Source organism: Desulfosporosinus sp. I2 (assembly GCF_000960765.1).
Classification (GTDB): domain Bacteria; phylum Bacillota; class Desulfitobacteriia; order Desulfitobacteriales; family Desulfitobacteriaceae; genus Desulfosporosinus.
This window is the reverse complement of the sequence record NZ_JYNH01000024.1, coordinates 1-41390: the sequence shown is the minus strand read 5'-3', so window position 1 is coordinate 41390 and position 41390 is coordinate 1. Positions and strand designations below refer to the sequence as shown.

General features: G+C 42.4%; 41 protein-coding genes and 2 pseudogenes. 5 read left to right on the top strand and 38 right to left on the bottom strand.

The annotated features are described in order from the left end of the window. Both UF75_RS08365 and UF75_RS08360 read right to left on the bottom strand, forming a co-directional pair. A pseudogene (locus tag UF75_RS08365) lies at positions 1–727 on the bottom strand (PIN domain nuclease); the annotation flags it as partial. Positions 728–936: 209 nt separating this feature from the next. Further along, a complete protein-coding gene (locus UF75_RS08360) occupies positions 937–1413 on the bottom strand; it encodes a CarD family transcriptional regulator (protein WP_045574149.1) in 477 nt (158 codons plus the stop codon). 182 nt (positions 1414–1595) lie between these two features. Here UF75_RS08360 and UF75_RS08355 point away from each other — a divergent pair, with 182 nt between their 5' ends. Then, complete coding sequence (locus tag UF75_RS08355; RefSeq protein ID WP_045574148.1) at positions 1596–1988, top strand: hypothetical protein; 393 nt, start codon at positions 1596–1598, stop codon at positions 1986–1988. Positions 1989–2129: 141 nt separating this feature from the next. Here the strand turns inward: UF75_RS08355 and UF75_RS08350 are convergent, their stop codons facing one another. The 16 genes from UF75_RS08350 to UF75_RS08285 all read right to left on the bottom strand — a co-directional run bounded on the left by UF75_RS08350 (position 2130) and on the right by UF75_RS08285 (position 15812). After that, a complete protein-coding gene (locus UF75_RS08350) occupies positions 2130–2306 on the bottom strand; it encodes a rubredoxin (protein WP_045574147.1) in 177 nt (58 codons plus the stop codon). A gap of 358 nt (positions 2307–2664) precedes the next feature. Beyond that, the gene (locus UF75_RS08345; protein WP_045574146.1) at positions 2665–2979 is read right to left on the bottom strand and encodes a hypothetical protein; all 315 of its coding nucleotides are present in this window, start codon (positions 2977–2979) and stop codon (positions 2665–2667) included. After that, the gene (locus UF75_RS28110) at positions 2972–3136 is read right to left on the bottom strand and encodes a hypothetical protein (RefSeq protein ID WP_156146317.1); all 165 of its coding nucleotides are present in this window, start codon (positions 3134–3136) and stop codon (positions 2972–2974) included. Before UF75_RS28110 ends, UF75_RS08345 begins: the two co-directional genes overlap by 8 nt. A 398-nt stretch (positions 3137–3534) precedes the next feature. Beyond that, positions 3535–4008 (bottom strand): C-GCAxxG-C-C family protein, encoded by a 474-nt coding sequence (locus UF75_RS08340; protein ID WP_082075069.1) that lies wholly within the window; start codon positions 4006–4008, stop codon positions 3535–3537. Positions 4009–4113: 105 nt separating this feature from the next. Then, complete coding sequence (locus tag UF75_RS08335; protein WP_045574144.1) at positions 4114–4854, bottom strand: acyl-CoA dehydratase activase; 741 nt, start codon at positions 4852–4854, stop codon at positions 4114–4116. Further along, a complete protein-coding gene (locus tag UF75_RS08330) occupies positions 4851–6119 on the bottom strand; it encodes a double-cubane-cluster-containing anaerobic reductase (protein ID WP_045574143.1) in 1269 nt (422 codons plus the stop codon). Before UF75_RS08330 ends, UF75_RS08335 begins: the two co-directional genes overlap by 4 nt. Before the next feature lie 106 nt (positions 6120–6225). Beyond that, a complete protein-coding gene (locus tag UF75_RS08325) occupies positions 6226–6564 on the bottom strand; it encodes a DsrE family protein (protein ID WP_045574142.1) in 339 nt (112 codons plus the stop codon). 157 nt (positions 6565–6721) lie between these two features. Continuing rightward, positions 6722–6898, bottom strand: coding sequence for an aspartyl-phosphate phosphatase Spo0E family protein (locus UF75_RS26940; protein ID WP_197079353.1), 177 nt, complete (start codon positions 6896–6898; stop codon positions 6722–6724). 360 nt (positions 6899–7258) lie between these two features. Then, positions 7259–8671, bottom strand: a complete 1413-nt coding sequence (gene radA / locus UF75_RS08320; protein WP_045574141.1) for a DNA repair protein RadA — start codon at positions 8669–8671, stop codon at positions 7259–7261. A gap of 54 nt (positions 8672–8725) precedes the next feature. Beyond that, positions 8726–11176, bottom strand: coding sequence for an ATP-dependent Clp protease ATP-binding subunit (locus UF75_RS08315; protein WP_045574140.1), 2451 nt, complete (start codon positions 11174–11176; stop codon positions 8726–8728). Positions 11177–11423: 247 nt separating this feature from the next. After that, positions 11424–12458, bottom strand: a complete 1035-nt coding sequence (locus UF75_RS08310; protein ID WP_045574139.1) for a protein arginine kinase — start codon at positions 12456–12458, stop codon at positions 11424–11426. Then, on the bottom strand, positions 12448–12963 hold the full coding sequence (locus tag UF75_RS08305; protein ID WP_045574138.1) for a UvrB/UvrC motif-containing protein: 516 nt from the start codon (positions 12961–12963) through the stop codon (positions 12448–12450). The genes UF75_RS08310 and UF75_RS08305 overlap by 11 nt, the downstream gene beginning before the upstream one ends. A 13-nt stretch (positions 12964–12976) precedes the next feature. After that, a complete protein-coding gene (locus tag UF75_RS08300) occupies positions 12977–13447 on the bottom strand; it encodes a CtsR family transcriptional regulator (protein WP_045574137.1) in 471 nt (156 codons plus the stop codon). A 200-nt stretch (positions 13448–13647) separates the two neighbouring features. Continuing rightward, positions 13648–13950 (bottom strand): hypothetical protein, encoded by a 303-nt coding sequence (locus tag UF75_RS08295; protein ID WP_045574152.1) that lies wholly within the window; start codon positions 13948–13950, stop codon positions 13648–13650. 202 nt (positions 13951–14152) lie between these two features. Then, on the bottom strand, positions 14153–14581 hold the full coding sequence (locus UF75_RS08290) for a universal stress protein (RefSeq protein ID WP_045574136.1): 429 nt from the start codon (positions 14579–14581) through the stop codon (positions 14153–14155). A 43-nt stretch (positions 14582–14624) separates the two neighbouring features. Next, complete coding sequence (locus tag UF75_RS08285; protein ID WP_045574135.1) at positions 14625–15812, bottom strand: Xaa-Pro peptidase family protein; 1188 nt, start codon at positions 15810–15812, stop codon at positions 14625–14627. 338 nt (positions 15813–16150) lie between these two features. Here UF75_RS08285 and lpdA point away from each other — a divergent pair, with 338 nt between their 5' ends. Further along, positions 16151–17539 carry a dihydrolipoyl dehydrogenase gene (lpdA, locus tag UF75_RS08280; protein ID WP_045574134.1) on the top strand — a complete coding sequence of 463 codons (1389 nt, stop codon included), beginning with the start codon at positions 16151–16153 and terminating at the stop codon, positions 17537–17539. Positions 17540–17606: 67 nt separating this feature from the next. On the opposite strand, the gene rbr is transcribed toward lpdA, so the two are convergent. After that, entirely contained in the window at positions 17607–18194 is a 588-nt protein-coding gene (gene rbr / locus UF75_RS08275; RefSeq protein ID WP_045574133.1) for a rubrerythrin, read from the bottom strand. 184 nt (positions 18195–18378) lie between these two features. Here rbr and UF75_RS08270 point away from each other — a divergent pair, with 184 nt between their 5' ends. Next, positions 18379–19596, top strand: coding sequence for an MFS transporter (locus UF75_RS08270; protein WP_045574132.1), 1218 nt, complete (start codon positions 18379–18381; stop codon positions 19594–19596). 153 nt (positions 19597–19749) lie between these two features. Continuing rightward, positions 19750–19947 carry a hypothetical protein gene (locus UF75_RS08265; RefSeq protein WP_045574131.1) on the top strand — a complete coding sequence of 66 codons (198 nt, stop codon included), beginning with the start codon at positions 19750–19752 and terminating at the stop codon, positions 19945–19947. A 17-nt stretch (positions 19948–19964) separates the two neighbouring features. Here UF75_RS08265 and UF75_RS08260 read toward each other — a convergent pair whose 3' ends face one another. The 16 genes from UF75_RS08260 to sbcD form a co-directional block, all read right to left on the bottom strand. Then, positions 19965–20228: a hypothetical protein gene (locus UF75_RS08260; protein WP_045574130.1), complete on the bottom strand. Its 264-nt coding sequence runs from the start codon at positions 20226–20228 to the stop codon at positions 19965–19967. A 2-nt stretch (positions 20229–20230) separates the two neighbouring features. Further along, on the bottom strand, positions 20231–20548 hold the full coding sequence (locus UF75_RS08255) for a nitrous oxide-stimulated promoter family protein (RefSeq protein WP_045574129.1): 318 nt from the start codon (positions 20546–20548) through the stop codon (positions 20231–20233). Positions 20549–20794: 246 nt separating this feature from the next. Continuing rightward, positions 20795–21706 carry an RluA family pseudouridine synthase gene (locus UF75_RS08250; RefSeq protein ID WP_045574128.1) on the bottom strand — a complete coding sequence of 304 codons (912 nt, stop codon included), beginning with the start codon at positions 21704–21706 and terminating at the stop codon, positions 20795–20797. A 223-nt stretch (positions 21707–21929) separates the two neighbouring features. Further along, positions 21930–22433 (bottom strand): DinB family protein, encoded by a 504-nt coding sequence (locus UF75_RS08240; protein ID WP_045574126.1) that lies wholly within the window; start codon positions 22431–22433, stop codon positions 21930–21932. 206 nt (positions 22434–22639) lie between these two features. Beyond that, positions 22640–23896, bottom strand: a complete 1257-nt coding sequence (locus UF75_RS08235) for a malic enzyme-like NAD(P)-binding protein (protein WP_045574125.1) — start codon at positions 23894–23896, stop codon at positions 22640–22642. Between the two features lie 125 nt (positions 23897–24021). After that, positions 24022–24906 carry a CoA ester lyase gene (locus UF75_RS08230; protein ID WP_045574124.1) on the bottom strand — a complete coding sequence of 295 codons (885 nt, stop codon included), beginning with the start codon at positions 24904–24906 and terminating at the stop codon, positions 24022–24024. A 68-nt stretch (positions 24907–24974) separates the two neighbouring features. Next, positions 24975–25871 (bottom strand): hypothetical protein, encoded by an 897-nt coding sequence (locus UF75_RS08225; protein ID WP_045574123.1) that lies wholly within the window; start codon positions 25869–25871, stop codon positions 24975–24977. 85 nt (positions 25872–25956) lie between these two features. Further along, positions 25957–26244, bottom strand: coding sequence for a hypothetical protein (locus UF75_RS08220; protein WP_045574122.1), 288 nt, complete (start codon positions 26242–26244; stop codon positions 25957–25959). 121 nt (positions 26245–26365) lie between these two features. Next, the gene (locus tag UF75_RS08215) at positions 26366–27634 is read right to left on the bottom strand and encodes an ATP-grasp domain-containing protein (protein ID WP_045574121.1); all 1269 of its coding nucleotides are present in this window, start codon (positions 27632–27634) and stop codon (positions 26366–26368) included. 381 nt (positions 27635–28015) lie between these two features. Beyond that, the gene (locus UF75_RS08210; protein ID WP_045574120.1) at positions 28016–28363 is read right to left on the bottom strand and encodes a cupin domain-containing protein; all 348 of its coding nucleotides are present in this window, start codon (positions 28361–28363) and stop codon (positions 28016–28018) included. A 291-nt stretch (positions 28364–28654) separates the two neighbouring features. Next, complete coding sequence (locus tag UF75_RS08205; RefSeq protein ID WP_045574119.1) at positions 28655–30031, bottom strand: FAD-linked oxidase C-terminal domain-containing protein; 1377 nt, start codon at positions 30029–30031, stop codon at positions 28655–28657. An 18-nt stretch (positions 30032–30049) separates the two neighbouring features. Next, the gene (locus UF75_RS08200; RefSeq protein ID WP_045574118.1) at positions 30050–31354 is read right to left on the bottom strand and encodes an FAD-binding protein; all 1305 of its coding nucleotides are present in this window, start codon (positions 31352–31354) and stop codon (positions 30050–30052) included. Positions 31355–31492: 138 nt separating this feature from the next. Beyond that, complete coding sequence (locus UF75_RS08195; RefSeq protein WP_045574117.1) at positions 31493–32743, bottom strand: (Fe-S)-binding protein; 1251 nt, start codon at positions 32741–32743, stop codon at positions 31493–31495. A gap of 385 nt (positions 32744–33128) precedes the next feature. Continuing rightward, the gene (locus UF75_RS08190; protein ID WP_045574116.1) at positions 33129–33905 is read right to left on the bottom strand and encodes an IclR family transcriptional regulator; all 777 of its coding nucleotides are present in this window, start codon (positions 33903–33905) and stop codon (positions 33129–33131) included. A gap of 224 nt (positions 33906–34129) precedes the next feature. Beyond that, positions 34130–37744, bottom strand: coding sequence for an SbcC/MukB-like Walker B domain-containing protein (locus tag UF75_RS08185; protein WP_045574115.1), 3615 nt, complete (start codon positions 37742–37744; stop codon positions 34130–34132). Beyond that, the gene (gene sbcD / locus UF75_RS08180; RefSeq protein ID WP_082075066.1) at positions 37741–39090 is read right to left on the bottom strand and encodes an exonuclease subunit SbcD; all 1350 of its coding nucleotides are present in this window, start codon (positions 39088–39090) and stop codon (positions 37741–37743) included. Before sbcD ends, UF75_RS08185 begins: the two co-directional genes overlap by 4 nt. A 189-nt stretch (positions 39091–39279) precedes the next feature. Between sbcD and UF75_RS08175 the strand changes: the two genes are divergently transcribed. After that, entirely contained in the window at positions 39280–39702 is a 423-nt protein-coding gene (locus UF75_RS08175) for a VOC family protein (RefSeq protein ID WP_045574114.1), read from the top strand. 135 nt (positions 39703–39837) lie between these two features. On the opposite strand, the gene UF75_RS08170 is transcribed toward UF75_RS08175, so the two are convergent. The 3 genes and pseudogenes from UF75_RS08170 to UF75_RS08160 all read right to left on the bottom strand — a co-directional run. After that, positions 39838–40164, bottom strand: a complete 327-nt coding sequence (locus UF75_RS08170) for a DUF86 domain-containing protein (RefSeq protein WP_045574113.1) — start codon at positions 40162–40164, stop codon at positions 39838–39840. After that, complete coding sequence (locus UF75_RS08165; protein WP_045574112.1) at positions 40161–40451, bottom strand: nucleotidyltransferase domain-containing protein; 291 nt, start codon at positions 40449–40451, stop codon at positions 40161–40163. The genes UF75_RS08170 and UF75_RS08165 overlap by 4 nt, the downstream gene beginning before the upstream one ends. Before the next feature lie 207 nt (positions 40452–40658). Beyond that, positions 40659–41390 (bottom strand): annotated as a pseudogene (locus UF75_RS08160) (metallophosphoesterase); the annotation flags it as partial.

Below are 41390 nucleotides of genomic sequence, written 5' to 3'. Positions count from 1 at the left end.
TGACGGTTTCCTTAGATATTTGATTGAGAATATCAAGTCCTCTACGTCCTCGATTTCGTTTGAGTAAATCCGAAGAATCCGCGATATGTCGAAGCTCCTCTAAGACAAAACTTGGAATAAGTAAGATTCCCTCAATGAAACCTGTCTTGACAATGTCCGCGATCCTACCATCTATTATCACACTGGTATCGAGAATCTTATAATTCACCAGTTCTCGTGAGCGACCACTTTTTGCTTCTTTTTGTTTTTCTACTTTGTCGGCCTTGTCCCCTCGGTCACGAAACTTTGGAATAAAGTTAAGAAAGCCCAGCACATCTTCTCTCCGCTTCATTCCGATCGTTAAACCCAGATAACCTAAGAAAAGGCTTAAAAGAACTGCTAATAATGGTCCGAAAAATGTAATAGTAACAAAAGAATTGCTGAATAAACTTGCGATAATAAGTCCGATAATCCCTCCGATGGCTCCACTCATAAGGTCGTGTGTAGGGACTCTATTCAACCGTGAATCCATCCAACGCATTAATGCAATAAATGAACGGATACTAACTGGTGCTACCAAAAAACCTAAGACTGCAAATAAAATTGTCATTACTGCGTAAGTCCAGGCAGGAGATAAACTCCATCCAAGGGTTTTTAAAAAATCAAGTCGTAAGAGTACATAGTTAAGATAAAATCCAACCGCCCCTAATAACAGGGTGATGATCCCGCGTATTAAATTGCGAATCATCGTTTCACCTCCTTTTAACTTATTCTGACTAAAAGTCTTTCCAATTATACTTCGGACTTCATTATTTTTCAACCTGAGGGAATTTAATCCTTTTACTTCAATCAATTTAGTCCCAAACGAAGTCCTTAGTGGTCCAAATTAAATCGTTACTCGCCATTACGGCGATGGCTCCCTTCTTGCCATCTACCGTATCTAACAGCCTGAAAGCCTTAAACCAAAGCTGTTGAAAGCCATTGCCTGACTGCCGCTTCCTCAGTCCCCTCAGTTAAAACGAGTTCACTAATTAAGATTTGACAAGCATTTTCGTACATCTTTTTTTCTCCAGTAGAAAGACCCTTTTCGTTATCCCTTTGGGCAAGACTACGAACGACATTAGCAACTTCAAAAATATCTCCGCTTTTGATCTTTTCCAAATTCGCACGATAGCGACGGTTCCACGCTAGGGTTGCGGCTGTATCCTTGGTTTTGAGTACTTCCAACACATCTTTAACCATCATAGGAGAAATAACTTGCCTCAAACCAAGGTTTTCCACATTATTTAAAGGAATGAATAATTTCATATTACCCACTGGTAAATGCATGACATAATATTGGCTTAGTTCACCTAGAACTTCCCGCTCTTCAATCGACTCAATAATCCCGGCACCATGCATCGGATATACTACTTTGTCACCAACCTTAAACATTCAGCCACCCCCTTATCTATCATTATAGCAAGGAACATTGCCCGGGTCAAAATTTTAAAATTATATCACACAGTCTTTAGGCTGTCAATTTACCTTTTTTAGCCATAATTCTGTTGAAAATTGACAACACACCAGCCGTCTCGTTATAATAGAGATGGCAGAAAGGAGTGAGGATAGCACTCATGGAGCAACTCACTGACCAATTCCAAAGCACAGTAAAATCTCTCTTGATCCGCCATCAAAGCATTTTAGATATCTTGTCAAAAGGGCAAGAAACTTCCGCGCGTGTTAACCGAGCCGTTGTCAAATCCGTGACAAGCTGTGGTTGTCATGCAGTAAATGCACGTAAGAAATCCCTACCCACTGATGCAGGCCTCGCTGATTTGAAAGAACTTTTGGACAGTCAGCTCGAAGGAAACGTTTGCGATAGTTGCCGTGACATTATAGAAGCGGAATTAGGCAAGCAACTCTTTTATATAGCTGCTTTGTCTAATGCTTTGGACATCTCACTGACGAATGTCTTTAACCAAGAAAACAAAAAACTGCAAACTTTAACTATTTTCAATTTGACGTAAGTCAAACTCGATTTAAGTAACGGTGGTTTAAGAGTTAAGCTCCTGCATTGCAGGAGCTTTTATATTATTTCACTTTTCTTGTCCACTATGAATTGTGAAATTAGTTATGTAAAACGCTAATGCCATAGACATAAACATTCCTTATACAGGTTTAAACATTTTATGGCTAGCTCCACATAACGGACATCTCCATGTATCTGGCAACTCCTCAAATCGAACGCCCTTTGGTATTTTATTTTTTTTACAACCTTTTTCAGGATTATATATATATCCACAATTTTGCATTTGACATTGCCACATTTTGTTTTCATCACTCATTTCTATACTCACCTCCCTATTTCATTTTACCATTAATTAGTAGGAATTCCAATTAGCATTAATAATAATTTTCCCATTCTTGATCTACCTATAAAAGGAGGACCTGAACAAATTTGTCAATTAAGAAATTTAGTTTGAAAGATAGCCTTTATTCCCCTATTGCTTAAATACTAAAAAGATCAAAGAACAGAAAATATTATATAAAGGTGGAACGATCCGTGGAATTTAAACTAATTAATTTTGATTCTTGGGACGAGGTAATTAATTGTCAGTGGAACGAGCTAGTACTAAACGTGCAGAGCGAATTGGATAATGCGAGACAACTTGTGGAACTCATGGAAAGCCTAAGGGAAGCCTATCAAGCCTCCGTTAATGATATATCTTCTATACCGCTTAGCGTATCGTAATGATGGGTGAGATTCCTTACCTCAAGAGCTGAGTTTAGGTTTTTGCTTAATAATTTGTTGGTTGTAGTTTTTTGGCCCATTACTAATAATTTCTCTGATGGGGTTTTCTCCTGATTAAGCAGAGACGGAAATGTCCAAGCTTTTGGTTGAATAAACTGCGTCGGGGTGACGACCTCGTGGGTCTTCATGGTTTCTTCAAACAACTCCCCTTTACGAAAACATACTAGTCTATCCGCCCAAGGTTCAGCTGCCGTCGGGTTATGCATGGAGCAACTCAGGACAGGGTAACTGAATAACTCCGCACTTGTGTTCCCAAAGTAGAGTAAAAATTTTTTGGCTCAGGTCCGAAATATCTGGTGATCCTAGAATCTTAGCCTGAGGGTTTAGAAAACAATGGGCCAAGAAGACAACCCGCTCTGGCATATATTCACCTCCTTTCCTTCAGATATTTAACATTATAACATTTAACCTATGATGTTGTATAATGTTTACGTTATGTATTGGATATGCCAAAAACAACGAACCAGAACGTCTAAATACCGCCTGGCAGGGCTACATTAACCTATTTGAACGCACACAATCGATAATAGCACTGCAAGATTGCAGTGCTATTTATGTTATAGGCGATATAGCTATTAGAATCAAAGCTTTATTAAGTTGGTATTGCATCATCATGATGCAATACCAACTTAATCTTTGTAGGTTAAATAGATTAGCAACCACTGTCACAACCATCGCCATTAGGGGTCTTTGCTGTACGTATCAAAGCCTCCACCGTTACTTGACTCAATATCAACGATGGTTCCTTTTAAATGAGTCCCCTATCGTTCTACAGGGTGGATTTTTCCTTTAAGTGCTTCATCATCGAGAAATTTATCTGCTAACCAGGCCGCAACTTCCCCGGTGATTTTCACACAGTGCGCTTTTCGTTCAGGAGAGTCAAAGACTAAATCTTTAGTAATCACCCGGCAACAAGTACTCTTGTATAATTTTTTAATATGGTCATGAAGTTCAGCCGCAACTTGAAACATTCCGCTATTCATAGCATTGCCGGGATCCCTACCGTAAACTATCCCTAATGCCATTACTCCACCACTGATAGCTCCACAAACACACCCAGACCTACCGATACCGACTGGGAAACCAGCTGCCAAACGGACAATTGAACGATCGTAGGGCCAGCCAAGAAATTCATTGAGGGTATGAATCACCGCTTCAGAACAGTAAAACTCCCCTCTTTGGAAACACCCTCCCGCCTTTATTCTTACATCGTCAATGATTTTTTCTCTTTCCATAATAATGTTCCTCCCAAATTTCATTGATAAGTATAATGCCATGTCTATTTAAGGAGTTTTAAAGAATAGCACTTGCTAACTCAAGCACGTGCTATTCTTCAGAGGTTATGCCAGTAATGCTGCACCCAAAGCAGCGGTCAATTCGGGTTCCGATGGGATAACAACGTTCCCTTTTAACTCCCGTTCGAGGAAGCGAACCAAGAGGGTATAATGAGCGCCCCCTCCCGTGAAAATTAAACATTCGGGATGCCCGACAGACTCCACAAAATTAGCAAGACGCTTTGCCGTACTTTTAAAAAGACCCGCAATGACTTCAGGTTTGGGGATCCCTTTGGCAAGCATCGTGATTACTTCAGATTCAGCAAACACCGTACACATGGAATTGATGGGCATTGGCTTAGCCTCCGTTGCTAAATCCAGCTCCTCGGAGGTTAGATCTAAGCCCTTAAGGATAACATCTAAAAATCGGCCAGTTCCGGCAGCACACTTGTCATTCATGATAAACTGAATAATTTTTCCTTCTGCGCTTTTCTTTATAACCTTAGCATCTTGTCCTCCTAAATCCAGAATATAAGCATAATCCGGGAAATAGGCATGACATCCTTTGCCCTGACAAGTGATTTCTGTAATCACCCGTCCCTCGGGAAAGTTCACTCGGCCATACCCTGTAACCACGAGCTTTTCAGGTTTTTCACCGTGTTCTTCGACGTAGGCCTTAAGTAAGGTTATGCCTGCTTGGACAGAGTCGAAACGGGAGGGTAGGACCTGGCTGAAAACCCGTTCCCCGTTTTCAAGCACCACCAACTTAGTATTAACCGAGCCGAGATCTAACCCAGCTTGCCTCATGCACGAATCATCTCAATTAAAGCCTCGATCCGAGTTAAGAGTTGCCCTTGATCTTCTTCGGAAAAATCACTTTCCAACCGCAGGAAAGGAATCTTTTTCTTCTCCATTTCTTTGCCCACAAAATAGCTTTCCACGCCATAGGTTTGGCAGAATTGGAGAGTAAAATCAATCACGGCGTCTGCTTTTAAGTTTTCAGCCATGAACGATATATCTTCCATGCGCCCTTGATTCGGAGTAAAGCAAGCACAATTCACCTTTAAAGGGCGCTTAGCAATGTTGGCGAGCATGTCCGATACATTGTCCGCAGGCTCTGTGACATTCTTATAATAGCGTTCTCCTGTGCAGGTTTCTTCTCCGACAACGACCGCTCCAGCTTGTTCGATTAGGGCATGAAGTTTCCACGCCGGTAGAGGTTGAGGAGTTCCCGTCACCAGAATCCTTGGAGCATCAACGGGCGCAACTCCAAATCCTTCTTTGACCCGCACATCAAGTTCGTCACACAGGGCATTGACTTGAGCCGCAAAGCGAACCGGATCGTCAAAGAAAGAGAGTTGATTGATCAACAGGACATCTAAGCCGTGAATAGGAGCTGGATTATGTTTTCTTAAGTTAGCTAACCTTTGAAGCGCTTGCCGTTTGTTGTTAATCTTCTGAATTCCAGAAGTAAGATTCTCGGTGGTTAAGTCTACCTGGGTCTCACGTTCGATGAAGGAAGCAAATTCTCGGACTTCTTCTTCCCATAGACGGGCGTCTTTGGAGTCTTTCTTTTGTGGCAGGTCCATGACATAGGTTGGAATATGTTCATTGAGAATCTCCCACGCCTTCTTCTTCCCGTCACAAGTCGTCTCCCCGATGACCCAATCGGAGACTTGAAAGTATGGACAAATTCGGTCGAGTTTAAAACCCATGGTCGATTTAATCAACGGGCAAAGGTTGCGAGGTAAGACTTTTTCCCCCGAAGAAACGGTATACTGGGCCCCAGCACATAATCCGATGCTGGCACTCCCCGTTGCTACCACAATTTCTTCTGGAACATAGACGCAAAAGGTCGAGAACACCTTAGCACCTGCTTCTTTCATAGCATAGAGTTCGTGCACGCGAATCCCATGAACATCGCCGACTATCATATCAAAATAGCCCATGGCTTTGGGGCGATTAGGTCGATCCAAGAACAGGCTCGTAAAAATTGCTGGTACAGGAGCTAAAAAATCATCGTGTTTCTCTAAATCCATACCTAGCGCTGCCCATAATTCTCTGTTATCCATTCTTTTATCCTCCCAGTTCTCTATAAATTGCTAAATATTCATGACTCTAGTTTAGAAGATCAAGGTTTACCAGGTTTAATCACCAGCAAGTTTCAATAGATTTGAGTTAGATATGTATCACTTTATCGCTTTTATGCATCACGGCAATAATCTCAGGCATCGTTGAAACCTCTCCAACCTCGATTTTATCCTTGATTCCATAATAATCCAGACAGGTCACGCAGGCTAACAGGGTGACACCCGACTCCTCAGCTAAAATCTTCAGAGCATCAACGGCAGAAAATTCCGGCAACAAAAGCTGCACCCCTTTTTCAAGAAAAAGAATATGAGACGGTTTCTCAGCAGCCTCCAAGAGCTTTAAAAAGAAACTGTGCATCAGGCGTTTGCCTAATTCCGGATCTTGCTGGCCAATGGTATCCGAACTGATAAAGTAAGTAAAAGACAACAAGTTTCCCTCCTTATATAATGTTTTACTTATTACATAATATCACTAAATCGATATGTATAAAAGAGCTAAATTGATTGTCAAAAACGTCAAAACGAAAAAAGAAAAGAGTTGCCCTAAAATAATTTCATTTAGGCTACCCTTTTCTTTTTTCGTTCTATAACTTTTTGCTTTTCTCGTTGGCCAAGCTATTAACTTCATTTAATAATTTGTCCAACTCCCAGCTAGATGTAACTACTTCTTCAGAAGTAAGTTCTTTACATGTAGCAAGTTTATTCAGTTGATCGCGTTTCGTTTCAACGGCATTTAGTAAGTCGCGTAAATCGTCCCGCATTAGACCACCTTCCTCAAGTCCCATAGGCTTAATACAAGTAATTAGAGGTATAGGTTAAATCTACCTTTAACGATAAGATACTTGGGGATGAGATATGATATTACTAGGAATGCCAATATTAAATTGAAAGCACTAGCAACTATATATTTTCATCACCTCTAAATTTGGAATTAATTTAGATTTCTTATCAAGATTTTATTACAATTTTACCTAATTAACAAGAGTTTAAAAACAATAAGCAGGGCTAAATCTGGCTAATTATGGTGTATTATCAGGGAATTTGCCATCTAAACGTTCGTGCATTCCGCAACCAAACATCGAGAAGCTCTGTAGCATGAAACTATTGTAAGTTGGTTCATTTCAAATTTCTGTTAATGGTAATCCAGATTCCAGCTTATTCGTATTCTTCATGCCCAAGTGTGAAATTACATCGTACAAGGTGTTAAGCTCAATAATTTCGACATTCTTAAACCTCGATGAGTCTCTGACTGTATTCTTAGCAACATAGACTCGTTTAAACCCCATTCTGTCGATTTCACGAATTCGTGCTTCGATGGAAGGGACTTTTTTCAATTCTCCAGTAAGCCCTACATCTGCCACAAACACAGTATCATTGGGAATCGCTTTGTCTTTCACAGATGAAACAATACACATGATAATAGCTAAGCTGACAGATTGTTCTTTGAGTTGAAGCCCTCCGGTCGTTTTGATAACCACATTTTTATCGTATAGGTTGATCTTTCCTCTTTGTTCCAAGATAGATATTAGGGTATTTAATTGATCTCTTCTTAAGCATTCTGCGATTCTTGATGGATAGGGGGTGAACGACTTCGAGACTAGGCTTTCGACTTCTACAATAATGGGTCTTGTCCCTTCTTTAATCACTGTTAAAGCGCTTCCCGAAATCGTTTGTCCTGCTCCCCTTTGGGTCATAAAGAACTCCGATGGGTTGTCAATCGATAACATCCCTTGTTCAGTCATCGAGAAAAACCCGATTTCACCTGTGCTCCCAAACCGATTTTTGGAACACCAAGCTCCCCTCAATTCTTCCCCATTTTCTCCATTCAGAATTAATACTGCATCGACCAAATGCTCTAACGCACGAAGTCCCGCGATTTCATCATCTTTTGTCATTTGTCCCACCATGATTACGGCTCTGGGACGGCTGTTATTCTTTGCTATTTTTAAGAGTTCGTTAGCACACTCCATCGTTTGGATCGGTGAACCAGGCCGGGAATTATGTTCTTCAAGGGTGAACGTTTGGATGCTGTCAATGATAATCAGATCCGGATCAAGCTCTTCAATGGAAGTCAGAACATGGTTCATACTTGTATCAGAATATATCCATATATTACTCTTGCTTCCAATCAGAATTCGGTCTGACCTACTTTTAATTTGGCTATCACTCTCTTCGGCCGAAGCATATAAAACCTTGTAGCCCTTATTGGCAACATCATCGGCCACTTGTAAAAGCAAGGTTGATTTTCCTGCACCTGGTCTTGCTGTCAAGATAATGATGGAATCTTTAACGATACCTCCGCCTAGAACTCGGTTAAATTCCCTCATACTCGTCACAATTCTATCGCTATTACCGGCTAAGACCTCAGATAACCTCTTCGGAGAAGTCTTCCTCTTACTTGTTGAAGAAGTTGTTTTGGCTTGACTCTCTGATTCTTCAAATGTGTTCCATTCCTCACAGTTTTGACACTTTCCAAGCCATCTTGGACTTTCTGTTCCGCAATTAGAACAGCGATAAATCACCTTGCTCTTCATCATAAACGCCCCATCCCGTAGGGGCAATTCATGAATTGCCCCTACCACTACGAATTATGAATTATCTGTACGGGTGAACTTCATTTTCCCATCTTCAGCATCCACTCGAATCCGGTCTCCGGTTTTGAATTCCCCTTCGAGAATTTTCTCGGAAAGAGTATCTTCAATTAATCGTTGAATGGCTCTACGAAGGGGACGAGCCCCGAAAATCGGATCGTTTCCCTCTTTGGCAATCAGTTCAATAGCACTCTTTTCAACCTGAAGCTCTAGGCCATTTTCGCTTAGACGCTTATTAACTTGACGAATCAGGATTTCAGAGATCTTAACTAACTGTTCTTCTTGGAGAGAATGGAAGACAACCAGTTCGTCAATCCGATTTAGAAACTCTGGGCGGAAAGAGCGTTTTAACTCTTCCATGACATGTCCACGCATATTTTTATAATCTGTTTTTTCATCTTTATTAGCTGCAAAGCCCATAGCTTCTTTTCTAAGGAAGGAAGAACCTACATTGGAGGTCATGATTATCACAGTATTTCGGAAGTCTACAGTTCTTCCTTTCGTGTCTGTTAAACGCCCATCCTCTAGCACTTGGAGTAAAATATTAAAGGCCTCAGGGTGTGCCTTTTCAATTTCATCCAACAAAACGACACTATAGGGTTTTCGTCTTACCGCCTCCGTAAGTTGACCCCCTTCATCATGTCCAATATATCCCGGAGGTGCTCCCACAAGTCGAGAAACTGCATGTTTCTCCATATATTCCGACATATCAATGCGAATCAGAGCCTTTTCATCCCCGAACATTCCCTCCGCCAAAGCTCGACCAAGTTCAGTCTTTCCGACTCCCGTTGGTCCGAGGAAAATAAAGGAACCGATTGGACGCTTTGGATCCTTGAGCCCTGCTCGCGCTCGGCGTACTGCCCGTGCAACAGCAGTGACGGCATCCTCCTGCCCAATGAGTCGTTGATGAAGGACATCCTCCAGATGCAGAAGACGTTCACTTTCTTCTTCTGCAAGCTTTTTGACGGGTATTCCTGTCCAGCTCGCAACAATTTGGGCGATGTCATCCTCTGTAACCATCGCATTTTCTTTATACCGTTGATTTTGCCAAACTTCCCGTTGCTCAGCAAGCTCAGCCCGAAGTTTTTGTTCCCGATCACGGAATTCTGCTGCCTTCTCAAATTCTTGGCTCGAAACAGCTGCTTCCTTTTCTTTTTTTAATCGTTCCGTTTCCTCCTCTAGCCGTTTCAAATCAGGCGGTGCTGTAAAACTAGCTAATCGAACACGTGAAGCGGCTTCATCCATTAAATCAATGGCTTTGTCTGGTAAGAAACGGTCTGAAATATAACGATCAGACATTTTAGCCGCAGCTTCAATGGCCTCATCCGTAATCTTCACTCGGTGGTGGGCTTCGTAACGATCCCTTAAACCACTTAGGATCTGAATTGCTTCCTCGACTGTTGGCTCCCCAACCGTGATGGGTTGGAAACGTCGTTCTAAAGCGGTATCCTTCTCAATATATTTACGGTATTCTTCTAAGGTTGTTGCCCCAATACATTGAAGCTCACCCCTCGCTAGGGCTGGTTTTAGAATATTGGCAGCGTCAATGGCACCTTCCGCTGCTCCAGCACCAATTAAGGTATGCAATTCATCAATAAAGAGAATGATGTTTCCATCCGCTCGAATCTCTTCCATGACTTTCTTTAAACGCTCTTCAAATTCACCACGGTATTTACTTCCTGCAACCATTGCTGAAAGATCTAAAGTGATAACCCGTTTATTCGCCAGTATTTCCGGGACTCTATTACTAACAATCCCCTGTGCCAGCCCTTCTGCTATAGCTGTTTTACCAACTCCAGGCTCCCCTATTAACGCCGGATTATTTTTAGTCCTACGACTGAGGACCTGAATAACTCGATCTATCTCCTTCTCTCGTCCAATCACAGGATCTAGACGTCCTTCACGGGCTTGCAGTGTTAAGTCGCGACCATACTCATTGAGAGCCGGAGTATTGACAGAACCGCCATTTTTAGGAGAAGAAGAAACGGAATTAGCCGGAGAAATCGCTTCTTCCAATTCCCCACCTAAGAGTTTTACGACTTGTTTCCAAACTCGGTCGGGACCCACGTTAAGATTTGCTAAGATCCGGGCTGCAATTCCCTCACCTTCCATGATGAGACCTAATAGTAAATGTTCTGTACCAATATAATTAACCTCTTGGCGGTGTGTCTCCTCATTTGCTAGCTCCAAGACTTTTTTAGCTCGCGGTGTAAGCCCCACTTCTCCATTAAAAGGCTGCCCTACCCCCGCAATTTGTTCAACCTGATCTCGTATTTTCGCAAGATCCAAGCCTAATCCGGTTAATGCCTGTGCAGCAATCCCTTCTCCTTCTTGAATCAGTCCTAATAAAATGTGTTCAGTTCCAACGACCTGATGTCCCATCCGTTTTGCTTCGCTATGGGCTATTGCTATAACCTTTTGGGCACGTTCTGTATAACGTCCTTTCATAATTCCTTCATCCTTTCTTAATCGATGCGCGAGGTTCGAACTTGATTGAAAGCAAAGCTTTCATACATGCCTCGCGCCTTGCGTATCGTGACTCGTGCTTCGTCTATCGAGCATCGTTCTTTGTGCTGTGCTTTGTGATTGGTGATTTGTGATTGGTACCTCGTATCTCGTGTATCGTGCCTCGTGCATCGTGCATCGTGCATCGTGCATCGTGCTTCGTGCATCGTGCATCGTGCTTCGTGCTTCGCTACAAAGCAGTTCGTTCTCGTATCAGTCGAGCACGTTCCTCGTCCCGCTGACTGGGGTCAAGCTCTCGATCCAGGAAGTACTGCAAACATCCCGGACGGGTATCAATAATTAAGGTTGCAAAGCAATCTTTGATTTTGGGTAATAAACCCATATCTGTGCCCAATCGGTCATGCGATAAGAGATGCATTGAATCTTCGGACGAGAGTAGCCGAGCATTTTGCAAGGTTCCTCGAGCCCTCCAGACCTTATCCTCTAGAAGCATAGGCATTTGCTTGCGTAGTAGCTCTCGCGCCTGTAGCTCATGTTCTACTATTTGTCGAGTGACGGCATCAAGATGAGAGAGAATATCCTCTTCACTTTTCCCCAGCGTTATCTGGTTAGAAACTTGAAACATGTGTCCAAAAGCTTGAGAACCTTCTCCGTAAAGTCCCCGCACAGCAAGACCTAAGCGAGTCACTGCACCAAGCACCTGTTGGACCTGCTTGGTTATCACTAAGCCCGGCAAATGAACCATAACCGAAGCCCTGAGTCCCGTGCCTACATTAGTTGGGCATGCAGTGAGATACCCATGGCCTTCCCGGTAAGCAAAATCCAGTTTGGCTTCCAGACGATCATCCAACTCAGTAGCTAAGCGGTAAGTTTCTTGTAACTGATTACCTGGCAATAGAACTTGGATCCTAAGGTGATCCTCTTCATTAACCATCACCGAATATCGATGGTCAGGGGCTAAGGCTACACCACGTGCTCCGGTTGATCCGCCTAGGCTAGGACTGATTAGATGTTTTTCGATAAGCACTTGATGTTCTATGTTGTTCAACTCTGTTAGAGATATATACTCTAATGGCTCAATTCCAGTCGAAAGAACTTGGGAAACAGTTTGCTCAACCTGTGCAGCCCCTTCCGAGCTAATTAGATGTGGGAAAGGAAAATCTTCAAGGTTACGCGCTAATCTCACTCGGCTACTAATAACAACGGGAGAATTTGGCTCGTTCATCCAGGCACTGCGTTGTAAAAGTAACTCCTTACGAGTCATTCGCTTCCCCTCCCTTCACTTGTTCGATCTGATGAATCTGATCCCTTACTACGGCCGCTTCCTCAAACGCTTCTTGTTGAATCAAGGTTTGAAGCGTCTCTTTCAGGGTTCTAAGTTCTAAGCGATTTTTAATAGCAACCCCACTCCTTGCCGGGATTTTCCCAACGTTCTGCCCTCCACCATGCACACGACGAAGTAACGGTTCGAGCTGACTTTCAAAGGTTTCATAACAATTACTGCACCCCAACTTGCCTGCTTGAGTTATTTGCGTAAAGCTAATTCCACATTTCGGACAGGTTTTCTCAGAGGGTTGCTCTATTGACTTTGAATTAAATCCAAAAAGGGCCTGTAGAAACTCTGGTACTATCGCTGGATGAAACACAAAATTTACTTCTTGGTTTTTCTTAGCACACGATTCACAAAGGTACACCTCACGAGTTTGTTCGTTTTCAATAATGGATAAACGCATTACTGCCTCCCGTTGCTGACAGTGTTGACAAAGCATTCTAGTTCCCCCTTTATACCAAATCATCCCTACTCAGGGTTGTCAAAATGTTCTTCATCAGACGTGCTCTTAACATGTCCCAATCTCTAAATTCTCCACTTAAATCATTGCTCGATATTATACTCTTAATTATAGCCGCTTCCCGAGTCGTTATAATTTCCTCATCTAATAGACGGTCTACCAAGGCGCTTGAACGGGCACGTGAAAGCTGCTCACCAATTAATTGTCTTATAACCTGTTGATACTCCCCTTCAATGCCTAACCCCAAACGAACAATCCGCAGATACCCTCCGCCCCCCCGGCGGCTTTCAACCAAGTATCCCCGTTCAACGGTAAAACGCGTATCTAATACATAGTTGATTTGAGATGGTACACAAGCAAACACACCCGCCAGTTCACTACGTTGTAAAATGATATACCCCTCTGACGTTTGTTCTAATACCCGTTTTAGATATTCTTCAATGCGATCGGCTAGGTTTCCCATTGTAATGTACTCCTTAAGACTATAATATTTCTAAAACATCCTCCGCATACTCGTTATTGACCTTCTCTGACCTTCTATCTATATGATACCCAATTTTTTAAGATTTTGCAAAGAGTTTTAAAAAAATAGTTTGAGCTAGAGTAAGTCTTGTAATAGAACTTAACTCTAGCCCAAACTAAATAACACAATCTTTGTTAAACCTAATTTGAAAAAAGGACAAAGTAAAACCAAGAAGATAATGTTAAAACCCCAACACTACCGAGTAACCAAATTACTGGTTTTCCTTCCAACCGTTTTGAATCTAAATTCTGTTCCAGCGATGGATGGATCTCCATTCGATCGGTTTGTTTGGCGACTGGTTCTTTTAGAGGAACCGTTTCACCTAACTTACGTATCCCTGTTTTTGATAAGGCAACGCGGGGTTCTACATCATTCCATTGTAATGAACCCTGCAACAATTGTTGAAGTTCTTTAGGACTCAACCAAACATTATTTTCTTTCATGAGCAGTTTGCCTCCACGTCGCATAAACAACCTTCTACTTTGCTATTCGCGACCTGAAGAAGAATCCCTGCCACGTGTGCAGGGACGTTTGTCCTAAAATAATTGCATAATAGCTATAAATATGCCATAAATCTTGCTCGCACGTCGAACATGTTCATTCTCACGACTTATTACTCTCAATTTTAATTTTCCAAACTGTCTCTTACTTAACAATTAATACGGGACAATCCGCCCGTTGTAACACTCGTTGACTGACACTTCCAAGGACCGATCCCGTAATTGCGCCGTAGCCATGACTTCCCATAACTACCATATCAATATTTTCCTTCTTAATCAGATCCAAAATAACGGTCACAGGATGTCCTGATTCAATGCGTTTATTAATGATAATTTTCCCCTGCTCAATTCCCGAAAGAGTTGCTTCTATAGCTAGTTCTCCGTTTTGATCTAGTTGTTCTTGGGTAACCGTGATTCCATACGATATCGTATATCCCCAATAAGCCTGTGGAGTGTAGCTAACATGAAGAAGTAGCACCTCAGCTTGGTATGAACCAGCTATCTCTAGGGCTATTTTTAAGGCACGGCGAGAATTATCGGAGGCATCCGTTGGAACAAGAATTTTCTTAAACAATTTAATCACCCTTTCCTTTAATCTATGATTGCCCCTAAATATATTATAGAATTACCAATTCCCGAGGGGTTATCGATAAATATCTAGCGCCCATTTCTGATTCAACAACCAATGTATCTTCAATCCCAACGACCCCAACCCCCGGAAAAACAAATTTTGGTTCGATTGCAATCACCATACCGGTTTTTAAGACTTCTTTCGATCCCTTGCTAATTGTCGGAAGTTCATCGAGCTCCAGTCCCACCCCATGTCCGACAAAACGAACCCGGCTTGTTCCGTAACCCATAAAATTGTCCTCGTACGGTGTATTTTCTCGAACCCAGGTTAGAATGTCCTCATAAATTTCACCAGCTATCCTCCCTGGAATTAAGGCCAGACGAATTCTTTCTTCGACCTCCCTTGCGACCTCGTAGGCTTGAATCAGCTCCTTCGATAATGGCCCGAGACTTAAAATTCGAGTTTGGTCAATCTGATAGCCATGGACTGCTGTCACCATATCCACGACGATTGGCTCACCTAACTTAATCTGGCTCATTGATGCACCACTCGGATGGGCAATTGAAATACCCTGTCCGGTAACCGGTCCATCGAAACAGCTATTTACGGTGGCCCTAGCCCCTGAAATAATCTCACCGACATGGAATTCAGAGTCAAAGCCGCGCATCCGTACGTACCCACCGTGCCCGAGTGCCCGTGCTTTGCCGGCTAATAAGCCCTCAAACTCAACCTCCTTTATCCCTTCATAAAGGACTTCTTTTGCATACTCCAAAATCTTAGGATGTATTTGGGCGCTCTCTTCCAGACGAGCTAATTCCCAAGTGGATTTTACTGAACGTTGTAAGCGGACCTCGGTTGAAATATCGACTATGATAACATCCGGAAATAGTTTGCGATAGCGCTCATATTGATTAACTGGCAAAACGTCAAGCTCTAACCCCAGTATTCCCGGTAATGGAAGTTCTGCTTCCTGAATATATTGTGGGATCTTAGACATACCTACCAGCTGTTTGACTTCCCATGAACTTTCTTGTCGAGCTCTAGCAAAGTCCCGATAGGCGAGCACAACGGGCGTTCCTTCTCTAGGAATATAGATGTGAACATTTTGGGCTGTTCCGGTATAATAAAGCGTATCCGCGCGCTGAACCAAAAGCGCCCCTTCAATTCCTCGTTTCTGTAAAATTCCTTGCAAATTAGAGACCCTATCTTGTAGCTCTGTCATAGGTACTTTCATTATTTCTCCCCCACTTTTATACCCTTATTCAAATTCAGAATCCTACTCTATAAATCATTATGTTCAGATTTCCTTAATTTTGCAAGTTTTTTGTGGTTTACTTACGTAAAATTGATACATTTAAAAAAGCAAAAGCTTCCGATGGAGGCTTTACATTTTATGGTCGACAATTTAACCATAATTTTGTAAGATTAGTTGATATTAAAGAATTATGTAGTTCGTCTTTTTCTGCTTATTTGACGTTGATGATTTAAGGGGTTGTGATATCTTAGAAACATTTTATAATGGGACATACTACTACATAGAAAATTAGGGTTCGAAGAAGGGAGAAGTATCTCATGGAACATTTTCAAGTTGGAATTTTGGGGGGCGGACCTGGAGGCTATGTCTGCGCTTTGCGTGCTGCACAGCTAGGAATGAGTGTCGTTTTGATAGAGGGGGAAAAGTTAGGTGGTACTTGTCTTAACCGTGGTTGTATTCCAACTAAGGCCCTAGTTAAAAGTGCTGAATTATGGCGCGAAATGAATAAAGCAGAAGAATTTGGTTTATTTGCAAGAGAGCTTAGCTTTGACTTTACTAAAGTTATGCAACGTAAAGACCATATTGTAGATACGTTAGTTAATGGTGTTTATCAACTTATGAAAGCGGCTAAGGTACGAGTGGTAGCGGGTTGGGGTGAATTTAAAGAGCAAGGAAAGTTAGTGGCGATAACTGATGCAGGAGCCGAAGAATTTACGGTCGATAACGTTATCTTAGCAACCGGGTCTGTTCCTATCCGTATTCCTATTCCAGGGATAAACTTACCAGGGGTAGTTACTAGTGATGAAATTCTTTTTGAAAATGAATTACCGAAAAAACTAGTAATTATCGGTGGGGGAGTTATCGGTCTTGAATTTGCTTCGATCTATCAAACCTTGGGCGTAGAAGTTTCTGTGGTTGAAATGTTGCCTAATCTTTTGGCAAATATTGATGAGGAAATTCCGAAGCGCTTGACTCCTTTGTTAAAGAAAACAGGCATGCAGATTATGACAAAAACAGCTGTGAAGGAAATTAGTCAAACAGGAGATAGCTTAATCGTCAAAGTTGAAGATGCTAAAGGAAATGTTAAAGAAATACCAGCTGACCGAGTGCTAGTTTCCGCTGGCCGCAAACCTAATCTTCGTGGAGTAGATATTGAAGGTTTACACCTGAAAACAGAACGGGGAGCGCTAATTGTTAATACCCACTTAGAAACTAACCTTCCTAACGTCTATGCAATCGGTGATGTCAATGGTGGAATTATGTTAGCCCATGTGGCCTCAACTGAGGGAATTATTGCAGCCGAACGTATTGCAGGTCATAAGGTGGAAATGAGCTATAGGGCTATCTCCAGTGCCATTTTCACACATCCGGAAATCGCTACCGTCGGACAGACTGAGCAGGATCTTAAAGCCTCAGGGGCTGAATATAAAGTTAGTAAGTTTCCTTTTTCAGCTAATGGTAAGGCTTTAGCTTTAGGTGAGACTGTAGGTACCGTTAAACTATTAGCTGATGCAGAAGGTGTAATCTTGGGGGCAAGCATCATGGGACCACAAGCTAGTAGTTTGATTCAAGAGTTAGTCGTGGCTGTCGAAAAGGGACTTAAGGGGGATGAAATAGCGAGTATGGTTCACGCTCATCCCACCTTGCCTGAGACGATTATGGAAGCGGCCCATGGGATTTTAGGTAAACCGCTTCATTTGGCATAAGGTCCTTATTAATTAATATTGAAAAGCGCAGTTCGTTCATCAAACGAACTGCGCTTATATGTAATTGTTAATATGTTTCGGGCAATTCCTCAAAATATCCTTGGGAGTGCGAGCAAGCCGGGCAGCTTTCAGGTGCTTCAGGACCCTCATGGATGTATCCACAATTGGTGCATTTCCATTGAGTCGGCGCATCTTTTTTGAAAATAGTCCCATATTCAATCTCATGAGCAAACTTTTCGAAACGATTCATATGGTGTTTCTCGACTTCGGCAATAGTTTCAAAGGCCTTGGCAATATCGGGAAATCCCTCCTTTTGGGCGATCTTGCCGAATTGCGAATATATGACAGCCCACTCTTCTCTTTCCCCAGCTGCCGATGCCTTTAAATTAGTCAGAGTGTCTTTATAAACTAACGGATAGTCTGCATCGACATGAATGACCTCGGTTTCTCCCTGAGTATGTGTAATTAAAAGCTTATAAAAAATTTGAGCATGTTCCCTTTCGTTAGCGGCTGTTTCCTCGAATACTGCCTGAATATGTTGATACCCTTCTTTCTTGGCAACCCCTCCAAAGAAGGTATAACGATTTCGTGCTTGAGACTCCCCGGCAAAGGCCTTGCTAAGATTCTTAAATGTTTCAGTCTCATAGAATTTCATAGGACACTCTCCTTTTTTGGAATAACATTTTCTCTAAGAACTTAACTACTGTATGCGCAACTCCAACATCCTAATTGAATTTCTTGTAGACTATCATTTAACTTTAAAGGTTTTTTTATACGGATGTCGAATTAGTTATGTTTGCTATAGATATCGATATACAGGGTTAAGGTGGTTTTTGGGTTTGAAGTTAAAACGTTTAGATATACCGCGCTCCGTCTTAGTTTTAATCCTCGGTGGGTTCATCCAATCGGTCGGAAACTCTCTAATGTGGCCTTTAAATAGCCTATTTATGCACGGAGTGTTAGGTCGTACTTTAACGGAAGCAGGCAGTCTTCTCGCTCTTCAAGCTTTAGCGTCGCTACTAGGTCAGTTTATAAGCGGCTTTTTAGCCGATCGTTTCGGTCCTAAGAAAGTCATGATTATGGGCCTCCTGGGTGCTATCTTCTCCGTAGGTTTTATTGGGATCTTTCCCGTCTGGAATGTTTATGCGCCAGCCTTTATACTGTTTGGCTTAGCTCAAGCTTTTATCTTCGTTCCACTTAATGCGCTGATTCATGCCCTTTGGCCTGAAGGCGGGCGACGGGGTTTTAATATGCTTTATATCTCTAATAATGCGGGAGTTGCTATTGGCACAGCAATCGGAGGAATGATTGCTCAGGTTTCTTTTAGTCTTACCTTCTCTATGAATGCCGCCGCCTTCTTTATTTATTTATTATTAGTGTTTATAGGTGTGTCAGAACGAAAGGAACCTATTCAATCAATTTCACAGAAGCAACAACCGAATCGCCTGTCAAAAGACAGCGGGTTCAAGGTCCTTCTTGCCTTAGGTGGTGGAATATTTTTTGCTTGGGGCGCTTATATTCAACTTGTCACGATTCTGCCCGTAGTAATGAACCAACTTGGTTTCTCCCTTTTTTCTTATAGTGTTCTTTGGACACTGAACGGTGTCTTTATCGTCACTTTACAGCCGCTCATCAATTGGGTCATTAAAACTTGGGCAAAGTCTTTCAAACGACAATTTTACCTCGCCTCTGTTCTCTTAACCATCGGGTATATAATTTTATTGGGCAAGCTGCCTTATGTATCCTACATCATAGCCATGCTGATTCTAACCCTAGGTGAAATGCTTATTTTGCCTGCGGTTCCAGCAGCGGCTGCTCAACTCGCCCCGCAAGGAAAAACTGGAACTTACCAAGGGATCATTGGAGGAGCTTCCTCAGGGGGGAGAATGGTGGGTCCCCTATTAGGGGGCATGATGTACGATTATGGTGGGGGATCAAACGTATGGATGCTTGCTATTAGTTTTATGGGAGCTTCTTTAGCAATGTTCTTCATCTACGGCAAATTTATTCAACGCTTTAATAGACTTCAACAAAGCGAACCGCCAGTGGGTGGCTAATAAAGATGCACGTTATTAGTCATAATTGCAGGATTAACCTATCATGAAATCGACCATGCTTATAAAATACTATCGCTCTATCAATGTCATAATATTCAAAATATTAATATACTTTATTAAGGCTAGATATTTTGAATAAAGGAGCGAAGTCTAATGTTAAGAAATGATACTTCCTTTGTTTGTTCATCCTGCGATATTTGCCATTTGGAAAAACCCGCCTCTCTGATGTGTACTTTAATCGTTAAAGAGGTCGATTTATCTTCCACGGAAGAAGTCTGCTGGTGCGTTTGCAAAGATTGTCTGCCAATGATTGAAAAAGTCTCTCGCTTTTACGAAGATGCTATCCAATAAATAGCCTGCGTTTCCTTTCATCCTCCAGCTGAAAGGAAGCGCAGGCGAAACGCCTGAACTATTTCCGTCCATTCTTCCTCATCGGCTCGAAAGGTTACTTTGGTAGCTGGTATTTGTATTGACCCTAAAGTACAAAGCCATTCATCACTCAGTTCTACTTCCCAGTTCGGGCCTATATACAATCCCTTTCCAACCTGTTTTCCACCGATTGAGAGAAAATAGTCTTGCAAGTCTCTGTGAGGCATACCTCTCATTTCAAGAAAATACGTTTTTACGGCCATATTCACCCTTCCTTCTTTTTCAAACCATCCATTAAATGTTTAATGGCCATGATGGGATGGTTCAAAGGCATCCTTGGACCGGCATAGCGCATGACCTCAATAATTTTATGGCGCATTTCCGGTTTATAGCAATGCACTGTACATTTGCCACAGGTTGGTTTACTTTCTCCAAACTTACAATGGGTAAGGCGAGATAAGGCATAATCAGATAATACCTGGCATTCTGGACACAATCCAGCGGCAGATTGGTGGTGCTTTTTGCAATACATCCTGAGCATTATTTGCATAGTCGCTTTTTCACGTTCTAACCTATTTGACATTTTAGTTTAACTCCATTTCGTCCTATGATATAGTTTGACACAATGCATTGTTATTCATTAATCAGGAAATCCTACATAGGAGACTTTAAACGGTACAAGGGGGTAATTATGGCCAAAACCAAGAAAACGAATAACAAGTCACGTAAGCCAGATAACACAGAGAAGATTCCATATCCTTATGACGCTGATAAAATTGGGAAAGACGTATCAAAGGACCGGGTATAAACCCGGTTTTTTCTTTTTAAATTAAATAAACAAATTGAGAAATACCTTGGGGATTTCTGACTCATAACGTACTACTTCACCCGTCGTAGGATGCTTAAAGGCTAGAACCTGAGCATGTAGCCCTAATCGTCCAATAGGATGCTTAGTAGCCCCATACTTCTTATCTCCAATCACACTGTGTCCAATATCTTTCATGTGAACGCGAATTTGATTTTTCCGTCCAGTTTCCAGTTTAACTTCTAAAAGAGAATAATGTTTATTTTTTTTAAGTACCCTATAGTGCGTTATGGCCTTTTGTCCATTATTAGGGGTATGACTAGAGTACATTATAAAGGCCTTACTCTCAGTCAGCCAAGAGGTAATCGTTCCCTGCTCTTTGGTTACTGCCCCTTCAACCACCACAATATATGTGCGTTCTAAAATTGCTTCCTTCCAAGCCTTTTGTAGGGCTTGTTGTATCATCTCACTTTTGGCAAACATCATTACTCCCGATGTTTCCCGATCAAGACGATGCAACACAAAGATCTTATTTTTCGGATCCCTTTTCTTGACATGATCACTTAATATACTGTAGGCTGTTTGCTCCTTTTCCGTAGCGGTTGCAATAGAGAGCAATCCAGCCTGTTTTTCAATGATTATGATATATGGATCCTCAAACACGATATTTAGTCCAGCAGGTTGCTCTTCTATTAACACTTTAGCCCAATTTACTACAACCTGTTGACCGTTTAGGAGAGGATGGTTAAATTGGGTGATAACTTCGTTGTCGACTGAAATTTGACGATGTGCCAAAAGAGATTTAATATCGTTACGGCTTTTATTAGGAAGTTGAACAAGTAAAAACTTCATTAACTCATCTTGTTCAGTCACCTCTAGATAAGTTTGCTTCTCCTTTCCTGGCTTGGTTCTCAACTTATTACTTGGTACATGCATACTGCTTACCCCTATCGTTTTAATATCCGTAGTTTTTTAAACTTTCCTCAATACCTGGGCCCACCTGTCATTATTCCACAGTGACAAGTTAATTACTACTTTAATGTAATAATACAGGTAATAAAGAAGAAAACCAAACATAATCAAACTTATGCTTGGTTCTATGCTTTCAATCTTGATTTCTCTGATGGCAGATCCTCTCTTGAGTTCTTTAACTAGCCAATTATACCAGAGGAGCTTCCATTCCAAATTGACTCCAATCCTCTCTCGCCGGTCCGTAAATGCCAGGGACTTTGAGATTAGCTTGTCTCATCAAAACGGTCATTTGCCCTCGATGATGGATCTGATGATTGATGAGGACATCTAATGTGGTGCCTATAGTCCATGATTCCCCATACATATCCCGTTCCTCCAAAAGAGTCTGATCCGTCCACTGATTTTTAATGGATGTTACTATGGTATCACTGGCCTCTCGATAATGATTGGCAATTTCTTGAGCAGTGTGCGGAACAGGAGTATCCTCTTTGATACTTTCGAATACTAACCCTGTTTTTGACATCATCTCGGGGATTGTTGTTACGATATGCCAAGCGATTCTACCTATAGTACGGTCCTGTTCGGTAATGGTTTGGCTTAGGGAAGAGTCCGTTAAAGCATCGAGAATTCTCTGTGTAAATTCCGCTTCTTTCTCCCAAGTCCCTAAAAATGCAGTTAATGTTAAAAACATATCAAAGCCCCCTAATACTTAATTTATCCGATAGCTAACTGCCACTAATCCCCCCAGGTCCATCCTGTTTATTCCAATATTACCAGTTAGCTTAAATTAGGTCAATCATCCTCTTGTCTTAGTAACTGAGAATTAATTAAAAGGCCCTCTCAAGGTATGATATTAATTCTACCTTGAGAGGGCTTTTATTCATGAACAAATTCCTATTATTTATATTGGTTTGCTAACCTCTTCTTGAGATTATCAGCGATCCAAGCTGGATCAATCGGGTTTCTAGCAATCCCGCTATCGATAGCAGCTTTTGCTGTAGCGGCTGCCACAGCTGGAGCCACTTCGGGGTTTAAAGTGCTCGGCATGATAAAATCAGCATTAAGTTCTTCGGCGGAAACGCAATCAGCGATTGCTTTTGCAGCGGCAATCTTCATGGCATCATTTATATCAGTTGCTCTAACATCAATGGCACCTCGGAACATTCCCGGAAAGGCTAATACGTTGTTAATTTGGTTTTTCACATCAGAACGACCCGTCGAAATAACGGCAGCCCCAGCTTCAATTGCCCTTTCGATGGGCCAGATTTCCGGGATTGGGTTAGCTTGACAGAAACAGATGGGATCTTTTGCCATGGATTTAATCATATCTTCGTTGAGAACGTTTGCAGCTGATACTCCAATGAACACGTCTGCACCCACGAGTGCTCCAGCAAGATCACCGCTGAACTTATCAGGGTTTGTTGCTGCTGCGATTTGTTCTTTCCAAGGGTTCATACCAACTGTACGGCCTTGATAAATAGCGCCCTTAGTATCACACATGATGACGTTTTTAAGCCCCACACTCATCAAAAGCTTAATGATCGCAATTCCAGCGGCGCCTGCTCCATTGGCAACAACTTTAACGTCTTCAATTTTCTTTCCGACGACTCTGAGCGCATTATATAGTCCAGCCAAGGTAACGACTGCAGTTCCATGCTGGTCATCATGGAAAATAGGTCCTTTAAAGATTCCACGAGCTTTGAGTTTTTCCTCGATTTGAAAGCACTCTGGGGCTTTAATATCTTCTAGATTAACTCCACCAAAGGTTGGAGCTGTTAATTCAACGATTTCTACGATTTTATCAACATCTCTGGTATTTAAAGCAAGCGGAAAGGCATCGACATCTCCAAAGGCTTTAAAAAGAAGTGCTTTACCTTCCATTACAGGCATAGAAGCAGCAGCTCCAAGATTTCCAAGTCCAAGAATAGCAGAACCATCGGTAACAATGCTCACAAAATTAGCATGGTTTGTATAAATATCAAGATTGGCAGGATCTTTGGCAATCTCCAAAACGGGTTCGGCGACTCCAGGAGAATAAGCAAGTGTCAAATCATCTCTGTCTTGAGTAGGACATGTCACTCTAACTTCAAGTTTACCTGGTTTCACTGTATGAAACGCCAGAGCTTCTTCACGGAGATTTTTAATACGTGTCATATTCATCTTCCTCCCTTAACTTTTCTTAATTACCTAAGGACATCCTATACTTTATATGTTGATCAAGCAACAAATTGTTTGGTCACCTCCTTTACAAAGCGGTAACCAAACAATTTTTGTACATCTTACTTAGCGTTTTTTGCGTCAATTTCAGCTTGAGCAGCAATGATATCCAGAGCATTCAGGTATACAGGGGTGTCAACCATTTTACCGTTATAAGAAACGGATGCTTTACCCTTAGCAATACCTTCTTCTTCAAACACTTTCACTACTCCGCCAGCCCATTCAACGTCGGCAGGATCAGGGGAATACATACGATTAGAGGGTTCGATTTGTCCCGGGTGAATGATCATACGGCCTTCATAACCCATTTGACGCCCTTCGGCAACGTTTCTTTCAAAAGCTTCAATATTCTTGAAGTCAACGAAAGGAGCATCGATTGCAACAATTCTAGCCGCACGGCAAGCTACTGCCACATGGGCGCGTCCATATTGTTGTTCAACCCCTTCATTGGTTAACTTTACGCGCATGTCACGGCAATAGTCGACTGCGCCGAAAATAGCATTAACGTTTCGCTTACTAGCTAGGCAACACTCCGCAGCATTGATAATCCCTTTAGCAGTTTCAAGCAACATGGAGATTTTAACGGTTCCTACCTCTAAGCCACGACGACGCTCGAGTTCCTCTAGTTTCCAATCGAGACGTTGTACGTCAGCAGCGCAGCCAGTTTTCGCTAAGGTAACTCCACTCAGGCCTTCATAAACAATGGCTTCCAGATCATCATTGGTTAATTCAGTTTCCCAATTATTAATACGGACATAGACTTCTGCACCGCCAGTGCCTGCATATTTGAGGTTTTCGCGTACGATTTGACGAGCAGCTTCTTTTTCAGCGGGTGGAACGGAATCTTCAAGGTCAAGCGTAACAATGTCAGCCGGAAATTCAGGAGCCTTGGCAACCATTTTAGGATTGTTTCCAGGAATATACATTACAGATCTCATAATTGTCATTAGTATTACCCCCTACAATTTTAGTTTTATTTTTTTTTAAGGGTTTAACCCTTGGAATACCTCTGCGCTTACTCTTTAATCTTCTCTTTTAAAATAATTGGAATATCGGTTGGAGTCTCGGCCACAAATCCTCCAGCCTTAGTTATAGCTTCCATTTTACTCTTAGCGGATCCTCGCCCACGCTCAACAATATTTGACGCATGAGAGAATCGCATTCCAGCTGGTGCCCATGCCCCTGCTACATAGACTACGAAGGGTTTCGTGAATTGACCCGCTGCAATAACTTCGGCACACTCTTCTTCTTGCGTACCGCCAATTTCGGCATAGACCGCAACGCCTTTTGTTTCTGGGTCAGCTTCGAATAATGGAAGTAAGTCCGCCATGGACGTCCCAAGGACTGGTTCTGTTCCCGTATGAATTACGGTACTTACTCCAAATCCCCCTTCTCTTAGTAACCAAGGAATAGTCCCCGACTGACCACCACTACGGGAGAAAACCCCGATACTTCCCTTTTGGAAGAATCTATTGGCCCATTCTTTGTTTCCGCCGAGCCAGCCTACGACAGCTTCACCTGGTGTAATAATCCCGATAGATCCAGGTCCAAGGAGTCTTGAGCCTTTAGAATTGGCATAGGCTATCATTTCCATAATATCGTGGATCGGAGTACCCTCAACGCAAGGAATAATATTCTTTACTCCGGCATCGACTGCTTCATAAACAGCTGTTTTTAAGATCTTACCTGGTACAAAGATAACACTGAAATCGATTTCGCCTTGCTCACGAACAATCTCTTTGACGGTGTTAAAAACTGGAACTTCATGTACCAGTTCCCCAGCTTTTCCCGGACTGGTTCCACCGATCACTTTAGTACCGTATTCTTTCATGTATTTTGTCCGGACGGATCCTTCACGGCCCGTTATCCCTTGGACGATTACCTTTGTATTTTTATTGATCAAAATGCCCATTCTTATCCCTCATTTAACATTTTGCTACGTTTGGAACCTAACGCTTGGCTGTTCCTTGATTTTACTTTAATTTCATAACTTAATACTATTGTCGCTTTTGAAGGTACTCATCCAAACCTTTAACAGGAATCTCAATGGTTATGGCGTTGTTACCTTTGGTCTTACAAGCGAGTTCACATGCTAAACACTCAGTTCCGAGACGCAAAACTTCTTCCGCATCGCGATGTGCAACCGAAGCTCTACCTTGGTCGTCAATCCCAAGCAAACCTCTGGCGTACTTTTTGCACGCTTCAGCACATGCCTTAGTCTCACATGTATCACACTTGCTGGTATCGATTTTGACTTTCAGAGTTTTTTCTGCGAATTCCAGCATAGGTTTCCCCTACTTTCCTTGTACTATTTCAGAAAGTATAACTTTCAGTTACATACTTTCTGGAGCATAAGTGCAACCAACGGTTTCGCCTTCGCCAAGGCTCAGCGAAGCCGGGTTTTCTTTAAGATTCTTTTTCGGCTCTGTATTCATTACTAAGAGCTAAGAGTCTTTGTCCTATGAATTTTGTATCAGTTACATACTCTTTGCCATAAATCTCGATTCTCTTGCCCGGGCCGTCAGGAGTCATAAGGTCCGCAAGCCCCGTCCTAAGAATTTCTAGAGATTCATCTTCCCGGTTGCCACAGAGCAGTAGAACGCAGGGTAATCCAGGTTTCTGTGTCGGTAGCACTTCCCTAAGTACCTTAACGATAGCATGGGCATGATGCCACTGTTCCTGATTTGCCATCATAAATCCGCCGAGCAAATAGCCGTCGATATTTGGCTGAGATAGAACACACTTGGCAACGCGATAAATCTTTGAACCAACGGGGTTACCACTGGTGTCAGCATAGTTAGCGGGCTTAAGACCTACTTGGTTGAGAGCGTCTAGCCCCATCATCGCTGAACCGCCGCCTATGGGATGATAGCCAATGTAGCCTGGACTTACTTCGTCATAGCCCATATTCATAAGGAACCCGGTACCACGAGCATCGGTTTCTTCGATACTCCACCCAATGAGATCCAATTCTGTAGGCGCTCCTGGTAAATCGCGAGCAATTGAAATTCCAAATTCCGGATGACGGCCAACGGAACTATTGTCAATTTCCATTTTACAATCCGCGCAAACCAAGCTACCGCTACCTGTCATGATGAATGGGTTAATCTCTAAGGTTTGACAATCATATTTTTTGTAAGCTTGTGAAAGTTTGGTTAGGAAACTTGCAAACTTACTGAGATCTTGAGCTGGAATTCCAGCCCGAGCACAGAGATCAACGGCATCATAAATTTGTAAACCGTTAATAGGATTGATGTTAACCTTGAAAAGCAAGTCTTCCGGGACACTTTCGATGTCCATGCCGCCCTCAGTGCTGAACATGAGCATTGGAGAACGAGCTTCTCTTGCTCCATTAACAACAAATGAGCAATAATACTCTTTTTTAATGTCCAGTTTTTCCTCGATAAGAACCTGTTTTACGGGTACTCCCATGACGTTCTTAGCAAAAATTTCGGTTGCAGCCCCAGCCGCTTCGTCAGGTGTATTAACCAGTTTAACAATTCCCGCCTTGCCACGCCCTCCGGCCTGAACTTGACCTTTAACGGCTACAGCCTTGCCAATCTCCTCAGCAATCTTTTTGGCTTCTTCAGGAGAAGAAGCTACGCGGCCTTGTGGAACAGGCAGTCCTGCTTTTCTAAGCCATTCTTTTCCCTGGTACTCTAAAAATTTTGCCATACGTTATCACTTCCATAATGAAATTTTCTGCAACTATTTAGGTCGCTTAATGATCATCCCAACCCAAAATTTGATTCCTGCTTAGAAGGTAACTTTTCCTTCCCTTTTCGATACTTAGTTAAATTCAGCCAAGCTCCTGTGTCATAACCTAAATCAAGGGAAGGCTCTGAACAATTACCAAATATCAATTAAAAGAGAATTTCCCCTCCCTTCTACGCAGCTCATTTTTTACTGGGTATTTGTGGGGTTCTTGAAATTACAACAGAAACGAATTCACTTTGTTTTACTATGTGAAACTCAGTTTCATTTTGCTTTAATACTATTATCTATCTTATTGTCTAATTAGTCAATATAAAAAATAGTTAATTTTTCAAAGTTATTTTATAACTTAATCGTTTCAGCGGGTACTGGACCAACAACTCCAATAAACACGAACCGATCTTTACCTGTATTACGCATGCCGTGAGTTTGCCCTGCTTTAGCAAGAATGGCCATCCCTTTTTTTATGTTTACTTCTTGCCCTTCTCCAGCGAAATATTGACCCGACTCTCCCTCCAGGCAAATCCACACATCATCCGCATTAGGATGTTGATGGAGAAACACCTCTTGCCCTGGTTCTAAACACCACATAGCACCTAAAGTCTTATCTGTCTGGTAAACCATTACTTTCTGCGGAGCACTAGCATCAAACTGGGCCAGTTCGTTGAGACGAAAAACTCTGTCTTCCAAGGTAACCCTCCTTCAATTAATAGTCAGTATTCTCACCCTCGGATACATTGAAATTAATCACACCTGTAGCGCAGCGTCATGAACTTTAAACGATCATATGAAGGCCACGCAAAGCTACGATATAGTTTATCCCCGTTATTATGAGAAATACCGTTCTATGTATAAAAATTAATTAAACGGAAATTCCGAGATTAGAAACAGAAAATACGCGTTAATTGGGGAAAATACTGCTCCAGTGTGAACACCAGAGCAGCATCATAAGCCACTTGAAGGAAATCCTTTAATGAAAAATTATAGGTCGATGACCTTACCTGGGTTAAAGCGATTGGTCGGATCAAAGCTTCTCTTAATCTTTCTAAAAGCTTCCATAGCAGCGGGTGTAAACTCCTTATCAAGATACTTCTTCTTGACGAGCCCGATTCCGTGCTCACCACTTATTGTACCCTCGAGATCAAGAGCCATCATACAGAGCGCCTGTTCAGCAGCATGGACGGTTTCAGTTTCCTCTTTATTCCGTTGATCGAAAAGAATTAGCGGATGAAGATTTCCGTCACCGGCATGGGCCACAACTCCGATCGTCACATCAAAATCTTTTGCTACTTTAAGGACTCCCCCAATCGCTTTTGGGAAATTACTCCTCGGAACCGTAATATCATTAACACCATACGATGGTCTAACGCGAGCAACAGATCCGAAAGCACTACGCCTTGAAGTCCAAATTTGATCCACTTCAACTGCCGATTGAGCAACTTTAAATTCTTTGGCAATTGTTTTGGCGATGTCACCAATCGTCTTGACTTGCCCGTCCATATCTTCCGGATATCCGTCAACCTCAATAATGAGAACAGCTCCAGCGTCACGGGGAATCCCGGCATGGGTAAAATCCTCAGTCGTATTGATAAGCAAATTATCCATCAATTCCAGGGTTGTCGGAATAATACCGGCAGCAACTATATCGGCAACAGTTTGAGAAGCATCTTCAACTTTATCGTAAATAGCCAGCATTGTTTTCTTGGCTCTGGGTATCGGTATGATACGGACGAAAACTTTGGTGACCAATCCTAGGGTTCCTTCCGCGCCAACAATGATTCGAGTTAAATCATAACCCGGCTCACTTTGGAAATTACGCCCCCCCGTTTGAATGACTTTGCCATTCGGGAGAACGACTTCCAGACCCAAGATATAATCGCGGGTAACCCCATATTTAAAACATTTCGGTCCACCGGAGCATTCACCAACATTCCCTCCTATTGTTGAGGCCTTAAAGGACGACGGATCGGGAGGAAAATAGAATTTCTTCTTTTCAAGTTCAACTTGAAGGTCAAAATTGATCACTCCAGGCTCAACGACTGCTACAAAGTTTTCAGTGTCTATTTCATGAATTTTAGTCATTTTAGTAAAGCTAATCACCACAGACTCTTCAGAAGGAATGGTTCCACCACTCTCATTCGTACCAGCACCCCGGGGAACAAGTTTAATATTGTGCTCGTTCATCAATTTGACGATTTCAACGACTTGTTCCGTTGTTTGCGGAGAAACGACTCCTAACGCTTCACCAGATAATAACGTGCCGTCATAACCATAGGTCAACAGACCCACTTTGTCTGTAACCACGTTTTTCTCCCCAACAATTTCCTTCAGCCGCTTAACAACCGTTTGGCTTAACATATTCAGACCTCCTTCTTCTTAAGCCTCTAGACTTACCCCAGGGTTGAGAATCCCTTTGGGGTCAAATTGTTGACGCAGTTCACTGAGCAAACTTGTGGTTTGCTTCCACATTTCCGCATCATTGTAAACTTCAGCTTTGAGCTTATGACCCAAGAGGCCCTTCACGTTTCCGCCCAGGGACATCGCCAGTTTATTCACTTTCCTGGCTAAAGCAAGTTTATCGGTTCCCTCGGGCAGAGCCAAACCAACAAATCCGAGAAGTCCTTCGACAATTACGCCAGGATAAGCCCCTAGATCTCCGGTAAGCGCTTCCAGCTGAGCCAGGGCTTGAGGCATTTTCATCGGGCCAACCGCAAACTCCACGGTTTGCTCCGGTTTTGCATTGAGGTAGGCGCGAACTTTAAGCCAACCATTGATCACTTGATCATACTCAACCTCGTCCTCAATGATCTTTACATCAGAGCCTCCACCCAAGGTAAGAACTGCAGCAACTTCATTCGCGATGTTTTTACCCGACTCTTTAAAGCCCTGCAAATCAATGATCACAAGTTGCCCTTCCGTTCCGGGTTTGGCATTTTTCGCAAGGGATGCATTGATGAGATTCATCCGGGTCGGAAGCACATTCCGCTTAATCAGGTTATTGAAGGTTGCATTCGCCTTATGCATGGATGCGAACGTTCCAATCACTGCTTTTTTAGCTTCCGGTGCAGGTAAGAGCTTCACCAGAAGTTTGGTGAAAATCCCAAATGTTCCTTGGCTTCCGACAGCGAAGTGGATAAAATCTAAACCGGAAACGTTCTTAATACATTTATTTCCGATATCCAGGATTTCCCCGGTCGGGAGAACCATTTCAAATCCCAAAAGGAACGTCCGGGTAGGACCATATTCAAAGGATTTAGAATCGGAATCCCCAATCGCAAAGCAGCCGCCAACCGAACTGGTTTCGACTTCATAGGGCTCCGGAGGAAAGTTTAATCCGGCTTCCGCAACTTTTAGAAGAAATTCCTTATGAAGAACTCCTGGTTCGACGACCGCCACAAGGTTTAGATGATCCATTTCTAAAATCTGGTTCATCCGGGACATAACCATCGCGATCCCACCCGTAATCCCCTGGGTATTGACGACTGCCCCGCCTACTGCTAATTTCACATTCTGCTCATTCGCCAGTTTGACGATACTCGAAACTTCAGAAGTATTCCCAGGTAAGACGACGACTACAGGCTTACCTTGACCTTTTAGATATTTAGCCATTTCGGAAAGGGAATCGATGACATTGGCATCACCGACAATCCCTTTTAGCTTACTGATATTGACGTTACTCATGACTACCCGCCCTTCCACTCATTTACTAGAACTTGCGGTCAGCATGTTCCGCAAAGGGAATTTTTCGATTTTCGGCCAGACCATGATGAGTTGTAATGGTCAGACCCTATACAAAGTTAATGTAATTCTTACGTTCAATTAGTCTTCGTAAGCGTTGGCTATTACATCGGCAACATGCATAACCTTTTGTTTTTGACCGGCTTTGTTTATGCCACCTTGAAGTCTCAACATGCAAGCCGGGCAACTTGTAGCCACCAAATCTGCATTGGTATCCTTGATGTTTTGTGTCTTCTGAACTGTGATATCTGTTGATACCTCATGATAGAAGGCTTGTATTAAACCGGCTGCCCCGCAACAACGGTTGGCTTCAAACATTTCCTTATATTCAACCCGAGGAATCATTTGCAACAATTGCCGAGGCTGCTTTGTTACCTTAAGACCCCGAACCATGTGGCAAGGATCATGATAGGTGATTGTTAGAGGACTTGAATTATGAAGTTTGCTCTGATCGACACCAATCTTTGCCATATATTCTGAAAATTCTACCACTTTTTCAGAAAATAATTTAACTTTTGAAAGATACGACGGCTCATCGGCAAAGAGCGTTAGATAATCATGTCTAAGCATCGCAGCACAGGACGCACAGGCAGTGAGAACAACTTCGGCATCGCTATACTTATCTAAAAAGGTATCAATAGTTATGCGGGCGTTTCTTTTCGCTGTTTCGAAGTCACCATAAGCATATTGCGGAAGACCGCAGCACACTTGATCTTTTGGAATAATAACTTCACAGTCATTTTTCGTTAACACTTTAACAACAGAATGAGCGGTTTGGTCTAAGGAGTAATTGAGAAAACAGCCCACATAAAATCCGACTTTATGCTTTGGATGTTGCACCGTAATCTTCTCTGGGACCTGCTCCAAAAATGGTTTTTTGGCAGTAGGGAAGTTTCGAATATCAATACCGCGAAAATAGTCCAGTCCATCAATTTTATTGAGGACACTTTTGCCCACTCCTTTGAAAAGACTGAATCCCATACCCAACCTCTTCGGACTTGCTAAAGTATTTAAAGCAAAAGACTTAGCAAATGGCTTGATTCCTTTTCTTAGTTTTAGATCTCGCCGCGCAGCCATGACGAGTTCATTACCATGTACACCGTTTGGGCAAGTGACTGCACATTCTCCACACAACAGACAGCTCATGATAGCATCTTCATACTCTTGATTAGGTTCTAATTTCCCATCGGCGACAGCTTTGATGAGCTGGATTCTTCCGCGTGTAGACATTTCCTCTGACCCAGTCAATTTATAGGTCTTACAGGCTGTATGGCAACCACCACACTTGTTACACGTGTTGAGCATTTCATATACGTCTGCCAAAACTCCCACTGATACTCCCCCTCACTCCCATATTTCAGACTACCAGACGGATAAAAGGATGATGCGAAACAAGGTTTAACAACTTGATACTCTTATCATCTGTAGGAGCTGAATCGTCAAGTAAACTTTATATTGCGACCATGGTCTCTGAGCCATTGACTTTGTATGTCTCCCCCTTCATTTAAAGCGTTTACCTTTTTGAGTAACACCTTGATTAATGGTCCTTTTTCAAGATAACGTTTTAACAGGTAAAACCCAGTTTCAATATATCCATATCTCTATTATTAACTTATATTGATTAATCGTCAATAGGGAACTTTCTAAAAATTAGATATTTTCTTATTAACTTACATACAATCTCGCTGAGCAAAAGCGTAGCAATCAAATTTTAGAATTAGGATCGCTTATAAAAATCAAAACCTAGGTTCGCTGAAATACGTTCTCCTGATTTTTTCATTTCTTCACCAATACGTGTAATTCCCTTTTCTTGAATCCTACTAGCTGGTCCAGAGACACTTATTGCTCCAATTGCCTGTCCAGAATAATCGAAAATCGGAGTTCCGAGACATATAATTCCAATTTCGTTTTCTTCCTTTTCAATCGAGATTTTAGTCGCTTTAATTTGCCTAAGCTCAACCAATAAGGTATCTATATCAGTTATTGTATTGGGAGTATAGCTTGTCATTCCTTTTTGTTCAAGAATGTGTCGGACTTCCTCTTCAGGCATTGTTGAAAGTAGCGCTTTCCCAACTGCAGTACAATGCATTGGAGCCCTGCGACCTACTTTAGAATGCATACTGACAACTTGGGAACTTTCTGCTCTATCGATATAAACTATTTCTCCCTCATCGGGGAGCACGAGGTGGGCCACTTCATCTAGAACTTTCACTAAGTCGCTAAGAACAGGAGCTGCCACTTTCCGGATTTCTAAATCATTGAAAAAGCGAATCCCTAATTCAATAATTTTTATACCTAATTGATAACGCTCATGATCCTTTTTCTTCTCAACATAGCCCCTGTGACATAGAGTTTGCAAAATACGGTGCACCGTGCTTTTATGCAAACTAATGCGATTTCCGATTTCAGTTACCCCTAAAGGTTCTTCCGCTTGGGCAAGTACTTCAAGAACATCTAGAGAACGCTCAAGAGTTTGCACATATTTTTCAGACACTAATAACCCTCCCATTCTGACATGAAATTCGAAACAATTCTCAATCGGTTTTAATATGTGAAACTTCGTTTCTTAATTCCCTTATTGCGAATAGTATACCTTTTTAGAAACTTTAGTCAAGGTTAAAATTTTCTAAATGTTTATCTTTCTGGCAAGTGATCAAAGGGATACAATATCTTTCTGGGATGTGGTGGACAGATCTCTAAGGGGAGTGCCGATATTTGCTAGGCCATTTCTAACTGGACTTTACTTCCTGTTCCACCAGCCTCGGCAGGAGTGACGATTAAACGACGAGCAAGCCTATTTTTAAGTTCAGGAACATGGCTAATAATCCCGATTGTCAGATTTTGAAGATGAAGTTTTTCTAGCGTGTTCATCACAGTTTCAAGAAGGTTAGCATCCAGTGACCCAAATCCTTCATCGAGAAAAAAGAACTCTAGAGGAGACTCCCCTCGTAATTGAATTTGAGTGGACAAGGCCAAAGCCAGGGCAAGTGCTGTGAGGAATGTTTCCCCTCCTGATAAACTATTCACTGGGCGGCGTACTCCTCCGTTTGCATCGTCGCGCATAATAAAACCACCCTCTGAGTCGACCTCCAAGGCATAACGTTGGTTGGTTAATTCTTTAAGGCGCTCTGAAGCATCTATAGCAACATTGGTCAATTGTTCTTGGGCGATAAACTCAACAAAGGAATTCCCTTTAAAAACCGTTTGCAAGGTCTTATATAAGCTGAGCCGATGGTTAAGTGCCTTTCTTTCAATTTCAAGGCGCATCCATTCTTCGTGTTTTTCGTTAAGCCTTTCAAGTGATAGTTGGGTGACGCCTCGTCTTTCTATTGCTTCGTTATGAGCCTGCTCCATCTCTTTTAATCGAATAGGCCAAGCAAGCCATTCTTCTGGACGAAGGCTTTGTCCTTGAAGTCGCTCTTCAACTTCTTGGCGTTTTTGTTTCCAGATTAGGACCTCTTGTTGAAAGGACGAAATATCTTGATCCATTTTTATCCTTTCAGGAAGATCGCATAGGGAATTATAAGCCGCTGTCGCTGTCGGAAATTGCGCTATTTTTAGACCTCGTTGTAGTTTGAGCTGAGCTCCTTCAAACCCTTCTTTAGAAATTTCCAAGGTCTTTTGGTTAACTGCCAGGGTTTGTTCCGCTTGTGTCCATAGTCCATTGGCCAGCTCATAGCTGTTCTTAAGTTTTTCTTCAATTTCTATGACAAGTGCCAACTCAACTTTAACTTGCTCGATGAGTTCGCAGGCTGGCTTTCCCTCGGTTAAATCGTCCCATTTTTGCTTGATTTCTTTAAGATTACGAGCAGCTTCACTTCCGACCGTTTTCAGATTCTGCAGTTTTAGCTCACAATGGGTCTTTTCTTGCGAGAGCCGCTGATAAGCCTCATCCGTTTCTCTTAAACCCTCTTCAAGAACTGATAACTCCTGCGTTAAATGGCTTGTCGTTTGGTCCCAACTCGTATATCGTTCCTGTAATAACAAGATTTCTGAAAGAGCAATTTCTCCACGCAGAGTGTCCAAGCGCTCTTTCCTCTGGCTCTGTTCTTTGAGCAATTGGTTGAGCTGATTCCGGATTCCACTTCCTAGACCCTCAACGGAAGCAATTTGTGCACTCGTACTATGCTGTTTCTTCTCTACTTCTGCTTGCTTGCGCTGGGCTTCCTCCAGCTTACGCTCCCATTGCTCAAGTTCAGTTTTCCATTGATTCAAGTTAAGCCGATCATTTGTCAGCTTAGATTCTTGTTCTATCAGTTGAACCTTTAAATCTTGGGCAGCCCTATTGCGATCTGGCCCTGAAAGTTCTTCACGCTCATTGAGAATTGCTTGTTCTTTAAGCTTAAGAAGGTTTAACTGGTTTTGTTCAAGTTCTCGTTTAGACAACAGCTGTGCCTTGGCTACTGCTAGGGCCGTTATCCCATTCGTTAACGTTTCCTCCAACCCTTGGAGTTCTCGTGAGGCCTGATCCAGCTCACTTTTCGCCTTGTCTAAGACATCCTCATCAAAACCTTGAGCAGGTTTAGGGTGATGAGACGAACCACACACCGGACATGCTTCTCCTTCAGCTAGGCCTTCAACCAGTAATCCCGCGAGATTCTTTTGTTCTAGTCCTTTGACTTCAGCCAATTTTGTCTCTATCCATGATCTGGCGGCTTGAACGCTAGCCCAAATTCTGGACTGTTCGTCCTCCCTTCCTTCAATTTCAGCCTGCACCTTTTGGCAATTCTCCAAAATAATTCCTAAGCGTTCTTGTTCCTGGGCCCTATCCTGCTCGGCCCGCTCTATAGTATCAATTCTATGCCGATAGCGTTCTAATTCCTGAGCTTGTTCACTTAAGCTATCCTCTCGAACTGGCGGAGCTTGTTGCCTACGATTCAGGGATTCTGTTATTTGTTCTACCGTTTCCTGAGCAACTTGAACTTCCTTCACAATCGTCTGCCTGATTAAATCCCACTCATATATTTCAGAGGACTTTACTTCAAGCTCCCTTTGCAACCCTTCCACTTGTTTAGATACTATCTGATAGGCTTCTAGAGCTTGGGCCGCCGAATTAACCTTTGTCCGTTGCTCCGGGTCGATTGAAAGGTTCAGTAATTGGCTTTTCAAGCCGAGCTGTTGTTTCTGCATATCTGTTTTTTTATGGTTCAGAACCTGAATAGCTTGTTCCAACTCTTTGCAGACTCGATCCAACTCCCCATAGTTGTGACGTGTTTCGTTTAACCGTTCATCTCTAACTTGGATATCATTTTCTAGGCTCTTAGCCTGTTCGAGTTGTTCCAGTCGGCGTAGACAACGTGGTTCAGCTTCAATTCTTTTTTTGTTGCCCTCAGCCCATTTCCCCTCTAACGTATCCTTTTCAGCTCTAGCCGTTATCAATCTTCTGTGGGCGTTTTCAACTTGCTCTTTAGCCTGTTTGAACCGTTCTTCTGTGACGCCGACTTCTTCCAAGATGGGACGGACCGCTTCCGCCCGCTCCGCTATACTTAAGCGCTCAGCTGTTTTATCTATGTTAAGTTGTTTTGCTGCCAATTCTTTTTCTTTGTCCCCTATTTGTTGTAATTGTACTTGAAGTCTCCATAGTTCCTGAGCACGATCATACTCTTTTTTTAAAGTTGTCCATTCCTTAGAAATCCTGCCTAAGTTTAAAATTGCACTTTTATAGTCCGCTTCTGCCTCTTTGACCCGCTCTTCGGAAGCATCACCCAAACCCTGTTGCCGTTGTTCTGTCCCATTTAAGGTAAATTTGGCCTTTTCCATTTGTTCGACTAGCCGAGCGGAAAGTTCCCTACCGTAAGCTTCAAGGGAAAATAGCCTTTCCAGCATCAGACGTCGATCTTTGGGTTTTATCGTTAAAAACTCGGCAAATTTCCCTTGAGGGAGAACCACCGCACGGGTAAAATCTTCGACAGTAAGGCCTAGCACATCCTCAATTTTCTTCGTCATATCATCGGCCTTAGAAGCTATAACCGTTTCCACTCCGCTGTCGATCTCTACCAAACGGCAGGTTGACGCTTTAACTGTACGGGCCCCAGAACGTCGATAGGCGCGTTCTGCTCGGTAAGACTTCACTTGATTTCCCGTTGAAAGGCTAAACATATACTCCACCGTGAGCTGCTCTTCCGCGTAGTTAAGAATTCCTTGCGTATTATTGGCCGCACGTTCGACCGTTCCGTAAAGCGCGAGTGTGATGGCGTCAAGAATTGTCGATTTTCCACTTCCAGTAGAGCCGAAAATCCCAAACACCCCGGTTTCGCATAGTATCGAAAAGTCTATCTCTTGGGCTTCCCTGAAGCTGTTCAAACCAGCGATCTTTAAACGAATGGGTCTCATGCCGTCTCACCATCCTCAGTCGTAATTGTTCGAGCTAGGGGTTCTATTTCTAAATATTCGGGCTCGATAGCATCGATAGCATCGATAGCATCGTTAGTATCGTTACCTTCGTATCTTTTAAAGCCTTCGTTAGGATCAATTAAGGATAAAAACATAGAAACTAATTCTTCCTCTGGCTCAGCTCCGCCCGTTTTATCTTGATAGAACTTTCGAAAGAGTTCATGAATCGGCATCTTTGATCTGGATTCTAAAACAATCTGTTCTGTCTCTGGGAAAATAGGGCGAATATTCACAAGCCGCTCCCGTTGCTGCCTTAGGGAGTGGATCTCTTGTGGATGCAGTGCATTGGTCACATTAACCTCCAGATCAATCCAAGCGTGAAGATCCTTACCCTCATCAATCCAGCGCTGCGCCTGGGCAAAGCCCTCCTTGGCCTGCCATTTCACCAGAGGGTAACCCGCACTTAAGAAAATTTCTTGGGTCGTTACTGCTTGCCCTGGATGAGCCACCACAAGGATCACAGATTTGGCATACCCTGATTCAGAAAAACTATATGCAAGTGGGGACCCTGAATAACGAGTCGGAACAGCCGCTCCTTTAACCGCCTGAGCTCGGTGTAAATGTCCAAGCGCAACGTATTGAGCTCCGGAAGGCATCGCCTCCACCTCAACTGTTGGGGCACCTCCTAGTTCGATCGGACGCTCTGACTCGGATTTCATACCACCTCTCACGAAAAGGTGACTTACCCCAAGGTTAACTGCATTCGGACGAAAGGCTTGCCCAAACGAGCTAAATAATTGTTGTACACGCTTTGAGTATTCCGCGCGCAATATTTCTTCATCAAGACTTACACTTAAAACCTCATTGAGCCGAGACTCAGAAGGATAGGGTAACATGGCCACAATGGCTGGATCCGGGCAACTGGGAATATGTAACTCTGCCCACCCAAGGCCTGCAGCAACTCTTACTACTCTACCTTGATTCGGCTGTACCAGTAGACTAGGTACGAGGATTTGTTTAGGCAGACCATAAAGTGTGATCCCATTCCTAATCGCAAGAGGACTTGCTGCACAAAGACGCTCCGGATTATCGTGATTTCCAGCAATCGCCACAACTGCACGTTTTCCGTCAGCAGATAATCGATTAAGTGCATCATAAAAAAGTTCTTCCGCAATGGCGGGCGGATTAACGGTATCGAAGACGTCTCCAGCAATTAAGACAAGATCGACCTTTTCATCTTCTACGATCGTGCAAAGTTCATTGATAAACTTTATTTGTTCTTCAATTCGACTGCGCCCTTCGAGCGTTCGTCCGAGGTGCCAATCTGAGGTATGTAAAATTCGCATGGGTATTAACCCCTTTCCCTTTAACTCAATATCATTTTTATAATCTCATTATAGAACAAGTCCTAGACAAAAGGGTGTGGACAATTTTGGGTTTTAAGATTGAAGTATTTTCTTTTTAACTATAGAATGTCTACTTAAGCAGATATTGAACATAATATATTCAATTATTTAATGAAAGAAGGCTTTTAGATGAGTGATTGGTTAATACCCTACTTAGTGTTTAACGGGAATTGTGAAGAAGCAGTAACGTTCTACCAAACAGTTCTGGGCGGGGAATGCGAAATATTACATTTTGGCGATGCACCACCAAATCCAGCCTTTCCGGTACCGGATCAGGTTAAAAATCTAGTAATGCATGCTGAATTAAGAAAGAATGGCCATATAATTCGCTTCTCAGATACTCTCCCTAAGCTACCCTACAGTGTCGGTAACAATATTGCTTTCTCATTAGGATTTGATACCAAAGATGAAACAAAAGCTATGTTTGAAGCATTATCCCAAGGCGGCACCCTTGAGATGGATCTACAAGAAACGTTTTTTAGTCCATTATTTGCTAAATTTACAGATAAGTTTGGTGTAATGTGGATGGTCTCATGTAAGCCAGATAAGTAAAATCGGGAACAGACGCCCCTGAGAACTGTAGGTAATAAGCCTATTCCTCAGGGGCGTAACATTTGTGCCAACTATTGCTATATGCTTAACCACGCTCCAAATATAAACAAGCACTAAACCAAAAAAGTCCAGTGCTTAATCCAATAATTCTATAATCTTAACTTTAAGTTGAGGCAACTCGTTCAGTACCACATTCCAAACAATTTTTAGGCTAATTCCCATGTAATCATGTATTAACACATCTCGTAATCCGGCCATTTGTCTCCATGGTATTTCTTGGTGTTGTTCTTTAATTCCTTGTGATACTCTCTTTGTGGCTTCTCCAACTATTTCGAGATTCCGAATAACCGCATCTTGAATGAGGTCTGAACTCATGAATTCTTCTTTACCAGAGTTGGTATATGTTTCAATCTTCACGATGCACTCTAGGATGTTTTGAAGAAACACCTTGTCATCTTTCATATGGGTCTAGCCTCCTGTGCTATCCTGTCCTTTAAAGTCCAATGCACAGAATCAGAAGTGACCACATCAATCTTTCTACCTAAAATTTCTTCTAAATCATATTTCAGTGAGATAAGGTCAAACAGAGAACAATCATCTTCACAATCAACCAAAAAGTCTATGTCACTTTCCGCGTTTTCCTCTTCTCTAAGTACAGAACCAAATAGCTTAACATTAAACATTTTGTAATGAGATGCAATACTAATAATCTGGTCTCGCTTATTAATGATATCTTTAATAGCCTGCATTGAAATCACCTCAAAATATTATACCGTATTTTTCCATAATAATAAACTCTTTCTCGGCTGTCATCTAACTCCGAATCCAACGTCCCTTTAAAGACATTGTTATCTCCTGCAAATTTAGTCATTGCGTATACACGCTGTTAGTAGCGGCTGGCGGAACCTTAGCATTCCCGCCATCCTTAATGCATGAGCAAAGCACCTTCAATCTAATTATTTCTTCTTAACAATTTCTTTGTACTTTAATACCGAAAACTTGGTAATTTCGAAAAACCACCGCCCCAGACGCTGAAGATAGGCCCACCAATTCTTGCGATAAATCCAAAGTATCCCTCCAATAACCAAGAGGATAGCTAGTCCAATTCCATACACTATTGTGGTGTACTCCTTGTAAATCGACCGAGCAAACATCTGCCCCGCTGCAATATAGCGATCCATAATAACGTTCGGCGGAGACGGAAGTTCCACAACTTCAAGGTAATTTTCCTTATCGGTCACTTTAACCCGAAGAAAATGATAATAACTATCCTTGGTCAAAAGTTCTGCCCCGGCCCCTCCACTAATGATATATCGCACATCCCCTTTAACAAAACTAAAATAAGCATGGATATGTGACAAAAACACCGTATCCACCTTGTACTTAGTCATTAGGCCTTCAAAGCGTTTAGCCTCTTCTTTGTCTTTAAAAGCGTGATCGAGGTTACTGGTACCGCTCAACTTACTCATTTCCTGTTGAATCAGCCCCGCTTTTTGAGACTCAGGCATTTGGGGATAGGGGTTGGGTTCAGTCTTTGTTCTCGGATCAGTGGGCGGAATGTGGGTTATTACAAAAATACGCTTACCTTGAGCCTTCTCTAAGTCTTTTTCTAACCATTGATATTGCTCTTCTGGAATCGCTCGTTTTTCCGTCCAGCCGCGTGAACTATCGAGAAAGGCAAAATGGGT

Bases quoted from the DNA above. Each gene is read 5' to 3' on its own strand.
- UF75_RS08360 (WP_045574149.1), bottom strand. From the start codon at position 1,413: ATGTTTAAGGTTGGTGACAAAGTAGTATATCCGATGCATGGTGCCGGG.
- UF75_RS08355 (WP_045574148.1), top strand. From the start codon at position 1,596: ATGGAGCAACTCACTGACCAATTCCAAAGCACAGTAAAATCTCTCTTG.
- UF75_RS08350 (WP_045574147.1), bottom strand. From the start codon at position 2,306: ATGAGTGATGAAAACAAAATGTGGCAATGTCAAATGCAAAATTGTGGA.
- UF75_RS08345 (WP_045574146.1), bottom strand. From the start codon at position 2,979: ATGCATAACCCGACGGCAGCTGAACCTTGGGCGGATAGACTAGTATGT.
- UF75_RS28110 (WP_156146317.1), bottom strand. From the start codon at position 3,136: ATGCCAGAGCGGGTTGTCTTCTTGGCCCATTGTTTTCTAAACCCTCAG.
- UF75_RS08340 (WP_082075069.1), bottom strand. From the start codon at position 4,008: ATGGAAAGAGAAAAAATCATTGACGATGTAAGAATAAAGGCGGGAGGG.
- UF75_RS08335 (WP_045574144.1), bottom strand. From the start codon at position 4,854: ATGAGGCAAGCTGGGTTAGATCTCGGCTCGGTTAATACTAAGTTGGTG.
- UF75_RS08330 (WP_045574143.1), bottom strand. From the start codon at position 6,119: ATGGATAACAGAGAATTATGGGCAGCGCTAGGTATGGATTTAGAGAAA.
- UF75_RS26940 (WP_197079353.1), bottom strand. From the start codon at position 6,898: ATGCGGGACGATTTACGCGACTTACTAAATGCCGTTGAAACGAAACGC.
- radA (WP_045574141.1), bottom strand. From the start codon at position 8,671: ATGAAGAGCAAGGTGATTTATCGCTGTTCTAATTGCGGAACAGAAAGT.
- UF75_RS08315 (WP_045574140.1), bottom strand. From the start codon at position 11,176: ATGAAAGGACGTTATACAGAACGTGCCCAAAAGGTTATAGCAATAGCC.
- UF75_RS08310 (WP_045574139.1), bottom strand. From the start codon at position 12,458: ATGACTCGTAAGGAGTTACTTTTACAACGCAGTGCCTGGATGAACGAG.
- UF75_RS08305 (WP_045574138.1), bottom strand. From the start codon at position 12,963: ATGCTTTGTCAACACTGTCAGCAACGGGAGGCAGTAATGCGTTTATCC.
- UF75_RS08300 (WP_045574137.1), bottom strand. From the start codon at position 13,447: ATGGGAAACCTAGCCGATCGCATTGAAGAATATCTAAAACGGGTATTA.
- UF75_RS08295 (WP_045574152.1), bottom strand. From the start codon at position 13,950: ATGAAAGAAAATAATGTTTGGTTGAGTCCTAAAGAACTTCAACAATTG.
- UF75_RS08285 (WP_045574135.1), bottom strand. From the start codon at position 15,812: ATGAAAGTACCTATGACAGAGCTACAAGATAGGGTCTCTAATTTGCAA.
- lpdA (WP_045574134.1), top strand. From the start codon at position 16,151: ATGGAACATTTTCAAGTTGGAATTTTGGGGGGCGGACCTGGAGGCTAT.
- rbr (WP_045574133.1), bottom strand. From the start codon at position 18,194: ATGAAATTCTATGAGACTGAAACATTTAAGAATCTTAGCAAGGCCTTT.
- UF75_RS08265 (WP_045574131.1), top strand. From the start codon at position 19,750: ATGTTAAGAAATGATACTTCCTTTGTTTGTTCATCCTGCGATATTTGC.
- UF75_RS08260 (WP_045574130.1), bottom strand. From the start codon at position 20,228: ATGGCCGTAAAAACGTATTTTCTTGAAATGAGAGGTATGCCTCACAGA.
- UF75_RS08255 (WP_045574129.1), bottom strand. From the start codon at position 20,548: ATGTCAAATAGGTTAGAACGTGAAAAAGCGACTATGCAAATAATGCTC.
- UF75_RS08250 (WP_045574128.1), bottom strand. From the start codon at position 21,706: ATGCATGTACCAAGTAATAAGTTGAGAACCAAGCCAGGAAAGGAGAAG.
- UF75_RS08240 (WP_045574126.1), bottom strand. From the start codon at position 22,433: ATGTTTTTAACATTAACTGCATTTTTAGGGACTTGGGAGAAAGAAGCG.
- UF75_RS08235 (WP_045574125.1), bottom strand. From the start codon at position 23,896: ATGACACGTATTAAAAATCTCCGTGAAGAAGCTCTGGCGTTTCATACA.
- UF75_RS08230 (WP_045574124.1), bottom strand. From the start codon at position 24,906: ATGACAATTATGAGATCTGTAATGTATATTCCTGGAAACAATCCTAAA.
- UF75_RS08225 (WP_045574123.1), bottom strand. From the start codon at position 25,871: ATGGGCATTTTGATCAATAAAAATACAAAGGTAATCGTCCAAGGGATA.
- UF75_RS08220 (WP_045574122.1), bottom strand. From the start codon at position 26,244: ATGCTGGAATTCGCAGAAAAAACTCTGAAAGTCAAAATCGATACCAGC.
- UF75_RS08215 (WP_045574121.1), bottom strand. From the start codon at position 27,634: ATGGCAAAATTTTTAGAGTACCAGGGAAAAGAATGGCTTAGAAAAGCA.
- UF75_RS08205 (WP_045574119.1), bottom strand. From the start codon at position 30,031: ATGTTAAGCCAAACGGTTGTTAAGCGGCTGAAGGAAATTGTTGGGGAG.
- UF75_RS08200 (WP_045574118.1), bottom strand. From the start codon at position 31,354: ATGAGTAACGTCAATATCAGTAAGCTAAAAGGGATTGTCGGTGATGCC.
- UF75_RS08185 (WP_045574115.1), bottom strand. From the start codon at position 37,744: ATGAGACCCATTCGTTTAAAGATCGCTGGTTTGAACAGCTTCAGGGAA.
- sbcD (WP_082075066.1), bottom strand. From the start codon at position 39,090: ATGCGAATTTTACATACCTCAGATTGGCACCTCGGACGAACGCTCGAA.
- UF75_RS08175 (WP_045574114.1), top strand. From the start codon at position 39,280: ATGAGTGATTGGTTAATACCCTACTTAGTGTTTAACGGGAATTGTGAA.
- UF75_RS08170 (WP_045574113.1), bottom strand. From the start codon at position 40,164: ATGAAAGATGACAAGGTGTTTCTTCAAAACATCCTAGAGTGCATCGTG.
- UF75_RS08165 (WP_045574112.1), bottom strand. From the start codon at position 40,451: ATGCAGGCTATTAAAGATATCATTAATAAGCGAGACCAGATTATTAGT.